Annotated in this window: 34 protein-coding genes (1 of these 34 only partly in view); 17 read left to right on the top strand and 17 right to left on the bottom strand. The window is 50.4% G+C overall.

Translation table 11 applies throughout. The features are described from left to right. Positions 1-338 (bottom strand): hypothetical protein (locus J7439_RS10850; protein WP_209201831.1); only part of this gene is annotated, 338 nt, incomplete at its 3' end. A gap of 128 nt (positions 339-466) precedes the next feature. After that, positions 467-1,819, bottom strand: a complete 1,353-nt coding sequence (locus tag J7439_RS10845) for an ankyrin repeat domain-containing protein (RefSeq protein WP_209201830.1) — start codon at positions 1,817-1,819, stop codon at positions 467-469. Positions 1,820-2,056: 237 nt separating this feature from the next. Here J7439_RS10845 and J7439_RS10840 point away from each other — a divergent pair, with 237 nt between their 5' ends. Continuing rightward, the gene (locus J7439_RS10840) at positions 2,057-4,816 is read left to right on the top strand and encodes an ankyrin repeat domain-containing protein (protein WP_209201829.1); all 2,760 of its coding nucleotides are present in this window, start codon (positions 2,057-2,059) and stop codon (positions 4,814-4,816) included. On the opposite strand, the gene J7439_RS10835 is transcribed toward J7439_RS10840, so the two are convergent. From J7439_RS10835 to J7439_RS10810, 6 genes are all read right to left on the bottom strand, one after another. Beyond that, positions 4,751-5,074: a type II toxin-antitoxin system PemK/MazF family toxin gene (locus J7439_RS10835; protein ID WP_209201828.1), complete on the bottom strand. Its 324-nt coding sequence runs from the start codon at positions 5,072-5,074 to the stop codon at positions 4,751-4,753. The two genes, J7439_RS10840 and J7439_RS10835, sit on opposite strands and share 66 nt — an antisense overlap. Further along, the gene (locus tag J7439_RS10830; protein WP_209201827.1) at positions 5,071-5,301 is read right to left on the bottom strand and encodes an antitoxin MazE family protein; all 231 of its coding nucleotides are present in this window, start codon (positions 5,299-5,301) and stop codon (positions 5,071-5,073) included. Before J7439_RS10830 ends, J7439_RS10835 begins: the two co-directional genes overlap by 4 nt. 75 nt (positions 5,302-5,376) lie before the next feature. Beyond that, the gene (locus tag J7439_RS10825) at positions 5,377-5,754 is read right to left on the bottom strand and encodes a gamma-butyrobetaine hydroxylase family protein (protein WP_209201826.1); all 378 of its coding nucleotides are present in this window, start codon (positions 5,752-5,754) and stop codon (positions 5,377-5,379) included. Between the two features lie 85 nt (positions 5,755-5,839). Then, complete coding sequence (gene hslU / locus J7439_RS10820) at positions 5,840-7,177, bottom strand: ATP-dependent protease ATPase subunit HslU (protein ID WP_209201825.1); 1,338 nt, start codon at positions 7,175-7,177, stop codon at positions 5,840-5,842. A gap of 28 nt (positions 7,178-7,205) precedes the next feature. Further along, complete coding sequence (gene hslV, locus J7439_RS10815; protein WP_101749044.1) at positions 7,206-7,748, bottom strand: ATP-dependent protease subunit HslV; 543 nt, start codon at positions 7,746-7,748, stop codon at positions 7,206-7,208. 104 nt (positions 7,749-7,852) lie between these two features. Further along, the gene (locus J7439_RS10810) at positions 7,853-8,446 is read right to left on the bottom strand and encodes an SPOR domain-containing protein (RefSeq protein ID WP_209201824.1); all 594 of its coding nucleotides are present in this window, start codon (positions 8,444-8,446) and stop codon (positions 7,853-7,855) included. A 192-nt stretch (positions 8,447-8,638) separates the two neighbouring features. Here J7439_RS10810 and argS point away from each other — a divergent pair, with 192 nt between their 5' ends. Further along, positions 8,639-10,381 carry an arginine--tRNA ligase gene (gene argS, locus J7439_RS10805; protein ID WP_209201823.1) on the top strand — a complete coding sequence of 581 codons (1,743 nt, stop codon included), beginning with the start codon at positions 8,639-8,641 and terminating at the stop codon, positions 10,379-10,381. Positions 10,382-10,525: 144 nt separating this feature from the next. Then, entirely contained in the window at positions 10,526-11,122 is a 597-nt protein-coding gene (locus tag J7439_RS10800; RefSeq protein ID WP_209201822.1) for a hypothetical protein, read from the top strand. Positions 11,123-11,189: 67 nt separating this feature from the next. On the opposite strand, the gene dtd is transcribed toward J7439_RS10800, so the two are convergent. Together dtd and pip are read right to left on the bottom strand one after the other, a co-directional pair. After that, positions 11,190-11,627, bottom strand: a complete 438-nt coding sequence (gene dtd, locus J7439_RS10795; RefSeq protein WP_209201821.1) for a D-aminoacyl-tRNA deacylase — start codon at positions 11,625-11,627, stop codon at positions 11,190-11,192. A 38-nt stretch (positions 11,628-11,665) separates the two neighbouring features. Continuing rightward, positions 11,666-12,619 carry a prolyl aminopeptidase gene (gene pip / locus J7439_RS10790; protein WP_209201820.1) on the bottom strand — a complete coding sequence of 318 codons (954 nt, stop codon included), beginning with the start codon at positions 12,617-12,619 and terminating at the stop codon, positions 11,666-11,668. A 227-nt stretch (positions 12,620-12,846) separates the two neighbouring features. Here pip and J7439_RS10785 point away from each other — a divergent pair, with 227 nt between their 5' ends. Then, the gene (locus J7439_RS10785) at positions 12,847-13,929 is read left to right on the top strand and encodes a hypothetical protein (RefSeq protein ID WP_209201819.1); all 1,083 of its coding nucleotides are present in this window, start codon (positions 12,847-12,849) and stop codon (positions 13,927-13,929) included. 55 nt (positions 13,930-13,984) lie between these two features. On the opposite strand, the gene typA is transcribed toward J7439_RS10785, so the two are convergent. Beyond that, on the bottom strand, positions 13,985-15,802 hold the full coding sequence (gene typA, locus J7439_RS10780; RefSeq protein WP_209201818.1) for a translational GTPase TypA: 1,818 nt from the start codon (positions 15,800-15,802) through the stop codon (positions 13,985-13,987). A 451-nt stretch (positions 15,803-16,253) separates the two neighbouring features. Here typA and J7439_RS10775 point away from each other — a divergent pair, with 451 nt between their 5' ends. From J7439_RS10775 to J7439_RS10765, 3 genes are all read left to right on the top strand, one after another. Beyond that, on the top strand, positions 16,254-16,466 hold the full coding sequence (locus tag J7439_RS10775; protein WP_209201817.1) for a Txe/YoeB family addiction module toxin: 213 nt from the start codon (positions 16,254-16,256) through the stop codon (positions 16,464-16,466). Positions 16,467-16,805: 339 nt separating this feature from the next. Further along, on the top strand, positions 16,806-18,053 hold the full coding sequence (locus J7439_RS10770; RefSeq protein ID WP_209201816.1) for a hypothetical protein: 1,248 nt from the start codon (positions 16,806-16,808) through the stop codon (positions 18,051-18,053). A 445-nt stretch (positions 18,054-18,498) separates the two neighbouring features. After that, positions 18,499-20,307 (top strand): anthrax toxin-like adenylyl cyclase domain-containing protein, encoded by a 1,809-nt coding sequence (locus J7439_RS10765; protein WP_209201815.1) that lies wholly within the window; start codon positions 18,499-18,501, stop codon positions 20,305-20,307. A 19-nt stretch (positions 20,308-20,326) separates the two neighbouring features. On the opposite strand, the gene J7439_RS10760 is transcribed toward J7439_RS10765, so the two are convergent. Then, positions 20,327-20,713, bottom strand: coding sequence for a type II toxin-antitoxin system VapC family toxin (locus tag J7439_RS10760; protein ID WP_209201814.1), 387 nt, complete (start codon positions 20,711-20,713; stop codon positions 20,327-20,329). Then, positions 20,713-20,991, bottom strand: coding sequence for an AbrB/MazE/SpoVT family DNA-binding domain-containing protein (locus tag J7439_RS10755; RefSeq protein ID WP_209201813.1), 279 nt, complete (start codon positions 20,989-20,991; stop codon positions 20,713-20,715). The genes J7439_RS10760 and J7439_RS10755 overlap by 1 nt, the downstream gene beginning before the upstream one ends. 334 nt (positions 20,992-21,325) lie before the next feature. On the opposite strand from J7439_RS10755, the gene msbA reads away from it, so the two are divergent. From msbA to J7439_RS10735, 4 genes are all read left to right on the top strand, one after another. Next, entirely contained in the window at positions 21,326-23,140 is a 1,815-nt protein-coding gene (msbA, locus tag J7439_RS10750; RefSeq protein ID WP_209201812.1) for a lipid A export permease/ATP-binding protein MsbA, read from the top strand. A 423-nt stretch (positions 23,141-23,563) separates the two neighbouring features. Continuing rightward, the gene (locus J7439_RS10745) at positions 23,564-24,823 is read left to right on the top strand and encodes a hypothetical protein (RefSeq protein WP_209201811.1); all 1,260 of its coding nucleotides are present in this window, start codon (positions 23,564-23,566) and stop codon (positions 24,821-24,823) included. A 224-nt stretch (positions 24,824-25,047) separates the two neighbouring features. After that, positions 25,048-26,490, top strand: coding sequence for a bifunctional D-glycero-beta-D-manno-heptose-7-phosphate kinase/D-glycero-beta-D-manno-heptose 1-phosphate adenylyltransferase HldE (hldE, locus tag J7439_RS10740; protein ID WP_209201810.1), 1,443 nt, complete (start codon positions 25,048-25,050; stop codon positions 26,488-26,490). A gap of 41 nt (positions 26,491-26,531) precedes the next feature. Continuing rightward, a complete protein-coding gene (locus J7439_RS10735) occupies positions 26,532-26,720 on the top strand; it encodes a hypothetical protein (protein WP_209201809.1) in 189 nt (62 codons plus the stop codon). A 122-nt stretch (positions 26,721-26,842) separates the two neighbouring features. On the opposite strand, the gene J7439_RS10730 is transcribed toward J7439_RS10735, so the two are convergent. The 3 genes from J7439_RS10730 to J7439_RS10720 all read right to left on the bottom strand — a co-directional run bounded on the left by J7439_RS10730 (position 26,843) and on the right by J7439_RS10720 (position 34,097). Beyond that, positions 26,843-28,081 (bottom strand): OprO/OprP family phosphate-selective porin, encoded by a 1,239-nt coding sequence (locus J7439_RS10730; RefSeq protein WP_209201808.1) that lies wholly within the window; start codon positions 28,079-28,081, stop codon positions 26,843-26,845. Between the two features lie 298 nt (positions 28,082-28,379). Next, on the bottom strand, positions 28,380-32,276 hold the full coding sequence (hrpA, locus tag J7439_RS10725; RefSeq protein WP_209201807.1) for an ATP-dependent RNA helicase HrpA: 3,897 nt from the start codon (positions 32,274-32,276) through the stop codon (positions 28,380-28,382). A 138-nt stretch (positions 32,277-32,414) separates the two neighbouring features. Continuing rightward, positions 32,415-34,097 (bottom strand): AMP-binding protein, encoded by a 1,683-nt coding sequence (locus J7439_RS10720; RefSeq protein WP_209201806.1) that lies wholly within the window; start codon positions 34,095-34,097, stop codon positions 32,415-32,417. A gap of 204 nt (positions 34,098-34,301) precedes the next feature. On the opposite strand from J7439_RS10720, the gene J7439_RS10715 reads away from it, so the two are divergent. The 5 genes from J7439_RS10715 (at position 34,302) to J7439_RS10695 (ending at position 40,272) form a co-directional block, all read left to right on the top strand. Further along, positions 34,302-35,651 carry a hypothetical protein gene (locus J7439_RS10715; protein WP_209201805.1) on the top strand — a complete coding sequence of 450 codons (1,350 nt, stop codon included), beginning with the start codon at positions 34,302-34,304 and terminating at the stop codon, positions 35,649-35,651. A gap of 36 nt (positions 35,652-35,687) precedes the next feature. Further along, positions 35,688-36,692 carry an alpha/beta hydrolase gene (locus J7439_RS10710; protein WP_209201804.1) on the top strand — a complete coding sequence of 335 codons (1,005 nt, stop codon included), beginning with the start codon at positions 35,688-35,690 and terminating at the stop codon, positions 36,690-36,692. Between the two features lie 130 nt (positions 36,693-36,822). Beyond that, entirely contained in the window at positions 36,823-37,305 is a 483-nt protein-coding gene (locus J7439_RS10705; RefSeq protein WP_101746558.1) for a MaoC family dehydratase, read from the top strand. A 118-nt stretch (positions 37,306-37,423) separates the two neighbouring features. Further along, positions 37,424-38,602, top strand: coding sequence for a pyridoxal-phosphate-dependent aminotransferase family protein (locus tag J7439_RS10700; RefSeq protein WP_209201803.1), 1,179 nt, complete (start codon positions 37,424-37,426; stop codon positions 38,600-38,602). Between the two features lie 164 nt (positions 38,603-38,766). Further along, positions 38,767-40,272, top strand: coding sequence for a CoA-acylating methylmalonate-semialdehyde dehydrogenase (locus tag J7439_RS10695; RefSeq protein WP_209201802.1), 1,506 nt, complete (start codon positions 38,767-38,769; stop codon positions 40,270-40,272). Positions 40,273-40,355: 83 nt separating this feature from the next. Here the strand turns inward: J7439_RS10695 and J7439_RS10690 are convergent, their stop codons facing one another. Next, the gene (locus J7439_RS10690; RefSeq protein WP_209201801.1) at positions 40,356-40,628 is read right to left on the bottom strand and encodes a hypothetical protein; all 273 of its coding nucleotides are present in this window, start codon (positions 40,626-40,628) and stop codon (positions 40,356-40,358) included. Between the two features lie 215 nt (positions 40,629-40,843). Here J7439_RS10690 and J7439_RS10685 point away from each other — a divergent pair, with 215 nt between their 5' ends. After that, positions 40,844-41,657: the 5' portion of an RING finger protein gene (locus J7439_RS10685; RefSeq protein WP_209201800.1), read on the top strand. It continues 326 nt past the right edge of the window; only the first 814 of its 1,140 coding nucleotides appear in the window; the start codon lies at positions 40,844-40,846; its stop codon lies beyond the right edge, outside the window.

Genomic DNA, 41,657 nt, shown 5'->3' with positions numbered 1-41,657 from the left:
ATTGAACTGGCGTATTGACCGTGATTTCTCCCATCATAGCGATGACCGAAACGATCGGATTTACTTACCAGATCAGCCATTATTTCCTGTTTGATGAGGGCATTAAAATCTTGAGCAGGGTTTACCAAGCGACACTGTAGATGTTGAGAAGAGCGTGCACCAGAAGAATGGTAAAATTCATTACGCCCCGGGGGAGTGCGGGGGGGATTATCCAATTGTCTGACTGTGGCATGTCTATATCGCCCACGCCTTGAAGAAGCGGCATGGTCATCCGGTCGGTTGTAAACATTATTTGATCTTGCGCATTTACCACTGACACCACCAGAACTTCTATCCATAATTATATTTCATTAATTCATGAAAATATAAAAAGCAGACTACTGTGCGGTTCAGAAGTTCATTTTTCTGAAATGTTTATCAGTCACCCTGGCAAAGATCCTGCCACTGTGTATAAGCAGATGTCGAATCAGCGTTCTTTTCTTTTTTTCCTGGGCCTGGGACCAAGCGGGTCTGGCAAAAGATCATATTCTTTTTCCAGGTATTCTTGCAGCTGATTCCGTTGATACTCCTTCGCCCGATTCATAAGGGGAATGTAGTCACCACGGGTTTGGATGTAACCGCCCTCCTGAAGCAATTCCTTAACCAGTTTCATGCTTCCGCCCATGGCAGCTGCCGAGATGAGGGTTTCATGCTTTGTGCTGTTTTTTTCAAAGGTTGCCCCTGCACGGCGCAAGTCATTGACCAACTCGTAGTGACCGGCCGAGGCCGCTGCCCAGATCGGGGTAAGGCTGCCGACACTGTTGGCATTCACATCCGCACCCAGTTCGAGAAAGTACTTGACCAGCTCGCGGTCACCGGCCTGGGCCGCAGCACGAATCGGGGTCCCATAGCCGGTACTGTTGGCGTTCAGATCCGCCCCCTGTTCGAGCAAGTACTTAACCAGATCATGGTCACCAGCTCGGGCCGCAACCCAGATCGGAGTCTCGTAGCCTGAACTGAATGCATTGACGTTAGCACCCTTTGCAATCAGAAAACGCACAATATCACGGTGGCCTTTTTTGGCTGCAATCCAGATCGGGGTCTTACGGCCTGTTTTGCAGCCGTCAATATCAGCACCGTTATCAACCAATAATGTCACTATATCGAGGTGCTTCGAACTGGCCGCCAGGTACAGGGGAATGTTAAAGCTTTTCATAGAGCCGTTGACGTTTGCACCTTGTTCAATAAAGTACTTCACTACGTCAATGTGCCCCCCAACGATGGCTTCATCGATCGGGGTGTCACAGTTTATGCAGATATCTTCACTGACGCCTGCCTGATGCAGGTAACTTACAACTTCAACATGGCCATGTCTGGCTGCTTCCATGATCGGTGATGAAAAAAGCTTGTCGGTCCTTGCCCCTTTCTCATGGAGGTAGCGCACCAGCCCAAGATGACCCTCCCCGGCTGCTGCTGCAATGGGACATTTATCTGTCCTCCAGTTCATATTGATATCCGCGCCCTGATCAAGCAATGCTTCCACGGCATCCTTGTTGCCAGCTCGGGCCGCCTCAGTCAGTTGCTTGCCCAGCTCTACCTGTTGCTCGCTCAACGCTTTGGAAGTGGACAGGGCGGACGCTATCATGGGCTCGACAATTTTTTCAGTTACGATAATCTTTCTTGTTTTTTTGCCCTTTGTGGGCTGGTGGGAATGATCCACCGGGAGTGGTGTTTCGCGTTTTGCCGCCGTTTTTTTGCGTTTGCTTTTTTTGTCATTGGCCTGAGCGGGTAACGGAAATGAAGAGCTGGCTGCAGAAGTGTGCTCACCTCTTATATCCATGGTATTGATGCCTCTGATTGCATTTACTTAAACAGACAATCAAATTTTGTTTTTTATCCCGGTCAAGCAAAAAAAAATGACAAACCGTTCCTTCGTTGCTCACAGCTCCCTTATCCGGCTCTTCCTATCCAACCGCTGACACACAACCTGGTCTGGCGATAATCCCTGCCAGACCAAATATCTCTGCTACGCTTCTCCTGCCTTCCCATGGCCATCCACCATTAGTCAGGAGATCTGATGAATACTGCTATTTCGCCAGCCCCTGTCGTCCCTTTCGTTTTAAATAATTCTTGCCCCGTGTGCCTGCAGACATTTGCTGATCAAAAAGAAATCACCGTTGCCACTTGTCAGCATCGATATCATGATCAGTGCATCACTCCCTGGCTGAACAACTCTAAAGGGATTGACCAGCGCAGAGTGGATAGTATGGATGTTGTGCAGCAGGTACCTCGCCATGGCAGTGCAGCTGAACCACTGCTTGACCAGGCCGCTGTTCACGATGACCCCCTGCCCCTGCAATGCTGTCGTTCCGGAAATATGGAGGCGTTGTCTGGCTGGCTGGGCCGGGAGCCCATGCTGGCCCGCCAGAGCTTTTACTCAGCACTCTACGGCGGCCATGTCACGCTGCTGCATGTTGCTGCCCAGACGGGCAATGAGGCGTGTGTACAGATGCTTGTTAACCATAACTCTGATGTCAATGCCGTCTCCTCTGTCGGCATGACGCCCCTGCACTTTGCCGCGGAATTTGGCCACGAGCAGTGTGTCAAAACATTGATCGTCAACGGTGCCAATATGAATATCCGGGACAGTATGGGCAGAAGCCCCTTGCACAGTGCTGCCCTGCATGGCCAGGTGACGTGTGTGGAGCGTTTTCTTGAATTCAGGGCAATTGGCAATGAAATTGACCTGTTTGACACTACCCCCCTGCATCTCGCAGCAATGATGGGGCATGATGCCTGTGTGGCAGCCCTGCTCTTCACCGGGCGCAGAGAGAAGCATGGTGAGAGGAGTTGGGTGAAGTATGAAGAGAATATAGATGCCACCTGTGATCACCATCATACGGCACTGCACCTTGCCGTTCTTAATGGCCATGGCAAGTGTGCACAAATCCTGCTCGATCATGGTGCCAATGTGAACGCCATTCTGGACAAGGGCAAGACACTCTTGCATGTTCTCAGCCGCAGTGGCCCCATAGATTTCTTGCAAGTGCTCCTTGATCAAGGGCTGGATGTCAATGCCAAAGACGACAATGGGCAGACAGCCCTGCACATTGCCGCCTTTGGTGGCGGTGTGAACTTTATGGAACTGTTACTCAATCGCAATGCCAGCCTGCTTGACGCCAGGGACAACGACGGCTCTACTCCCCTGCACCTGGCAGCCCTGGCTGGCAAGGCCCGGAGCGTGGAATTACTGCTGAACCGGCAGGCAAACGTCAACAGCAGAAACAACAGGAACCTGTCGCCCCTGAGCAACGCTGCCCATCAAGGGTATCCAGAGTGTATAAAACTTTTACTGGCTCATGGTGCCGGGTTTATTGAAGCCAGCACCATCTCTGGCTGGTCGCCACTGCACAGTGCCGCTGAGAATGGCCATGTGGAATGTGTGGAGCTTTTGCTTGGTGCCGGGCACGACGTCAATGCGGCCAACAGTGACGGTATAACCGCTCTGCACAGGGCCACCGTTACTCCCCAGCGGAATTCCGTGGACATCCTGATCAAGCATGGTGCCAATATCCATGCCCTCACAGAGGGCCACAATACCCCCATCCATAATACGACCCTGTTCGACAGTGTGGAGTATCTGCAGACCTTGATCAGGCTGGGGGCTGATATCAATGCCAGGACTCTTTATGGCCTGACGCCTCTGCATATTGCGGCCCGGGAAGGGAGTGTAAAGTGTATGAAAGTCTTGCTTGAGCATCAGGCGCTGATCGTAAGCTCCCAACGCGGTGGGGGATGGACGCCCCAGCATTTTGCCTGCAAATATGGTCACAGCGAATGCCTTCGGTTGCTGCTGATGGACAAAAGGGCGAGTGTCAATCCTGTGGATAAGATGAACCATACCCCCCTGCACATCGCTGCCCAGTTTGGCAGAATCCGTTGTATGGCTGTGCTGCTGGAATATAAAGACAGTGTTGATATTAATGCCAGGGGTAATATGGCATCGCGCCCTCTGCATTTAGCCGCAAAGTCGGGCCAGTTGGAGAGCGTACAGCTTCTTTTGGCTTACAAGGCGGATATTAACATCAAGACTGAACAGGGCCTGACTCCCCTGCACCTGGCCGCCATGGGCGGTCACAGGCAGTGTGTGCAAGTGCTAGTCGACAACGATGCCAATATCAGTGCCCTGGATGACAAAAACAATACCCCCGCATTGCATGCTGTTCGCCGTGGTCATATCGCATGCATGGAGCTGTTGATTGATGAGATGGCAAAGCTTGGTATTCACCTCAATCAGATGCAGGGAGGGACATCTCTCTTGCATATCGCTGCCCAGTGTGGCCAGATCGACTGTGCTCAAATCGTGATTAACAAAGGGATAGATGTTAATAACAAGTCGGCTGCTGGCTTGACGCCCCTGCACATGGCCATAAAGACAGACAGGGTAGAGAGTGCACAATTCCTGCTCCGTAATGGGGCAAATATCCATGCGACCACCGGTACAGGCGAGACGGTGCTGCATTTTGCTGTTAAGGGAAATGCCGTTGGGTCTTTGCCCGTTCTGATTGATAGCGGCGCTGATATCCATGCCAGGGATTGCCATGGCCAGACACCTCTGGAGCTGGCCAGGAAGAAACAACGTGAGCAGCTAATATTGATGCTCGAGAAGGCAGAACAATCCCGGGGCCGAAATCCTGACCATGATGGGGGGCAATTGCCGTTCATTGTTGATTGCTCTCGCTCCCGGGAATCCATTGTGGGTGAAGCGCTTTCAGGCCATTCCCAACCACAAGGCCATCAGCCGAGTGACCTCTGTCAGTTCTTGTTGACTGAGTGAGCCGATGGTTTTGCCGATTCTGTCTGCTTTTATGGTGGTGATTTTATCAATCATCACTTGAGAGGTTTTGTTGAGCCCGTTTACTTTACTTTCAAACAGGGTGTAGCGGAATAAGGGTACATCCCTCAACTCTCCTGTGATTGGCAGAAGAGTGACCGAAGGGTGCTCTGGAAACAGGTTGGATTGGATGATTAAGGCTGGCCGGGGTTTGCCATAGTCTCCCTTGATTGAGACGGTAACGATGTCGCCGCGCTTCATGCCCAGCCCTCATCGTCGCTGGTTTTTTCAATCCAGTCCATGGTGTCGCGTTCCAGTTTATCGGACTTGAGCATGGCAGATTGTCGCTGACACTCCAGATCGAAGCCTTTGACCCGTGTATCAGGAACCCAGATCTGTAAAGGGCGCAAACCAGCCTGACGCAGTGTTTTTCTGTGACTTTCTACACGTTCCCGGGTGGTTTTGGGCTGGTTAGTATTGGTAGACATAACGCCTCCGTGGCTAAGTTTTCATGATGGTGATTATGTTACATGTAACGTAGCAGGCAGGGCATTAATGTCAAGTTACTGAAAAAGACGAACCACGGAAACATCCGGATCACGGCTGGCACCCGCATCCCTCAGAGCCCGCAGGTACTCATCCCACATCACCGCCTTGTTATGGCATAGTTCATAAAGGTAGCCCCAGTCATAGATCCCACTGTCGTGCCCATCGTCGAAAATCAGCTTGATGGCGTATTGGCCAACCATTTCCACGCCGGTGATGGCCACATTCAGTTTTCCGGTCTGCAAAACAGGGTTGCCATGACCACGAACCTCGGCAGAAGGGCTTAATACTCTGAGAAACTCCGCTTCCAGCTGGAACGTGTCATGACCAAACTGAATCTCCAGGGTTTTGGAGCGTTTATGCAGTTTAATGGCGGAAGGAATTGGAGTAGTCATTTCGGGCGGGGGTTCCACTCATTATCAAAGAGTAAGAGGCTGAAAAGGAGTGACCAGCAGGGTACTGACCACTCCATATAATACATCAGAGGATATAACGACTCAGGTCTTCATCCTGAACCAGTTCACCCAGGTGTTTATCAACATAAGCCGCATCAATCTTCAGTGGCGCGCCATCCTGGGCAGAGGCCAGATCTGCAGCACCAAAGGAAACCTCTTCCAGCAGACGCTCCATCACTGTATGGAGACGGCGGGCACCGATATTCTCAGTACGCTCATTCACCTGCCAGGAAACCTCCGCCAGGCGGCGAATGGCATCGTCGGCAAACTCGATATTGAGAGACTCTGTGGCCATCAGCGCCTGGTATTGTTCCGTCAGAGACGCATCAGGCTCGGTCAGAATACGCATAAAGTCTTCAGAAGAGAGCGCTTTCAGTTCAACACGGATGGGCAGACGTCCCTGTAGCTCTGGAATCAGATCGGAAGGCTTGGCCAGGTGGAACGCACCGGAGGCAATAAACAGAATGTGATCCGTCTTCACCATGCCGTACTTGGTAGAAACGGTACAACCTTCAATTAATGGCAGCAGGTCACGCTGAACACCTTCACGGGAGACATCGGCGTTGGAAGCCCCTGAGCGCTTGGCCACCTTATCAATTTCGTCAATAAAGACGATACCGTTCTGTTCAACAGCTTCAACCGCCTTGGTCTTGAGCTCGTCTTCATTAACCAGCTTGGCTGCTTCCTCTTCCTGAACCAGACGCATGGCATCCTTGACTTTCAGCTTCCGCTTTTTGGATTTGCCGGTATTCAGGTTTGAGAACATGTTCTGCAGCTGGCTGGTCATCTCTTCCATGCCAGGAGGTGCCATGATTTCAACACCCATGGCCGCTTCACGAACATCAATCTCAATCTCTTTATCGTCCAGATCACCTTCACGGAGTTTTTTGCGGAACACCTGACGGGTTGAGTTGTCCTGGGGCTGAGACTCTTCACCAAAAGAACGGGGAGGCGGCAGCAGGGCATCCAGAATGCGCTCTTCAGCGGCATCCAGCGCACGGTGGCGAACGCGCTCCATCTCCATCTCACGGAGCATTTTGATGGCAGCATCCATCAGGTCACGGACAATGGACTCGACATCGCGGCCCACATAACCCACTTCGGTAAACTTGGTGGCTTCCACCTTGATAAATGGCGCATTAGCCAGTTTGGCCAGACGACGTGCAATCTCGGTTTTACCAACCCCGGTGGGGCCGATCATCAAAATATTTTTCGGGCTGATCTCGTTACGCAGATCTTCATTCAACTGCATTCTGCGCCAGCGGTTTCGAAGGGCAATGGCTACAGCGCGTTTGGCCTCGTCCTGGCCAATAATATGTTTGTCCAGCTCATGGACAATTTCACGGGGTGTCATATCTGACATATCAGAAACTCGTTAGATCGCTATTGTTTCAAGCTGCAGGAAGCTCTTCGATGACTTGGTTTGAGTTGGTGTAGACACAGATATCTGCGGCGATACCCAAACTCTTTTCAACGATATCCCGGGCACCCATTTCCGTGTTGTGAAACAGTGCCTTGGCAGCTGCCTGGGCATAAAAACCACCGGAACCGATGGCCAGGATGCCATCTTCCGTCTCCATGACATCGCCATTACCAGTGATAATCAGGGAGGCAGTGGCATCAGCAACGATCAGCATGGCTTCCAGACGTTGCAGGGCCCGCTCGGTTCGCCACTCTTTGGCCAGTTCAACCGCTGATTTGGTCAGTCGTCCCTGGTGTTTTTCCAGCTGGGCTTCAAAACGCTCAAACAGGGTAAAGGCATCAGCGGTACCACCGGCAAACCCGGCAATCACTTTGCCTTTATGCAGTCGGCGTACTTTGTGGGCGTTGCCCTTAATTACGGCATCACCCAGCGAAACCTGGCCATCACCACCGATCACGACACTGCCGCCACGACGTACCGACAGAATAGTTGTGCCACGATACTGTTCCAAGGCTCGCTCCTTAATAAAAACGGATTACAGGGCCTTATATGGGGCAGGTAAATAAATTATCAAGAGGGGCGGAAGAGAAAACCCGCCCGTAATTGCGCTTTTTTCTATTTCAGCTGTAACAGAAGACTATCAATGTTTTTTCTGGCCAGCACTTCCTGGGCATTGTGCAGTGAGGCCCGGTCGGTAAATGGTCCCAGCTGCACCCGGTGCCAGGTTTCCCCTGTGCCAACACTGACTTTCTCAACTCTGGGTGCCAGACCTTCCAGCAGCAATTGCGCCCTGAGTCGCTCGGCATCCTTGTCGCTGCGGAAGGAACCGGCCTGCAGAAGATATTTTTTAGCGCTGGCTGTCGGTTTCTGATCCGGCTTACTCTCTGGTTTTTTGGCAGAGACTGGTTCCGGTTTCAGTTCCGGCTCCGCAATGGATACCGTCACTTCCGACTCGGGCAGCAGGGTATAAAAATCAAACACCGGCTGATTATCTTTTTTCTGTTCATCCCCGGACGATGACTTGACCTGCCCGGCTACGCTGCGCACATCTTTGGCAGAGGGCGTCAGCCCTGCCAGAAACGCAGCAAACACACCAATAACCAGACCTGCCAGCAGCCAGGCCCAGTTGGGCAGAGACACACCGACTGATTTACCGGCATTGGTCGATTTACTGGCTCCCCGCCTGCTATTGTTTGATCTGGATGTCATATCTCTCAACTTATCTATGTCAGGTCTGTGTTTGCCCGGCTGTTTATGAACACAACCGGATAAAGATACCATTATCTCCAGCCTTACTGATATAAGTTCAAGCACGGCTATTGCTTCTATTGAGACAAATGGCCTTTTTCGATAGCATTCCCGCCATTTAAATTCCAGCGAGTTTTAACCAAGGACTCATGCATGAATATTCTCAAGCTGCTTGAAGACAAGGTCATCAAAGCGCTTATTGCTGCGGGTGCTCCAGAGGGGACCCCGGCCATGGTTCGTCCCGGCGCACGGGCGAACTTTGGTGATTACCAGTGCAACGCCGTGATGGCTGCGGCCAAAAAAATGGGTATGAACCCACGGGAACTGGCACAAAAAGTGATCGATAATCTGGACCTTGATGGCATTGCCAGCAAGGTTGACATTGCCGGACCCGGTTTCATCAATTTTCACCTCGCCCCCCAATGGCTGGCCAGCAGTCTTCAGTCTGCCGTCCACGATCCCCGGGCTGGTGTTGCCGAGACCGACAACAGGCAAACCGTGGTGGTTGATTACTCAGCGCCGAACGTTGCCAAAGAGATGCACGTTGGCCACCTGCGCTCCACCATTATCGGCGACTCAACCGCCAGAACCCTGGAGTTTCTCGGACACAAGGTGATCCGCCAGAATCACCTGGGGGACTGGGGTACGCAATTCGGCATGCTGATCGCCCACCTGGAGGAACTTGAGAAAGAGAACCAGGAAGCCATGAGCATGGAGCTTTCTGACCTGGAAACGTTCTATCGCGAAGCCAAGAAGCATTTTGATGAAAACCCGGACTTCGCCACCCGCGCCAGAAGCTATGTGGTCCGCCTGCAGGCCGGTGACGAGTACTGCCTGAAACTGTGGAAAAAACTGGTGGATACCACCCTGTCACACAACCAGGATACCTACGACCGCCTGAATGTCTCACTGACCACTGCTGATGTGATGGGGGAAAGCGCCTATAACGACAGCCTGCCCGTGATCATCCAGCTGCTGGATGAACAGGGACTGTTGAGCGAAGACAGCGGTGCCAGGGTAGTCTTTCTGGATGAGTTCAAAAACAAGGATGGCGACCCAATGGGCGTCATCGTCGAGAAGTCCGGAGGTGGTTTCCTTTACACCACCACCGATCTGGCGGCGATCCGTCACCGCTGCCATACCCTGAACGCCGATCGCGTTCTCTATTACGTAGATGCACGCCAGGGACAGCATTTCGACCAGGTATTCACCATTGCCCGCAAGGCAGGATTTGCGTCTGACCACGCGTCACTGGAACACCACGCCTTCGGCATGATGCTGGGCAAAGATGGCAAACCGTTCAAGACCCGTGCCGGCACCACCATCAAGCTGGCAGACCTTCTGGACGAGGCGGAAGAACGCGCAGCAGCCCTGATTGCCAGTAAATCCGGCGACCTTTCAGAAGAACAGAAGGTAAATGTGATCCGCTCTGTGGCCATTGGCTCGGTAAAATATGCGGACCTTTCCAAAAACCGGACCAGCGACTATGTTTTTGACTGGGATAACATGCTGGCCTTTGAGGGCAATACCGCACCTTACCTGCTCTATGCCTACACCCGGATTATGAGCATCTTCCGCAAGGCCGGTATCAGCGAGTCTGACCTCGCTGGTGACATCCTGATTGAGAACGATGCTGAACGGGAGCTGGCCCTGCTGCTGTGCCGCTTTAGTGAAACCATTGAATCCGTTGCCAGAGAAGGCCTGCCACATCAGCTGTGCGCCTATCTGTACGACATCTCCGGTGCCTTTATGAAGTTCTATGAAGCATGCCCGGTGAACAAGGAAGGCGTTTCTGAAGACCTGCGCAACAGCCGCCTGCAGATCTGCGCCCTGACCGCCAGAACCCTGAAGCTGGGTCTTGGCCTGCTGGGCATTGAAACCGTCGAGCAGATGTAATAATACCCGCCTGACACCCAATGTCAGGCCCTCTATCGCCTTATTTGCAATTATTTTGCCCAATTAGCCAACATTGGCGGAACTTTTCCGAAACCTCATAGTCTAGAACAATATATCAAAAGAATTTGAATAAGGAGGTCAACCATGAGTGGTTCTGCCATAACAAACGGAATAGTCCGATTTACCAAGAGGCTTATCGGTTCTTCCGAGCCCGTGTCTCGACCCTTAGCCATGTATATAGCTGGACGTATTGGCGGAGGTATAACTGTACAGTTTGGCCCCAGGGCTGTTAAAGCTGTTGTCGACTATACAGTTACTGGCTATTTTGCAAAGCGGCTTTGCTGTCTAACAGCAAATGCGTTTTTTGGCCCATACTATTACCCTGCCGGCCAGGTGATATTTTCCGGCCTTGCAGCAGTAAGCCCGGGGCCTGTAGCGATTGCCGATAAAATTACTCCATACTTCTACCATCAGCGTTATCTGGCCGAGCTTGACAAAAGCGACTTTGACCCGACGCGATTGGAAGCTGAAGATGTGGAACTTGAAGGAGTGAAAGAGGGCTATGTGAATTACACCTACGAGCCCCCCCCTGTTGATGAGTCAACTTACTGTTTCTTCAACAAGGAAGATGCTGAAGGCATGCCATCCCTGCTTCCCCTCAATGGCAAGCCTGAGTTTGAAATGGAGGTATTCAAAACGGTCGAAACAGATGCTTCCGGGGATGATAATGCTGCACTGTAGCCAAAAAACATGGATCATCAGCCTGTTACCGGGCTTGATGATCCATTCTGTTTTTCGGTATTTGACGCTAAGACTCCAGCAGAAACGTCACCGGCCCATCATTGAGCAAGGAAACTTTCATATCTGCACCAAAGCGGCCGGTGGCAACATTGTGATGCAGAGCTTCAGCCCGCTCAACAAAGTAGTGATATAGCTTTTCTCCCTGCTCAGGAGAGGCACCGGCGCTGAAACCCGGGCGCAATCCCTTACGGGTATCGGCAACCAGGGTGAACTGGGAAACAATAAGCAGGCCGCCCCCCACATCGCGCAAACCAAGGTTCATCTTGCCCTGATCATCACTGAAAATTCGATATTTCAACACTTTTTCCAGCAGTTTATCCGCCAGAGCCAGGTCATCCCCTTTTTCGACACCCAGCAACAGAAGAATGCCGGAACCGATTTCTCCAACCGTTTCCCCATCCACCACCACGCTGGCATGACTGACCCGCTGAATCAAACCTTTCATCGATACATCTCGAGTTGTTTTTCCAATACGCCCTGCTTTTATGGAGCCAATCTTCGGGCAAAATCATCCGTTGCCCTGACCAGTGCATCGACAATGCCCGGTTCACAGGAGGCATGACCGGCATCCCGGATAATCTGCAAATCTGCCTGCGGCCAGTGATCCGCAAGCGCCTGGGCATTATCCAGCGGACAGATCATGTCATAACGCCCATGCACGATCACGCCGGGAATGGCTGATATCAGATTCATCTTCTCTATAATCTGATTCGGGTTAATGAAGGACTTATGTTTAAAGTAATGACACTCTATCCGCGAAAGGGATAAGGCCAGGTGTGGATCAGCAAAATGATCCACCAGTTCATGGTTGGGTCGCAAGGTTGCCGTATTGCCCTCCCATAAAGACCAGTGCTTGGCAGCATTCATTCTGGCCAATTCATCCTCGCCAAACAGCCGCTGATAATAAGCTTCCAGAAGATCGCCTCGTTCACCTTCCGGTATCAGCTCCAGGAAGTGCGCCCAGTGATCCGGAAATACTCTGCTGGCTCCCTCTTTATAAAGCCAGTCAAGATCCTGTTGCCGGGAAAGAAAAACTCCCCTGAGAACCAATCCTGACACACGCTTCGGGTGCGCCTGGGCATAGAGCAACGAAAGTGTTGAGCCCCAGGAGCCACCAAATACCAGCCATCGCTCAACCTCCAGGTTTTCGCGAATCAGCTCCATATCTGCAATCAGCGCAGTGGTATTGTTGTGCTCCAGTTCAGCATGGGGTCTGGAGCGGCCACTACCCCTCTGATCAAAAAGAATAATCCGATACTTTTCCGGATCAAAAAAACGGCGATCCTGCTCTGTACAACCGGCACCCGGTCCACCATGCACGAAAAGAACCGGTATCCCATCCTGAGAACCACACTCTTCAATGTATATCTCATGAATATCATCAACTTGCAGGTGCCGGGTAGCGTAGGGTTTGATGGCGGGATACAGGGTGCGCATGGAAAATCCTTTCAGGAAAACACCAGAACAATGCCTAACCTTAACCTTAAACGGTTATTGCGGCAAAGGGCACGTCGTCACTTTTAAAAACATAACTTGAACTAATTCGGCGACAACCTGTCTGAGACTTAGAATATAAACATTCCTCTACTGATAACACCACGCCATTCAGCTACGTACACCGACCTCTCAGGAGAGGGTAATAAAACAGCAACAGCCCGAAGAATATGAAATACCAACCTGGAAAAGTAATTAAAACAATTGTGGTCTTTTTGATCATCTTAATGGCAATACCCGCCAGAGCATCCCGGTACTTCTCTGATGATGATCAAATAATGATTCAGCAATGGGTAGCCAGGACGGGCTTTAAGATTTACTCGACCAATCCTGAAACCCAACAGCATGATCGCTGGCAATATACCCTGACGGCTTTACAAGCCCTGCATACCTGTCGACCCGAACAATTTTATCTATATCTTTCACAACTGCTTATTTCGGCAGGCAGAACGGCGGATGATGAGCTGAATCAACTGCTTCAGCCAGCATTGGATTTAAATAAAAAAGAGAAAAACGTCTTTGAAACGTTCATCCTTGAGCAGAGCAAGGATGACCTTGCGGTCTGGTTGAGCCATCACACGGAATTGGATAAGCATCTCGCCCATGATGACGAGCTCTATAACAAGCTGTTTGAACTATTAACCAGAACCACCATTAGCAACACCCGGGTTTGCCCGGAAATGTTAATGCTGGAGAGCTTCAAGGGGGTTAAGGAGAAGCGGCATGCTGTTTTGCAATGCATCGCCCTGTCAGCGAATCTGTATATTGTTGATATCGATATCAGCCACAACCGAATAGCCACCAGCAAAGTACTGGGTCCGGGGCCCGTCAGCACCGATCTGACGTCCTCGCCAGCAGTGGTTCTGGACAATGGTGAAGACCTGTTTGCAACCATTCCTGAACTCTACGACAACCCGCACATCAACCCGGTCATATTACTCACCTCACCGCTGGAATACGGCTTTCTGGTCTCTCACCGACTGAGCCAGAAAAGCAACAGGCCCCCGGTATCTCCCCTGACAACATCCGACATTGAACAAATGCGACAGCGCTACAAGGCAGATAAAAGCAAACGGGTCAAACATGAAAAGAAAAGACACTTTTTAGCGGAGGGAAAACGTAACCCTCACTTTCTGGAAGGCTGGATAGCATCACCGGGTTATACCTTTGTGGCATGCCTTGTTATTGCAGCGATTATAACTCAGCTAACGACCACGGTCCCATACCCCGGCAACCCCTGGTTAGGGCCATAAAAAAACCCCACACTAAGTGGGGTTTTGCATACAGTATTTCAGTTATTCGCCAGTATTACTTCGAACGACTTGCACGCTTACGCTCATGTTCCTTCAGGAACTTTTTGCGAATACGGATGTAGTTGGGCGTCACCTCAACCAGCTCATCATCATCAATAAACTCCAGGGCCTGCTCCAGAGAGTGGCGAACCGGCGGTGTCAGAATGATATTCTCATCGGTACCTGCCGCACGAATGTTCGTCAGCTGCTTGGCTTTAGTCGGGTTTACCGTCAAATCGTTATCGCGACTGTGCAGCCCGATAATCTGGCCTTCATAGACATCGACGTTAGGGTTAATGAACAGACGGCCACGCTCCTGCAAGCTGAACAACGCATAGGCCAGCACCTTGCCATTCACCATGGAGATAAGAACCCCGTTGTTGCGCTGGCCGACTTCCCCACCCTTGACTTCGCCGTAGTGATCGAAGATGGAGGTCAGGATACCGCTACCTGAAGTCATGGTCAGGAACTGGGAACGGAAACCGATCAGACCACGGGCCGGCATAATGAAGTCAAGACGCACGCGGCCTTTACCATCCGGCACCATATCTTTCAGTTCAGCACGACGCTGGCCAAGCTCTTCCATAACCGGCCCCTGGTGCTGTTCTTCAATGTCCACCACTACGTGCTCAAAGGGTTCCTGCTTAACGCCGTCAATTTCCTTTACCACCACCTGTGGACGGGAAACCGCCAGCTCAAACCCTTCCCGGCGCATGGTTTCAATCAGAACGGACAAATGAAGCTCGCCACGGCCGGACACCTTGAACTTATCCGCATCATCGCCCTGCTCAACACGCAACGCTACGTTTGAGATCAGTTCGCGATCAAGACGCTCACGGATATTACGGGAGGTAACGAATTTGCCATCCTGACCAGCAAACGGAGAGTCATTCACCTGGAAGGTCATGCTGACTGTTGGCTCATCAACCGTCAGCGGCGGCAGCATTTCCGGACGTTCAGGGTCACAGATCGTGTCAGAAATGTTCAGCTTATCAATACCGGTAATGCAGACAATATCACCGGCACGGGCTTCCGCCACTTCAACACGCTCCAGCCCCAGATGCCCCATGACCTGCTGCACTTTGGCCTTACGCTGCTTGTTGTCACGATCCACCAGCACAATCTGCTGACCAGGCTTCAGTACACCACGGGTAATACGGCCAATACCGATAACTCCGACGTAGCTGTTGTAATCCAGGGCACTGATCTGCATCTGTAAAGGACCGTCAACATTGACCGGTGGTGCAGGCACACGCTCAGTAATCATCTCAAACAGCGGCGTCATATCATCAGCCAGGTTGTCCGGGTCATCACCGGCAACACCGTTCAGTGCGGAGGCGTAAATCACCGGGAAGTCCAGCTGCTCATCCGTAGCGCCCAGACGATCAAACAGATCAAACACCTGATCCATAACCCAGTCAGGGCGAGCGCCCGGACGATCAACCTTGTTGATCACCACAATCGGGCTCAGGCCCTGCTCAAAGGCCTTCTGGGTCACAAAGCGGGTCTGTGGCATCGGACCATCAACGGCATCCACCAGCAGCAGAACCGAGTCAACCATGGAGAGCACCCGCTCAACTTCACCACCGAAGTCAGCGTGTCCCGGGGTATCAACGATATTGATATGGAAATCTTGCCACTCAATCGCGGTGTTCTTGGCCAGGATGGTAATGCCACGCTCTTTTTCCTGGTCATTGGAGTCCATGATACGCTCAGCACCCTGGTCCTTACGACCCAGAGTACCTGACTGCTGCAGCAGCTTATCCACCAGCGTAGTCTTGCCATGGTCTACGTGGGCGATAATGGCAACGTTTCTTAACTTATTAATTTCCAAAACTTATTCCGCCTTTCAAAATCTTTGAATTTTTTTCGTACACATATTTGTACACACTTTTAAATCTGTCTGCTGCAGGAGGCTGAGCAACTAAAATGGCGGCAATCCTACCACTCCGCCATTCATACGCAAGTTTTATACACCCTTATATCTGCCCGCCTTATCAGCATTTAATTGCACGGGCATACGTATATGACCAGATATAGCCGGGTTGCCACGTTGATATCGCGACGAAAACCAGCCAAAAGGATTTTTCGGTAACAGGCCTGAAAAGAGTTAAGGTCATCAGGAGCCAGTGCCATTGGGATTAAGACCCGGATTTTCTTGCCAAATAACAAGAGCTAATCATACTTGTACCCTATTACGTACAGGTATATGGAAAATAAAATGAATGTAGTTTCCTACACAGAAATGAGAAAAAATCTCAAAGCGGTACTGGACAGCGTTGTTAATGATGCTCAACAACGACAAACCAAAAGCCAGGAAACTAAGAAAGCTCATTAAAGAATGTATGCGTACCCCTTTTGAAGGAACAGGAAAACCTGAGCCTCTGAAAGGTAACTTTTCAGGATTCTGGTCGCGCAGGATTGATCAGGAACATAGGCTAGTATACACCTTCAGCAATGATAACCTGTTCATACTCCAGCGCCGCTTCCATTACTGAAACCCTGACGTTACAAAAACAACCCCGGAGCCCTGGAGGCCAAAATAATTGGCAATCGCTTTCTGGGTATAACTGCCGGATGCAAAAGCCCCACAGATCGCTGCCTCGGTAGATTCATAACTCGCCTGGTAAAACCCAAGCGCCCGTGCAGGTTTCCGTTGCTGTTTATGGGATATTTCAGAAAGCGTTTTCCGTTCACTGTCTTATCAATATATTGCTGCTGGCCAGTCTCCGGGATGGTCGACCGAGAGATATGTCCCGTTGTCTTTGGCTCCATCTGCGACTTTCACCCTTTCCTATACTTCAGAAGATACCCAACAGAGCACATGGATGAAGCCAATGAGTAAGGTCGATGAGAGCAACCCGAGTCAGCCAGCCATCCCACCAAACAACAACAATCTGGAGAAACCTCAAAACACAAGTGCAGGCCGAATTCCCCAAAAGATTAAGCCAACAATTGGCGAAGCTGATCATGCATTATCCAATAAGCGGGCAGATTTTGGCCTGGAGAAACGCCAAATAACCCTATCTTCGCCCCATAAGATCACTGACCTCAAACAGAGTAAACAAGAGAAGGATCAGCTTATAATTCTCGAGGAGAAAATCCAGACCGCAACTAAAAATCTGACCTACACGACCCATAATAGTCCAGAGCAGTGTCAGCAACTTGAGGCCCTCATCAACGCCTATATGGATGAACTCGAGATGATGGGTGATCCACCCTGCACGACCCGGCAACTGGCTTTATTTCGGGACTACCTGCAAGAGCAATTGGTTCGCATGCCCAATGTCCACAAAGGTATTTTTCGCTCCAACCCAAATAACAACCAGCGCTTTCTCAGTCAAATGGCGGACAAAATCAACGATAAGATTATTGCTACCATGCAGGCTCCAGACCATATTTTTGAGGATCTGGCCATACCGGCTGAGATTGAAAGGAAGGTGCGAATCCCCAGTGACAGCTGCCATGAAAGCGATATGCTCGCCATGAAAGCCGATTTAGATAAACAAGGTCTACTTGTCATCCCCAACCAGATCGGTGTCGATTTGATCAGAAACACTGTACGTATTCACAACAACGATGGAGTCAACTTTGACAATAGTGCTCTATGCGCTGAATACCGCCACAAGATGGCTCATTCTGAGACGGATGCCGCCAAAGACGTTCGTCAGGCGTTAGAAGGCGAGATTATCAGTAGCCTTGATGGGCTACCGATCGAAACACAGATGCAGATACTCAGCCACATCAACCAGACCGAGCTTAATCATATGCTCTACTGCCTCCAGGGTACTCTGTTTGAGATGATGCCCGATTGGGGTCTGCTAACCCAACAAAACCCAGAGCTGGCTATCGATGTGATACGTAACGACAACAGCACTGACATCACCTACCGCATGAACGCTATTCCAACCCTTGTGGGAGGGGCAGGAGCTACTGATGGTGAGCCGCTTAAATATGATAGTCAATCTCGCATCTCGCTCAGTCGTACTGCCACTATCGATAATGATGGCCATGTGGATTATGGAAAAATTGAGGTGCAGCTCTATCTCCATAAGGTGAGAGAGGAAGCCAGTGTCAGGCCTTGAATCTTGAATGTGTTCAAAAAGGGAAACCAGCAAAAAGAAAGACCCTGGCTTTCCCACTCAAGGGTCATTGCATAGCGGTTGGTTCAGGTGTCACTACAGTCTCGCTCTGGGTGGGAACGAGGAAAAAGCAGCTTCAGCAATAGAACAAATATGAATCACACAAGCCTTTGAAGCAGACCGTTGAACTTCCCCGCCAGGCTTTCGCAGGGCTGAACATAAACCTATCAGCAGCCCCCAGCAGGCAAACGCTCCAACCATGACCGCTAATGGGCAACTAAACCGGGAAACGCTTCGCAATCTCTTCCGGAAACTTCTCTGCGCTTGCCCTGCAAAGCGGGGCATTTTCATTGGACAAAAAAATTCAGATTACAAACCCTCACCACCAACTATGCTGGACATGCGAATTTGCGGATATCCTGTCCTTTAACGGGAGCAAAGATTGCCGATGCAGAACGTTGAAAGTTTCGTTCGCAAAGGGATGAGCTGGGGAAGCCTGCATACTATGGCCAAAAAAATTACCACAAACACACCTACTCAATATCCAGCTCAAGAAAATACACCAAGGCCGGTCAACGATAACACTCGGGGTGTTTTTGCCAATACCCGGCAGGTTTCCCCCATCACTGAGGGCAGTGATAACCATATTAGCAAGGGTGTTAACGGTGACAGGCCTGTGAGACGGATAGACTCACAAAAAAAACTCAGTGAATCATTGATCACTCTGGCTGACCCTGAACCGGAACATGCCTCCCGGGACAAAGTGATCACCGGCCTGCAACAGGTTGCAGCGCACTCCCTCCAGGGAATCCCTTATGATCTTCTGAGTCGGCTGAAAGAGGCCGCTGATAACCGCGGTGCAGCACTGTTTACCCGACCGGTAGAACCGGTCTGCCGCACCCTGATTGATGAAGGGTGGCCCACCAAGCATTTCAGGATCAAGGCTAAAAGCAGTAACTGGGGGGCTCAGGCAGGTACCATTCCGGTGCTTCAGCAGTACAGCAAACTGGCCCTGGACAGGGACAGTAAAATAGAGAAGTACAGTAAGCTGGCGGAAAAGTGCCTGAAAGAGGTCGATCGCAAAGGCAACCAGTACGCCGAGGCTGTGCCATTAAGAATTAGCCAGGCCCGTCTTGAGGAGCTTGAGCGCAATGGCTATCTGTACCAACGAAATGAACAGATCAATGAACACGGTGCCCAGTGTCTCTATTTCAAGACACGGGCCTGCAATCGCAGTGACGGGCCTGAACATACCCAACTGTTGATCAGAGAACCCGATGGCCAATGGGCTGCTTACGACGCTGATCATATATCTCCAGCGCCTGTTATGGTGATCGCGCAGCCGGCAACAGAGCCTGGCGACACGGTACAGCCAATGACCGCAGATATTGATCCTCTGATGGAGGTTTTTCCCCTGGAGAAACTGGATCTGGAGGGTTTGGACCGACTACCCATACCTTTGGTATCAGACAAAGTTGTCATCCGGCAGGTAGACAAGTACCGGTCGAGGGTGAAGAAATCCTTTGCTGCCGGGGAAATATCCAAAGAGGTGTTGCAGGAGAAACTGGCTGACTACGACCAATTGGAAAAAAAACTGCAGAACGATTTTTATTCGGTAAAAGATGAATCCGGGCAGACCTTCTTCAGGGAGGACTCGGATATGGGAAATGTGTCAAACCGAACCCGGAATATGGTTAGCTATTATGAACGGGCATTGGGCAGAAAACATCGGGTTATTCATCATAATGTTGATGCTCACAGTCTGGCCACTGATGAGCAGGCCAATTATCCCATTACCGCTTTTCTGCCAGCCTCATTAAATATGGCTGAAGGGATTTGCATGATTTTCAATGAGGAGCAGTTTCACTCTGTGCTGGGTGAGCTGATGAATCGAGGTTATGCAGTCCAGCAAAATCCACTCTGGAAAATCCGTCCGAAAAATCCTAATTTTATCAATGCCAAGGCCCATGTGGCAGCCAGTATGAAAGCTTCGTTAATCAATCCTGAAGAGTTTGTCAGGGGTCTTGAACAGATGGCCCGGGTGGATGATCCCGATGAAGATTACCGGGCAGCGCTGATCTCTGAACAGGAGGACTATCTGAAAGGTGGCGTTCATGAGCGCCGTGATTCCGCTGTCAGCTTCAGTAGCAGTATCGACTCCGTCGACCAGGGATCAGAGGAAGACTCAACAATAGCGGATATTTCCGATTTCAGCGACATTGACTCTGAGGATGATGATTCTGACTTTGGTCCTTAGGACCTGTACCTCCCGGCGATCACTGCGGCCAGAGCAGGCTGAACTCAGGCAACCTTGAAGCCTTGCGGTCAAAGGTCAGGGTTGTTGCACATTGTTGTTTGTTATGATGCCCGATCATGGCATCCGCAAAATCATAACCCTGTTGATAATCATCAAGAGCTTTCAGGGTTTCCGGACAACGATCAGTTACGCACTTTTGCAGGTGCAAAACAGCTCTGAGTTTCTGACATTGCTGTTCGGGGTCTACCCTGTAAAAATGACTGAGTACCCACACAGTTTCTATCAACACCAGAGGGCTGATGTAAAACTTCTGGCAACCGGTGAGGAAGTTGAGAACCTGTTGATACTGAGGCTCGTCATCCCGAACCAGATAGCGAATCAGGATATTCGTGTCAATACCGTCCATTACTGCTTGCCTTTGTGCTGGTCATGTTTATTGATCCAGGTTTCAGAGGCACCCGCCTTAATGGCTTTTTCCATATCGTCCAGCGATGCCCTGCGACCATTGGTGTGTTGGGCCAGGCACCCTCCAAGGGCTTCAATATCGTCAGACATGGGGGTCAGGATGATTACCCCGTCTTTTTCTTGAAAGAGCACTTTATCACCGGGTTGCAACTGATATTTTTCCCGAATAGCACTGGGAATGGTGACCTGCCCTTTGCTGGTGATTGAGCTGGTTGACATGGCTGAGGTCTCTGGTTCGAGTATTACAAAAGGTAATACCTGATCAGCAGCTTGTCAAAACGGACGGGGTAGCTAGCACATTCCAGTTTTAAGCCTGTCCTTTTTCCGCAACCGAATAAACAAACCTGCTATTTTTCCTGAAGCGCTTCGGCAAACGCCTCGCAAAAAGGCTTTTTAAATGGCTGATTTCGCTGTTATGCTCGCGGGTTCATTTTTATTTTAATGAAAATGCCGCCAGAACGTTCTTCCCAGCCAGACTTTTCTTTTAATCAACAGGGAAGCGGCACTTACGCTCATGGCAACGTCTGTCCAGAGCCGGAAATGATCCTATACCATGTCAGAACAGAACCCTAATCCTGGCAGTCTGCAGATTTACCTTCGACTGCTGACTTACGTAAAACCCTACTCAGGCTATTTTGCCCTGAGCCTCCTTGGCCTGGCTATATTTGCCCTGACCCAGCCCGGTTTTGCCAAACTGCTTGAATACTTTGTCCAGGCGCTGGAAGGTGAAGAGGTCACCCTGCTGCAGAACCAGGCATGGCTTCCCAACTCATCTGTTTCATCACTCTGGCTGATCCCGTCACTGATGGTCCTTATCGCCATCGTTCGGGGCATCGGCTCTTATCTGGGTAATTACTACATCTCCAAGGTCGCGAACTTTGTTATCCATGACCTGAGAACCGAGATGTTCGAGCGCATGATCAACCTGCCCAATGCATTCTTTGATAACAACAACTCCGGCCACCTGATTGCCCGTATTACCTATAACGTCAGCCTGGTGACTGCCGCAGCGACTGATGCCATTCGTGTTGCCGTCCGGGAAGGCCTGACCGTTGTCTTCCTGCTCAGCTTCCTGTTTTACACCAGCTGGAAGATGACCCTGATCTTTATTGCCGCACTGCCAATCATCGCCATGGTGGTTGCCTATGCCAGCAAACGTTTCCGAAGGATCAGCCGGAATATGCAAAATTCCATGGGTGACCTGACCCATGTCACCTCGGAAACCATTAATGGCTATCGGGAGGTCAGGGGGTTTGGCGGTGAAGGTTATGAATGTGATCGCTTCCGGTCTTCCAGTGCCGCCAATACCCGCCAGAACCTTAAGCTGGCGAAAGCGGGCTCCGTCCATACACCGGTTCTGCAATTTATCGTCTCCATAGCCCTTGCCCTTTTGCTGTTTATGGTTCTTTTTGTCAAAGGTGACTCAACCACAGCAACCCTGGTGGGATATGTGACGGCGGCCGCCCTGCTGCCCAAGCCGATCCGCCAGCTCAGCGAAGTGAACGCCAGTATCCAGAAGGGCATCGCGGCGGCAGAAAGTATTTTCGCCATGGTGGATGAAACACCAGAAGCCAATCATGGCCAGTACACCTGTGACCGGGTAACCGGTTGCGTTGAATTCAGGCAGATTGGTTTTGCCTATCCGGGTGCGGAATCACCCGCACTGAAAGACATCAGCTTCACCATTCAACCGGGACAAACCTACGCCCTGGTAGGGCGATCCGGTTCCGGCAAAAGCACCCTCGCCAATCTTGTTCCCAGGTTCTATAACCATACCGAAGGCGATATCCTGATTGACGGTGTCCCCCTGAATGACTTTGAATTGAAAAACCTGCGCAGCCAAATTGCCCTGGTCAGCCAGAACATCACCCTGTTCAATGATACCGTTGCCAGAAATATTGCCTACGGTGCCCTGGGGGATACGGCCGATCAGGAAGATATCCGCCTGGCTGCAGAAGCGGCCCATGCCACAGAGTTCATCAAAGACATGTCGGACGGTATTCACACGATTGTTGGCGAAGACGGCGTTCTCCTGTCCGGTGGCCAGCGTCAGCGTCTGGCCATTGCCCGTGCGGTGCTTAAAGATGCGCCCATCCTGATTCTGGATGAAGCAACCTCAGCCCTGGACACGGAATCCGAGCGCCATATTCAGGCAGCCCTGGATAGCATCATGAAAGGCCGTACCACCCTGGTGATTGCCCACCGCCTGTCAACCATTGAGAATGCCGACTGCATCCTGGTAATGGAGCATGGCCGAATTATTGAACGGGGAACCCATACTGAACTGCTGGCGAAAGGTGAACATTACGCCAAACTGCACAAGATGCAGTTTCAGGATGAACCGCCTGTTACCGTGGAACAAGTTTAAATATTACACAGGAAGAAAATGGAACTTTTGCTCCCTTTTTCAATCCTACCTAGTACATCATTTCAATAAGTTTGATGTGTAAAATCTCCGTTCACCCCGGGTGCCCTTCGGCTCAGCTCAGGATGAACGGAGCTTGGGAGCCATTGATAGAAGGAACTCATCAATTAAATTGAAACCATGTACTGGTCGTATCTTGAGCTTAAACAGGCATTTCCAATGGAAACATATCCAGGCACTAACCCGGCAAACGTCTCGGCAGCACCTTCCAATCAGTTAACCCGGCCTTTAACACCCGCTTCTGATAGCTCCAAATGTGTTTTTTCTCCTCACCGAACATTGGCAAAATGTCAGACGCATACATCCATTCAGTCCGACTCCAATGACATAACATCCACCAGGACCACTAACATTGAATCAAGAGCTGTGCTTCCCGGTAGTGCCGACACAACAATACTTGCCTCTTCAGGCTCTGGTTCTTCTATACCGCTAAAAGGCACTCAAAATAATGACATTACGGAAAGTTCTCTGCCCAATGAGTTGCAAGCGTGTATTCAGCAGTGGCAAAAGATCTCGACTAAATACCCACGAAATTTAATGTTTAAGGAACTCATCGAGTTCATGACCAAATGCAAAAGAGCATTGATACTCCGATCAATTCAACTGGGCAGGTTTGACAGGGAAAATCCAGCACACATTGCCGAGGCTTTTCTGTCAGGTACGTTGAATATGGCAACCCGCAGAGTCTCCAACATACCAAAGCACATTTTAATGCCAGAATTATTTCCACCTGATAATACTAACGCACTAATAATGTTCAGCGAACATAGCACCTATAAACTATCGATCGCTTTCAGACATAAAAAAGTAAGTGAAATAATTACTGAGACCATCTCCCACCAGGATGCTACGTTTTTTATACCTGATGACCCTTTTAAAACATGTCATACCACTGCGGATTTTATTGGGGCATTGCTTTCCACAATTTGTACTTTTTATGATCCTGCGACCTCAAAACGTGTTCAGGCTCAAACTGACTCAACTTGCCCTGATACCAGTGATGATAATTGTGACATTGCCATACTCTTCAAGACATTGGGATTATGGAAAAGTCAGGATAAAACCCTTGTTATTCCCTGCATAAAAACACAATCCAGCCACATCCCGCCATTCAAATTAATCACCTCTTTCTCAAAGTCGCTGCCTGAAAGCCACCCCTACCATGCGTTGTTCAAAAGGCCCAAGCTGAACCCGGCAGGGCTAACTTACTGCCCAAGAACAAAAGAAGTTCAATCGGATAACCTTGAAAAATTTCAAAACAGAACCTTAAAATCTCTGCTGAATAGCATGAGCGAGCAACCGGCAAGATCGTCAAAACCAAAAGCCCCCCAATCATCTGCATCAGCTCAACCTTCGCCAACCGTAGCCCCTGCCAGTTCTTATAAATTAGAAAATCCCTCAGAAAAAACACTATCCCTTGCCAAACAAATCGCTTTGCTGATCGAGCGTAATGATAAAGCCAAGCTCAAAACACTACTTGAACATAACCCTCAATACGCCACTGAACTTAAAGACTCCCAGAATAATAAACTGCAAAAATACCTGTCTAAATGCCAGGACACCCAGGCTGAAATTGATGATACGAGTGTCGAGGATTACGACGACCATCTGACGTCACAGGATTAATATTCTTTCTCACTTACGCAGCAGAAAACATCTGTGGTAAAGTCGCCAATTTACCGTAAAACAGCTGTACTGCTCCCGATCCGGAAACGCGAAACAAGGCACATAAGGTGTACCAGCATACGCTGTACAACCTTTGCCAAAATACCCGTCAACTGACTTTAAGGTGCATATTGCACGGCTGTGGTATGGTAAGCAACTGCCATTAAGCTGACTGGACCTCATTGATGAAATTGACGATTCCCCGTTTTGATCTGGCCAAAGTCCTGGTAATTGGCGATATCATGCTGGATCGATACTGGCATGGTGCCACCTCCCGGATTTCACCGGAAGCGCCAGTGCCTGTAGTCAAAGTCGGACAGATAGAAGACCGTCCGGGCGGAGCGGGCAATGTTGCCCTCAACATTGCCACACTGGGCGCACCGGCATGGGTTATCGCAGCGACCGGTGACGATGAAGCCGCCGATGCCCTTCAGACCCGACTGGAGGCCGCTGGCATTTACTGCAGCTTTGCCCGAATTCCCGGTGCACCGACCATTACCAAGTTACGGGTCATTTCCCAGCATCAGCAATTGATTCGTCTGGATCATGAAGAAAGCTTTGATGGTCTGAGTCCCGATGTCATTGAAGAAAAGGCCGCCCAGCTTATCCATAATCTGAGCGCCATTGTCCTTTCTGATTACGGCAAGGGAACTCTGCAGGGCTGCCAGCAGCTGATTCGCCTGGCCCGATCCCATAATATTCCCGTTCTCGTGGACCCCAAAGGCAGCAGCTTTGAGCGTTACCGTGGTGCCACGGTGATAACGCCCAACCTGAAAGAGTTTGAGACAATTGTTGGCCCCTGCCGCAGCGAAGAAGAGCTGGTCAGTAAAGGTCAACAACTGTTAAAAGACCTTGAGCTGGGAGCACTGCTTATTACCCGCAGTGAACACGGCATGACCCTGATCCGGGAAAATGAACCTGAGGTTCACTTCCCGGCAAGGGCAAGAGAAGTTTTCGATGTAACAGGTGCAGGCGACACGGTTATCTCGGTACTGGCCGCCTCCCTGGCCGCTGGCTGTAACATGCCCCAGGCTGCCGGTCTGGCCAATATTGCCGCCGGCATTGTTGTGGCCAAGTTAGGCACCGCCAGCGTCTCCATGCCCGAACTGAGACGTGAAGTGAACCGGGAGCTGGGTGCTGAAAGAGGTGCCGTATCTGCTGAGCAATTGATGGTTGCGGTTGAAGATGCCCGGGCTCATGGCGAAAAGATCGTATTTACCAATGGCTGTTTTGATATCCTCCATGCTGGCCATGTTGGCTACCTGGAGCAGGCACGCAAACAGGGGGACAGGCTGATTCTTGCCATTAATGGCGATGATTCTGTCACCCGCCTGAAAGGCGAAGGACGCCCGATTAACCCGGTGGACCGCCGAATGGCAGTACTTGCTGGCCTGGAGGCAGTGGACTGGGTTGTCAGTTTTGATGAAGATACCCCGGAAAATCTGATTCAGGCAATCAAGCCGGATGTACTGGTAAAAGGTGGCGACTACTCACTGGATGAAGTGGTCGGTGCCCCGATTGTTCATGAATACGGCGGCGAAGTAAAAGTGCTGGCTTTCCTGGAGAACTGCTCAACCACTGCCATTGTTGATAAAATCCGCGATGAAAAAGAAGCACAACCTGCCTGACGATTGCCTGGCCATAACCTCTGTGGCCAGCTCCTGATCTCATGAATCACCTGCCGGGTATCACCCGGCAGAGTAAGAGCCTGTGGGACTTAACGACATCCACAGGTTCTGACAGGTCAAATAACACGTACTCATTAACCGGATCTATCAAGCGACTTGGTCTGCTGTGGGCAGACTTCCCGGGCAAGCAGTTGATTAACAATGTCAATGCGCTTGACTTTGCCGAATAACCTGCGTCCAACACTTATATTTATTCAGCCTGCCAGCATTTATGCATGAGATCATGATTGATCACAGCCCTTAAAGACGCAAAAAGCCCTGATGGCATCAGGGCCTCAAGTTACTATTTCACTCAGAATACGTACTGAATTCTACCAACAATCGCGGTTCCCTTATCCTCTGCATTGGCTACCCCCTCAATATCTGCATGGTTATCCAGCTGGCCTGTGACATAGTTCAGGCTGGCGCGAATATTAGCGGTTGGGAAGTAATTCACCCCTACCGTATAACTGGAAGCTTCTACATCCTTACCATTATTACCTTTTGATACGGCACTCTGGGCGTCAACATCCATTGCTGTATAACGGGCGAAGGCCTCCCACTTACCCCCTTTGGGCTTACTGAAGCTTCCTTTCTTGTAGGAGCGCTTGCCACCATCCAACATATAGGAAATCTCACCATAGTAGCCATTCAGCTTAACATCAGAACTCGCAGTACCTGACTTGATTTTCCTTTGCAGATATTCACCCTGCAGCTTCAGAGACTGCATCTGAAAGGCTGCTTCAACAGCGTATTCACGATCACTGGTCACAGTATTTACAGTGTCAAACAGTGTGCTCTTCTCACCTTTTTTGATGCCTAACCGGGTGTCACCATCAACATCAGCATTATCCGGATTGCCGTCAAAAACGCTCAGACCGAGGTGCAAAAGCATTTCGTCATTCATAATGGGAACATAGGTACCACGGAATGAATAGCCAATACTGTCTTTGCTGGAATTATTGCTTTCGCTATTACCGGTATTAACCAATGCCAGCTGTGCGGTGTAGTTTTTTGCTGAGCTGGATGCTCTCACACCATACTCATTACCACCGGCCCCATTCATCATATTAAGGACAAAAGGCCTTTCAATACCGGTAATCCATGAAGAGCTGGTAGAGTCTTCCAGACCAAAATCCATATCCCATCGGCCTACGGTAACTTCAACAGGTTTAAAACCGGTATAACCGATGGTGGCATCATCCAGATCGATGGAATCATCACTGCCTGTTTTCAGCTTAAGTCCGTATTTCCAGAGGCCATAGGCTTTGCCGCTGACCTTGATTTCACCACGGCGAATGTAGGAGGTTAAGCCATCTTTCGGGTTCGCTAAATTCGTCGTGTCCTGTCCATAAAGATCGTCATAGCTGGCAACATCCCACTGGAGCTTGCCGCTGACCTTAAAAGAGAAATCACCACTCTCTGTTTTTAACTGAAGGCCACCATTTTTGGTGCTGACAATGATATCTTCACCTTCTGTTTTAACCACACCTGCGTTTGCCTGCAGAAAAACACCCATCCCCAGAAAAAGTGCAATTGGCTTAAGTTTCATTCCCAGATATTCCCATTTAGTGTTTTTGTCTTGTCCTTCAATGCCAAAATGATCGTGATTAATGACAGCTGTTTTCAGCGGTACCAATTAAATCATTTTCCCCTGGCACTTTTTGATTACTGCGGAAGGTATCTTGGAGACGGGATATTTCAGAAAGGTTAAGATCAAATGAAGTTTTTATTTCAACGGTAATACAGCCAGTAACACTCCATAACTACAGAGTCATAAGTAGCTAACCATTGAAATCACATATTTCTGACTCCTTGTGCCAGCTACTTAGAGGGAAAGCACTGATGACTTAAATCGCTTCCACCTCTTCCCACAATTTCCGCAGTCGTTTGTCCGATACCGGAAATCGAGTGCCCAGTTGCTGGGCAAACAGGGAAACCCGGTACTCTTCAATCATCCAATAGAACTGCTGAAGATTTGGATCGATCACTTTATGCTGATAATGAGCCTCCCGGCGCTTATCATATTTCTGCTGCAGAGCGGTCAGCTCTTCCGTCCAGGCCCGATCACGGTTTACCTGGGCTGGCAGCTTCTCCAGCCTGACCTCAATCGCCTTGAAATAACGAGGATAATGGCTTAGCCACTCCATACCCGCTGAAGTCATAAACCCCGGTTGCAACAGCCTTTGCATATGCTGCTTGATATCCGCCAGGGCCAGGGCCCGATCAAAGCTGATCTTACCTTTCAGCTGTCGGCTAATCCCCTGGGCAATACGAAAGATCTCATTAAGAATGGGATCAATCTTCTCGGCAAAAGGTACAATGTCGCCTTTACGCTGCTCCAGCAATGCCATAAATGATTCACGGTTTCTGGGCAGCTCGCTGTCCTTATTCAGATAGACGCCACTGATAATCAAACTCTGCACATCATCTTCAAGCAGGTTCTGATTCATCAGGTTAGTGGCCAGCAACCTGGTTTCTTTCAATCGAGCCATTTTACTCAAGGCAAACTTCAGCTGGGTGGACAGCCTGATCCTGAGCAGTCGGGTCAACCCTTTGCGGTTTTCAACGTCGGCCATCGCCGGACTCTCAAACAGCTGAACAGCCACGGAATCACGCTGGTCAACCAGAGCCGGGTATGACTTTAATACCAGCCCCCCGGCTTTGCGGGTAATTTCATGGGGCAGCTCGCCACAGGTCCAGTCCAGCAGACCTTCCTGTTCCAGATGACTTTTCGCCAGCTTGCGGATGGTATCCTGCACATGATCAGAGAACTGTTGCCGGAGCTGATGCAAATCACGCCCCTGGCCAATAACATCGCCATCTTCATTCACCACCCGGATATTCATCAGCAAGTGCGCCTCCAGGTTATCCCGGTTCCAGTGCTCTTCGAGAATACGCACACCGGACATACGGGTCAGCTGTCGCCCAAGCATGTCGGTCAGCGGCTCGTCACAGGCAGAGAGCGATTCCAGGGCACCGTTGACAAAATCAGGCACCGGGACAAAGTTCTTGCGCACCGGCTTGGGCATGGATCGAACCAGGGCCACACACTTGTCGAACAGCATTCCGGGCACCAGCCACTCCAGACGATGCCTGGGCAGCAACCTTAATGCCTCCACAGGCACGGTCAGGGTGACGCCGTCATCCGGCTCACCCGGGGCAAAGTGATAACTGAGGGGCAGCTCCAGCCCGTCCCAGCGGAAGCGATCCGGGTATCGGTTGACGGTGATATGCTCTGCTTCATGCTGCATAAGATAGTCTTTGGTAAGGTGCAGCAAATCAGGCTTCTGTCGTTCAGCCCCCTTGCGCCACTGCTCAAAGCCCGCACCGTTACAGATATCCGCAGGAATCAGGGCATCGTAAAAGTGGTAGAGCGTGTCACTGTCCACCAGAATATCCCGGCGGCGGGACTTCGCTTCCAGCTCATCCACTTCGTCAATCAATGCCAGATTATGCTTCTGAAACGCCCCTTTGGAATCAAAGTGCCCTTCAACCAGGGCTTCACGGATAAAGATCTCCCGGGCAACCACCGGATCTATCGGGCCATAATTTACCCGACGACGGCCGACCACAATCAATCCATACAGTGTGACCTGCTCAAACGCCACCACCTGGGCACGCTTCTTCTCCCAGTGGGGTTCAAAATAATTCCGCTTCACCAGATGCGTTGCCAGCGGCTCAATCCATTGGGGCTCCAGTTTGGCATTGGTTCGGGCAAAAAGCCTGGAGGTTTCCACCAGCTCCGCCGCCATCACCCATTTGGGCTTGCGCTTATAAAGCGTCGATGCCGGAAACAGATAAAAGCGCCGGTTTCTGGCCCCCATATAATCCGCTTCATCATCTTTACTGCCCAACTGGGACAAAAGGCCGGATAGCAGTGATTTGTGAACATCACCATAGCTGGCAGGGCTGTCATTCAAGCGGAATTGCAGGTCTTTACAGGCCAGTGTCAGCTGTCGATGGAGGTCGCGCCACTCGCGCATGCGCATAAAAGACAGAAACTGTTTATTGCAGTATTTGCGCAGCTGGTTCTGGGACAGGGCCTGCCGCTGTTCCTCATAAGCTTCCCAGAGATTCACATAGGTCATAAAGTCCGAATCATCGTGATAAAACTCACGGTGTCGCTGATCTGCTGCCTGCTGTTTGTCCTGCGGGCGTTCCCTGGGATCCTGTGCCGCCAGGGCACTGACAATAATCAATACTTCATGCAGGGCATTGTTTTTATTAGCTTCGATCAGCATCCGTCCAAGGCGGGGATCCACCGGCAGCTGCCCCAGCTGTCGGCCAATCGGGGTAATACGCCGGTCTTTCCCCACCGCCACCAGCTCCTGCAGCAGCTTGAAGCCATCATTAATGGCTTTGCCATCCGGTGGATCAACAAACGGAAACGCGGCAATATCCCCCAGCCCCATTCGCAACATCTGCAAGATCACCGCCGCCAGGTTGGTTCTGAGAATCTCCGGATCGGTAAACTCCGGACGGGAAAGAAAATCCTCCTCAGAGTAAAGGCGAATACAGATACCTTCGGCAACACGACCACAGCGCCCTTTACGCTGATTGGCCGATGCCTGTGACACGGCTTCTACCGGCAGTCGCTGGACTTTTGACCGGACACTGTAGCGGCTGATACGCGCAGTGCCCGGATCAATCACATAGCGAATACCCGGCACCGTTAACGAGGTTTCGGCAACGTTGGTGGACAAAATAACACGACGACCGGAGTGTTCCTGGAAGATCCGGTTCTGCTCGGCGGCAGAAAGGCGGGCATACAATGGCAGAATGTCAGTATGGGGCAGTTTGGCATCCCGGAGGAACTGGTGAGTTTCCCGGATATCCCGTTCACCACTGAGAAACACCAGCACATCGCCCAGTGGTTTGCCCTTTCCTGCGCGTTCAAGGCTGTCAATCTCTTCCAGTGCTGCCAGAATCCCCTGCTGTAATCGCTGGTCAGCATCACGCCCTTCCAGCTCAAGATCTTCCAGTGGACGATATAATGTCTCTACCGGATAGGTTCTGCCCGAGACTTCGATCACCGGCGCTTGATCAAAGTGCTTTGAAAACCGTTCGACATCAATGGTAGCTGACGTGATGATGACTTTCAGGTCTGGTCGTTTAGGCAGAATCAGCTTGATATAGCCCAGAAGGAAATCAATATTCAGGCTGCGCTCATGGGCTTCATCAATGATCAGGGTGTCATAGCGGTTAAGAAACCGGTCATTCTGGATCTCAGCCAGCAGAATACCGTCAGTCATCAACTTGATCAGGGTGGTTTCGGTGGAGTGATCGGTGAAACGCACCTGGTAACCAACCTGCTCACCCACGACTCCCCCAAGCTCTTCAGCAATGCGATTGGCAACGGAACGGGCGGCCAGTCGCCGGGGCTGAGTATGGGCAATCGTGCCAAAAATACCACGACCCGCCTCAAGACAGATTTTTGGCAACTGGGTTGTCTTGCCTGAGCCTGTTTCACCGGCGATCACCACTACCTGGTGATCACGGATAGCCCTGGCGATATCCTCTTTCCGGTCAATCACCGGTAACGCCTGCTCATAACGGACTTCAGGAAGCGCTGCTTGTCGCAGCTCTACCAGCAACAGCGATGACGCTATTTTTTTCTGAATCCGCTCCAGACCTGCCTCATCATCCCGTTTCAGCCGACGCAATTGACCACGCAAGCGGTAACGGTCACGTATCATGCATTGATTGATGGACTGGCGCAGTTGCTTATCGGAAAAGCCGGACACCCAGGTACTCCCGTTTATATGGAATCAGTGAATTATACTGGTTTGGAAAAGCGGCCTGAATGGCCGCCCGACAGGAATTCTATCCACACATTAAATATCCCGGACAACTGTCATTACCCGGACAAGTAGCACTTTCCCCTACTGGCTGCCCCGGGCTGCCAGCTCTTCATCACGCAAATGACGACGGAGGATTTTACCCACATTGGTCGTGGGTAGCTCATCTCTGAACTCAACCATTTTGGGTACTTTATAGCCCGTCAGGTTCTGCCGGAAAAAGTGAATCACTTCTTCTTTGGTCAGCCCCGGATTACTGGACACCACAAACACCTTGATCGCCTCACCCGAGCGCTTGTCAGGAACACCGATCACAGCACACTGAGAGACATCAGGGTGGGCAGAGAGCACCTCCTCCAGTTCATTCGGGTACACATTGAAACCGGAAATACAGATCATGTCCTTTTTGCGATCGACAATGGTAACATAACCTTCCTCATCTATTCGGGCAATGTCGCCGGTTCTCAGCCAGCCATCCAGAAACGCTTCTTCAGTGGCCTGTTCACTCTGCCAGTAGCCCTTCATCACCTGAGGGCCTTTTATGCAGAGTTCACCCACTTCGCCAATGGGCAGGTCCTGATCTTCAGCATCAACCACTTTCAATTCACAGGACGGCACTGGCAGGCCGATGGTGCCCAGTTTGATTTTACCCAGTGGATTAATCGTCACCACCGGCGATGTTTCTGTCATACCATAACCTTCACAGATGCGACTGCCGGTCAGGTTCTCCCATCGCTCCGCAGTATCCAGTTGCAGCGCCATCCCACCAGAAATAGTGTTTTTCAAATAGGAGAAATCAAGACGACGGAAGGCTTCCTGGTTCATCAGCCCGACAAACAGAGTATTCAGACCAATAAACATACTGAAAGGCTTACCGGTCAAATCCCTGATAAAGGATTTCATATCCCGCGGGTTGGTAATAAGCATGTTATGCTCACCCAGCAAGATAGCCACCATACAATGCACGGTAAAAGCAAAAATATGATAAAGCGGCAGTGGCGCAATAATCAGCTCCTCGCCTTCCCGCAAATTACCCCCAACAAGCGCCTTGACCTGGAACATATTGCTGAGAATATTGCGGTGAGTCAGCATGGCACCTTTAGCGACACCTGTCGTACCACCGGTATACTGCAAGATGGCAACATCATCATTTTCCCGCCGAATATCCGTGCAATGATGCAGGGCTCCCCGGCTGAGAACAGTGGTAAATGACACCGCCGATGGCAGCAAATAATCCGGCACCATTTTCTTAACGTATTTGACCACCAGATTCACCAGCGTCCGCTTAAAGGTGGGCAGCAAATCTCCGACCTGCGTCACCACAACATGCTTGATGGCTGTTTTGGGAATCACCTTCTCAGCCATGTGCGCCATGTTGGCCAACACCACCAGCGCCTTGGCACCGGAATCAAGGAACTGGTGCTCCATCTCACGTTCGGTATAGAGCGGATTGGTGTTCACCACAATTAATCCCGCACGCAGTGCACCAAAGACTGCCACAGGAAACTGCATGACATTGGGCAGCATAATGGCTATACGATCGCCGGGGCGCAAATCGGTGTGATTTTGCAGATAACTGCAGAAATGCCCACTAAGCTCATAAAGACGGGAATAGCTCAGCTCATGCCCCATGTTGCTGAATGCCGGTTTGCTGGCAAACTTGCGGGTGCTGTACTCCAGTACATCAATAATTGAGCGATACTGACCAACATCAATCGTTGCAGGAATACCTTTCGGGTACTTGTCTTTCCAGAAACCGGTGGTCATGGAGTACGCCTCCCACATCCATGATGGAGCTGTATAGAATAAAAACTGGCTCGCAAACTGTTCAACCTGTCTTGCAGACTATCGCATTGGAAAATCTTTCGAGATTATCAGTTTTCTGCTGCTCCTGATAGACGACCTGCGGTAAATACTTCTAACCTGTTTTCAACGAAGGGCTGAACAATAGTATTCACAAGAGAAAAGCCAATGGACAGAATAAACGGCAATCACCTGCTGACAGGCACTTACACGCCACCATCTGATCACCATAAAGCACAAAGGCCACTGAAGACAGCACAACCACAATCTTCTTGCCCCATAAATTCATCAATGAGCACCAATCTTTCCGAGCGATTGATATCGGTACCTCTTCTTCAGCCATTAGTGAGTCAGCGATGGCCTGTGTCATCGCTTCAGAGCAAGCGGACAACGCCACTCTACAACAAGAGTACACCTCGTTTATCCGGGGATCCTGACATGACCAAACCCGTTAAGGAATTTATACGTCTTTGGCAGTATATCACCGAAACCAGGGCAATTAAGGTTTTTATTGGCAGCATTCTTTCACCAAATAGAATGAGCAAACTTCTGAACCAATTAAATAAGCTGACATTATCCTGGGATGAGCAATTACAAACCCTGACAAATTACTACCTGATAACATTCGGCGAAAACCCGGGCAGCGCTATTCAACGCTTTACAGATGACAGAAAGTCAGTGGAACACCATTTAAAAACCCCGGACCATCCCGCCCGGAGTATAACAACGATTACCACAGTTTTTGACCAGGCCGAAGCCTGTATCAATAGCGGCCTGGGTATTAAAAGACATTTAACCAACCTGTCACAAAACCATTACTCAATGTCAATGGACGATTTGGAGCACAAAGAATTGGATGAGTGCAACCTGCACCTGCAAACAGAATATCAAAAAGATCTCAAAATCTCCTCCAACACGAAATTAAGTGACATTTTTTCCAATGATTTATTAAGAGGCATGAATATTGACATTTACTCTCCATCCGATCGCCCCCTGCTTGGCATTTACAGCAATACAAAAACCTGCTCGTTCAAGGAAAGAGAGGAGAGTGGTGTTATTATCGACCAAATGACCTTTGACACAGGGAACCTTACAGACCGTGATACTCGTGAACAGCTATTCCAATCCCTGATTGAAGCAAAACTTGACAAGATCCTGGGCTCTCAAAAACAGGTACACATCTTCACTTTTCTCTGTAGCCAACGATCTGCCAATATTTTCCACAATTTATTAAATCTGTATTTCATTGGAAAAAACCTGAGTTTGTCAATGCCTGAAAGAGCAATAAGAACGGAAGCAAGAGTTCTTGATAATGGTGATGTGTCAGTGAGGACGATTTTATCACTGCAAAAATACAAGCTGATCGATAGCCGCTCCGGTGACGCCACCTCTTTTGATATTGAACAGATGATTGAGGTAGAGGCACTGTCCGTGATCACTACGGACAACCTTCAGCCACACTTTGATAAAATAAACGTGAAGATACTCGAGCCAGTTTCCATTCAATTCAGATGTTAAGCATAATGAATCTAATAGCCTATTCAAGGATGCCGTATGACCCACCCGGAATCGCCACCATCACTGGTAACCATCAACAGCCAATCAGGCCACCACCGTATTCCGGTTTACCAGTGGCTGGTGAAAAAAAATCCAAAGGCTGTGCTACATATCAGTCATGGCATGGCTGAGCACGGTGCCCGCTACCAAGAGCTGGCTGAGCAGCTGACCAGAAGAGGGTTTCATGTCTATGCCCATGATCACCGCGGGCATGGCGCAACCATCAACAAAGATAAAACGTCCAGCCAGGGGCATTTTGGTGATCATGATGGGTGGAATAATGTGGTTCAGGACCTGAAGCGGGTTGTTGACCACACTCTTGCCCAGCACCCAACTCTACCCTGCTTTCTTCTGGGTCACAGCATGGGAAGTTATATACTGCAAAGTTATCTGGGCAGGCATAACCCCAATATATCCGGTGCCATTCTCTCCGGGTCAAACTTTGTGGCCAAGCCATTGCTGATGCTGGCCCGGCTGATCGCCAAAATTGAAACCCTGCGCCAGGGAGTGATGGGGCACAGCCCTGTCATCCACCAACTGACATTTGCCGGATACAACAACCGCTTTAAACCCAATACGACCGAGTTTGACTGGTTAAGCCGCAATCCTGAATCGGTTATGCGATATGTCAAGGATCCGCTTTGTGGTTTTCGTTGCAGCAACCAGCTCTGGCATGACCTGTTCGGGGGGCTGCAGGAAATCAGTTCCAAAAGCCTGTTAAAGAAGATTAACCACCAGCTGCCAGTGCTAATCATAGGGGGAGACCAAGACCCTGTCAGCGCACCGGATGGCTTAAAAAACCTGCAAAAGGCATGGATCAGTTCTGGTCACAGCAATACGACATTGACGCTATACCCAGGTGCCAGACACGAATTATTTCATGAAACCAACCATCAGGAAGTGATTGATCAGCTGTGCAACTGGCTTGAAAAGCGGCAATCCGGGCACGGCAGTCAAATCACACTCGATTCAGACACCTGCCCTCAGGTAATAAAGCGTTGAAGTCAGGAAAAAACCATGACGGCAGTTCTCCGGTACCCGACACCCCACAATAGGTGCGATAATCATTGCCAATGAAAATATACTGCTCAAACAGTTACCCATACTTAACAAAGCAATAGAGCCTTAACTTATGCGCAAGCTGGAAAATATCCCATTCGAAGCATTAACCATTGGCACCAGAGCCAGCCTGACCCGCACACTGACCGACGAAGACCTCCTGCTGTTTGCCAAAGTATCCGGCGATACTAATCCCGTTCATCTGGACGAGGCATTTGCCGCAACCACCCAGTTCGAAGGTCGTATTGCCCACGGCATGTGGACCGCCTCACTGATTTCCTGTGCCCTGGCGACAAAACTGCCGGGACCCGGTGGTATCTATCTGGGCCAGGAGCTAAAATTCCTGCGCCCGGTAAAAGTCGGTGATACGGTAACGGTTGAGCTGGAAATTCTGGAAATCAACGAACAGCGAAAACGTGCAACCGTCTCGACCAATGTGATCAACCAGAATGGTAAAACCGTTGTGAAAGGCAAAGCGGAAATCATGCCTTCCTCTGGTAAGGTCGTTGTTGATGAATATCCGCTGCCCGAAGTAGTATTGAAGCGAGCCGAATAGAAACATCGACAAAAAGCCCTGCCTGACACGCCCTCTGCTGTCAGGCTTCCCCAGAATAATAGACTGGTACCCGCTCTACACGACAGCAGTGCCCATAAGTGGAGAATAACAGGCAGTTATGACTATCACCCCTTTTCACCCCCCGAAACGCACCCTGATGGGCCCCGGCCCCTCAGATGTTCACCCCAGAATTACCGAAGCCCTGGCGCGACCCACCATTGGGCATCTGGACCCTGAGTTCATCCGGATGATGGATGAATTGAAATCACTGATTCAATATGCCTTCAAGACCAGCAACCAGCTGACACTGCCCATTTCCGCACCCGGTTCGGCAGGAATGGAAGCCTGTTTTGCCAACCTGGTCGAAGAAGGCGACAAGGTTATCGTATGTATAAACGGTGTCTTTGGCGGCCGGATGAAAGAAAACGTCATACGCATGGGCGGTACCGCGATTACCGTCGATTCTGACTGGGGGCGTGCGGTAGACCCGAAAGCCGTGGAAGAAACACTGAACGCCCACCCCGATGCCAAAGTTCTGGCTTTTGTTCATGCCGAGACCTCTACCGGCGCACGTTCGGATGCAAAAACACTCTGTCAGCTGGCCAGAAAGCATAATTGCCTGACCATTGTCGACACCGTAACCTCGCTGGCCGGTTCAGAGCTGGAAGTTGATGGGTGGGGAGTCGATGCCGTTTATTCCGGTTCCCAGAAGTGCCTGTCCTGTGTTCCCGGCTTGTCACCGGTCAGCTTCAGCGAAGCCGCTGTGGAGAAAATTCAGGCCAGAAAAACACCGGTACGCAGCTGGTTTCTCGATATGAACCTGGTTATGGGCTATTGGGGGGGGGATGGCAAAAGAGCCTATCATCATACGGCACCCGTCAACCAATTATACGCCTTGCACGAAGCGCTCTGCCTGTTGCAGGAAGAGGGGCTGGACAACAGCTGGCAGCGGCACCAGCGGCATCATCAGGCACTGGTTGCCGGACTGGCCGCCATGGGACTGGAAATGCTGGTTCCTGAAGAGGAGCGACTGGCCCAGCTGAATGCCGTGGTCATACCGGAAGGTGTCGATGACCTTGCGGTTCGACAGCAACTATTGGCGGAATATAACCTGGAGATTGGCGCGGGTCTCGGCGCGTTTGCCGGCAAAGTGTGGCGGATCGGCCTGATGGGGTATGCCGCTAATCAAACCAATGTATTGCACTGTCTCTCAGCGTTGGAATCTGCGCTGCTGAGACAAGGCCACAGGTTCACACCCGGCGAAGCGGTAAAGGCCGCTATCTCTGTTTATCAATAGAAAGAAAGGCTCAAATGGCAAACCCTTTGAGCCTGCCATTAAGATGTATTGGCTATATCCCCAAAGGAGCTGGAGTTGCTTCGCAGCCGCAAGAGCGCACAGTAACTCCAGATCCTCTGGGAAGGGAAAAGCACGCTTAATCATAAAATAAGACAGGTAATCCCATGCCCAATAGAATCCCCCTGTTTATTGATGGCGAATTCATCGCCAGTGAAAGCTCACAGTTTATTCCTGTCACCAACCCTGCAACCCAGGAACTACTGGCGGAACTGCCCTTTGCCACCGAAGCCGAAATGGAAAAAGCCGTGGCAAGTGCCAAAGCGGCCTTTAAGCAGTGGCGGGATGTCCCGGTATCGGACCGTGCTCGTCTGATGATGCGCTATGTTGCCCTGCTTAAAGAAAACCATGATGCCCTTGCAGAACTGGTTTCCCTGGATACCGGCAAAACGTTTGCTGATGCCAGGGGCGATGTATGGCGTGGCATTGAAGTGGTCGAACAGGCGGCCAATATCCCTTCAGCCATGATGGGTGAAACCGTTGAGAATGTGGCCAGCAATATCGACACCTGTAGCTATACCCAGCCCCTGGGCGTTTGTGTTGGTATCAGCCCATTTAACTTTCCGGCCATGATTCCACTGTGGATGTACCCTCTGGCGATTGCCGCAGGCAATACATTTATTCTGAAGCCCTCAGAGCAGGTACCGCTCACGGTGATGCGCCTGATTGAGCTGTTTGTGGCAGCGGGTGCTCCCAAGGGGGTACTGCAAGCCATTCATGGCGGTAAAGAGCAGGTAGACTACCTCCTGAATCACCCTGATACCAAAGCGGTGTCGTTTGTAGGCTCGGTACCTGTTGGTCAATACATCTACAAGACAGCCACCGCAAATATGAAGCGTGCACAGTGTATGGCGGGGGCGAAAAACCATATGGTGATCATGCCCGATGCCAACAAAGACCGGGTATTGAATGGTCTTGTTGGTGCATCCGTGGGGGCTGCCGGTCAACGCTGCATGGCCATCAGCGTGGCGGTGTTTGTCGGGGACAGTAAACACTGGATTGATGCGCTGAAAGACCAGCTATCCGTTGTTAAACCGGGTGCCTGGGACGACCCCAAAGCCGGCTACGGCCCAGTCATCTCCAAAACCGCCAAAAATCGTGTACTGGGGTTAATTGCCAAAGGCAGGGAAGAAGGAGCAACCTGCCTGCTGGACGGCAGTGACTGCACGGTTGCAGGACTTCCGGAAGGCAACTGGGTCGGGCCAACACTGTTTACCGATGTCACCACGGAGATGGCCATCTACCGGGAAGAGATCTTTGGCCCGGTGCTCTGCTGCATAACGGTGGATACACTGGCGGAAGCCATTGAGCTGATCAATGCCAACCCATACGGCAATGGCACATCAATCTTTACCAGCTCTGGTGCTGCTGCCCGTAAATACCAGCGTGACATTGAAGTGGGTCAGGTAGGTATTAATATTCCTATTCCTGTCCCCCTCCCCTTCTTCTCATTCACCGGCTGGAAAGGTTCGTTTATGGGTGACCTCCATGCCTATGGCAAGCAGGCGGTGCGTTTCTATACAGAAACGAAAACCGTGACCTCCCTCTGGAACTATGATGAAGAGGCGGTTAAACAAAGTGATCAGCCAAACCTGACAATCAATCTGAAATAACCATTCAAAGGCTGGCCTTTGCCAGCCTTATCCCATCCGGAGAAAAAGAATTTTTCTCAATTCTGGCAGTATTTGCAGGGATTCTATTCGGATGACAACCTTTTCAAGGCATTTTTAGTGCATTGACTGCATTCTTGCTCATGCTTTTTAAGCCGTGCTGTAAAATCGTTTTGCTGGTCAGGAGATAATGTTATTTCCTTAAGCATGGACAACATGGCGTGAGGAAGTTTCACATGTCCAATCCCCCTATTCATATGCCTGACATTTAAGGCAACCCCGGAACTACCACTACCAGCATTATCAGGAAAATAGCTTCCTTGGGTTACACGACAATCAGCAGCAAAGTTAGTATTCATTTTGTAAAACCTTTTATTCCTGAATTCATGATTATTAATTTGCTTTGATTTTTCTGTTTTGATGTTTCTATTGGGAAAATAAATTACGAAGATACTATCTCATTTTCAAACCTTAAATTATTATGTTTTGGCCAAAATGCAACATTTGAATATTTCTTTAAATTTGAACTTTCAGGATTAATCGCCGACGCCTGCAATCGATCAGGAGATTTTTTATGAATGTTTCGCAAATTTCACAACAACAAACATCATTGATTGATTTTATTTCCTCCACTACTGGCCAGCAAAAAGTACTCACATCCCTGGCCGGAACCGAAACCCTCAGAGCTATCCGGGCTGGTGCTCTAACGAGCCTGTCCTTTTATCAGTGTATTGTCTGCGCAGATGTACACAGCAAGCCTTTGCAAACAAGGTGCTGTGAGGCAGTCCTGTGTGCCTCATGCTACAACCAGCTGACAACCCCGAAAGTGTGCCCAATGGACAGAAAACCGTTAACCAACACCCCGAGTGGCGATCTTAAACCGATGGGTAGAATAGTGAACAACCAGATAGAACGCTTGTTGGAACACTTTACAGATATCGAGGCAACCGGCACCGATACCAGCAAAAGCGAGAAGCAACAGGCTGCATTGGCAGCACTGGAAAGTCGGCCCGCCAGTGGCACAGCAAGACATCAGCCCTCCCGTCCAGTGTCTTCCAGGGTAGACTTGAGCTCTGCGAGAGTAACTGGAACTATAATACCAATTTTTGGATATGGTGCTCTGCCAGATTTATTAGCCTCATCAGCAGGTACACGCCCATTGTCAAATAACAGCAATCCTCCAGATCCCTATGCCTCCGTTTCGCAACCCCTTCATCAGATCCCGATCAGCCTTCCCGTGTCTGGCCACCCTGATCAAGTCCGGGAGTATCCGCTTAATCAGATTAAGGGTCTTGATATTTTTACCAGGCAAGGCGATATAGTGCTTACTGAACAACATCCACAGCACCAAAATACCGTGTCAGTTACGGCATTAGCAAACCCGGAGA

This window comes from Salinisphaera sp. G21_0 (assembly GCF_017744115.1).
Lineage (GTDB): Bacteria > Pseudomonadota > Gammaproteobacteria > Pseudomonadales > Endozoicomonadaceae > Endozoicomonas.
This window is presented reverse-complemented; position numbering and strand designations above follow the sequence as displayed.

Bases quoted from the DNA above. Each gene is read 5' to 3' on its own strand.
- J7439_RS10845 (WP_209201830.1), bottom strand. From the start codon at position 1,819: ATGGATATAAGAGGTGAGCACACTTCTGCAGCCAGCTCTTCATTTCCG.
- J7439_RS10840 (WP_209201829.1), top strand. From the start codon at position 2,057: ATGAATACTGCTATTTCGCCAGCCCCTGTCGTCCCTTTCGTTTTAAAT.
- J7439_RS10835 (WP_209201828.1), bottom strand. From the start codon at position 5,074: ATGAAGCGCGGCGACATCGTTACCGTCTCAATCAAGGGAGACTATGGC.
- J7439_RS10830 (WP_209201827.1), bottom strand. From the start codon at position 5,301: ATGTCTACCAATACTAACCAGCCCAAAACCACCCGGGAACGTGTAGAA.
- J7439_RS10825 (WP_209201826.1), bottom strand. From the start codon at position 5,754: ATGACTACTCCAATTCCTTCCGCCATTAAACTGCATAAACGCTCCAAA.
- hslU (WP_209201825.1), bottom strand. From the start codon at position 7,177: ATGTCAGATATGACACCCCGTGAAATTGTCCATGAGCTGGACAAACAT.
- J7439_RS10810 (WP_209201824.1), bottom strand. From the start codon at position 8,446: ATGACATCCAGATCAAACAATAGCAGGCGGGGAGCCAGTAAATCGACC.
- argS (WP_209201823.1), top strand. From the start codon at position 8,639: ATGAATATTCTCAAGCTGCTTGAAGACAAGGTCATCAAAGCGCTTATT.
- J7439_RS10800 (WP_209201822.1), top strand. From the start codon at position 10,526: ATGAGTGGTTCTGCCATAACAAACGGAATAGTCCGATTTACCAAGAGG.
- dtd (WP_209201821.1), bottom strand. From the start codon at position 11,627: ATGAAAGGTTTGATTCAGCGGGTCAGTCATGCCAGCGTGGTGGTGGAT.
- pip (WP_209201820.1), bottom strand. From the start codon at position 12,619: ATGCGCACCCTGTATCCCGCCATCAAACCCTACGCTACCCGGCACCTG.
- J7439_RS10785 (WP_209201819.1), top strand. From the start codon at position 12,847: ATGAAATACCAACCTGGAAAAGTAATTAAAACAATTGTGGTCTTTTTG.
- J7439_RS10775 (WP_209201817.1), top strand. From the start codon at position 16,254: ATGATGCTCAACAACGACAAACCAAAAGCCAGGAAACTAAGAAAGCTC.
- J7439_RS10770 (WP_209201816.1), top strand. From the start codon at position 16,806: ATGAGTAAGGTCGATGAGAGCAACCCGAGTCAGCCAGCCATCCCACCA.
- J7439_RS10765 (WP_209201815.1), top strand. From the start codon at position 18,499: ATGCAGAACGTTGAAAGTTTCGTTCGCAAAGGGATGAGCTGGGGAAGC.
- J7439_RS10760 (WP_209201814.1), bottom strand. From the start codon at position 20,713: ATGGACGGTATTGACACGAATATCCTGATTCGCTATCTGGTTCGGGAT.
- J7439_RS10755 (WP_209201813.1), bottom strand. From the start codon at position 20,991: ATGTCAACCAGCTCAATCACCAGCAAAGGGCAGGTCACCATTCCCAGT.
- msbA (WP_209201812.1), top strand. From the start codon at position 21,326: ATGTCAGAACAGAACCCTAATCCTGGCAGTCTGCAGATTTACCTTCGA.
- hldE (WP_209201810.1), top strand. From the start codon at position 25,048: ATGAAATTGACGATTCCCCGTTTTGATCTGGCCAAAGTCCTGGTAATT.
- J7439_RS10735 (WP_209201809.1), top strand. From the start codon at position 26,532: ATGAATCACCTGCCGGGTATCACCCGGCAGAGTAAGAGCCTGTGGGAC.
- J7439_RS10730 (WP_209201808.1), bottom strand. From the start codon at position 28,081: ATGAAACTTAAGCCAATTGCACTTTTTCTGGGGATGGGTGTTTTTCTG.
- J7439_RS10720 (WP_209201806.1), bottom strand. From the start codon at position 34,097: ATGACCACCGGTTTCTGGAAAGACAAGTACCCGAAAGGTATTCCTGCA.
- J7439_RS10715 (WP_209201805.1), top strand. From the start codon at position 34,302: ATGGACAGAATAAACGGCAATCACCTGCTGACAGGCACTTACACGCCA.
- J7439_RS10710 (WP_209201804.1), top strand. From the start codon at position 35,688: ATGACCCACCCGGAATCGCCACCATCACTGGTAACCATCAACAGCCAA.
- J7439_RS10705 (WP_101746558.1), top strand. From the start codon at position 36,823: ATGCGCAAGCTGGAAAATATCCCATTCGAAGCATTAACCATTGGCACC.
- J7439_RS10700 (WP_209201803.1), top strand. From the start codon at position 37,424: ATGACTATCACCCCTTTTCACCCCCCGAAACGCACCCTGATGGGCCCC.
- J7439_RS10695 (WP_209201802.1), top strand. From the start codon at position 38,767: ATGCCCAATAGAATCCCCCTGTTTATTGATGGCGAATTCATCGCCAGT.
- J7439_RS10690 (WP_209201801.1), bottom strand. From the start codon at position 40,628: ATGAATACTAACTTTGCTGCTGATTGTCGTGTAACCCAAGGAAGCTAT.